We start from the raw sequence: 57,671 nt of genomic DNA, 5'->3' as shown, positions 1-57,671 counted from the left end.
TCTCTACGAACATTAAACGTTGCCAAGTATTTACCTTGATAATTATAACTCAGACGTCCCAACCAACCTTGTAGTACCCAATTGTCAGCTTCATTAGCCCCAGAAACGGTTGAACCAGTACCTGCAAAGTTTTGGTTAAAAAGATCACGCCCTTGTAACCTTACCTTATCAAACCTGAAATCTGTCTGTTCAAAACCGAATAGAGCAGAAATGCTATGGTCACTACCAAAAGTTTTATCATACTGTAATGTAGTTGAAGGCGTAAGTGTTAATTCAACGGGGCGAGAAGACACCAAAAGCGATTGTCTTGGGTTGTTTCCAGAATAATCAGTAGCTGCCTGATAATACTCCCCTCGACCAACATTGTAATCCAATCCTAAAGAAGCACGTAATTTCAATCCTTCGAGAATTTTTAACTCTCCATAAAAATTACCTAAAACCTTTCTATTCCTTATAGTTGTACTATTAAGACGTTCATCATTCCTCATTAAGTAATTGTTTCCTGTACCATCACCACTTGTATCAGGATTTTCTAGATTGTACCCAAAAGGCCCATCACCATAAATTTTATAATATGGTGCATTTAGAGCTGAATTGAAACCAGAAAAGAATGCCCCTTCACTTTGAACCAAGCGATCTGTCTGACTAATTAATAAAGACTCTCCAAAACGCAATCTCTTTCCAACTTTAATATCAGAGTTAGCCTTAAAAGAATACCTATCAAAACCCTGGGCTACTTCTATACCTTCTTGATTAAGATATCCCCCAGATATTAAATAATTTGCATTTTCACTACCTCCACTTACAGTAACGTTGTGATTCTGAACAAAACCAGTACGAAATATTGCATCCTGCCAATCTACAAATTGGGAGCCACTGAATTCAGATACATCTCTTCCTAATTCACCTTGAATATCAATATATTGTTCTACGTTTAAAACATCATATCTATCTCTTACTTGACTAAAAGAAGTATAGCCATCATAATTAACTTTTGCATCACCTGCCTTACCTCTTTTGGTAGTTACTATAATTACTCCATTTGCCGCTCTAGCACCATAGATAGCAGCTGAAGCAGCATCCTTAAGAACATCAATAGATTCTATATCGCTAGGATTAATACCTGCAAGTGGATTAGAATCAGTAGTAGAAGAGGTATTTACCGTGATGTTACTCGTTTGTACAATAGGCACCCCATCTATTACCCATAATGGATCGTTAACCCCAGGTGTTCCTATACCACGAATACGCACGTTAATTGGTGCCCCTGGATCCCCACTCCTATTAGTAATATTAACCCCAGATAGTGTACCAGCAAGTACCTGATCAGGACTAGTAATAGGTTTTGAAACAATCTCTGCGCTACCAAGCGACCCAACAGCGCCTGTTAAATCGGCCTTTCGTTGAGTACCGTACCCAACTACCACCACCTCGCTGAGTGCTTGAGCATCTTCGGCCAAGGTAACATTGATTGTTGATCGGCCATCAATGGCCACTTCTTGTTTGGAATACCCCACATAGGAGAAAACCAAAGCAGAGCTGCCTTCCGGCACCTCTATACTGTAATTTCCATCAAAATCGGAAACGCTTCCAACGGTAGTCCCTTTCACCAATACGTTTACACCAGGCAATACGCCTTGGTCGTCAGAAGTAGTACCTGAAATTGTGGTTTGTGCGCATAAGGACGCAACACTTAAGAAGAATAAAGCTACGAGCACAATACGGTGTGTTCGAACCCTATTCAATCTCTTAAAGTTCTGGTTCATAATGAGTAGTTTAAGTTAGTAATAAATTGAGTTAGTAGTTTTTGTTCCTTGACCTACCTAACACCCTTGAGAACGTTAAGAAAGACTAAAAACAAAATTAAGCCTAGTGTTAGACAAATACACTTTAACGGCATTATAATACAAGTTACCCCCTTTTTTTTGATAATACTAAAATTTAAAGGTGTTGAGCAACAAAATATTTAACACCGCAGAAAGAATCTATGCTACACTATGCTACAAAGCAAAAATAAGAAATTTTTTGATACTGAAAACAATTTATTCTCCCAAAAATGAGAAATACTCAATTTAAGAGCTAAAAAATGGATATTTCAAAATTCAGAAATTTGAATTTCTACAGTAAAACCCGATACTGAATCAATATTAAAGTGAATTACGCTTAAACAATTTAGAAGTTACAATAGTTTTAGAAACCATGTTATTTTTTACGTGATGGGCCGCCATTGTAGCCATATCTTTAAAATCCGTAGAGATTGTAGTAATGCCCCCAAAAGCAATTTCCTTAATTATATGATCATTATGAGATAGCACACCCACATCTTGCCCTACTACTAAATCAGAATTATGGCAATCCTTAAGCAACTCCCAGAGTGAAGCGTCATTAATGAAGAAATAGATCGTATCCTTTTCAAGAGAACCTTCAATATAATCCTCTAACACCACGCCGTTTATACCATAATCTGCAATGAACCTGTGAAAAGCCAACAGAATACCGCGTGGGTAATCTCTATTTTCAGCATAAAAAAGAACCAGCTTCTTATATTTTCTAATTTCCGGAAGCAGCTCTGTTAACTTATCAAACGTAGTTGCCTCAAATTCCTGAGAGATATAGGAATATTCTTCCGGCATGGGCAAATACCGGTCAACTATCAATAATTTTTGAGGTTCAATTGTTTCAAGTAAGGGTTTGATTACCTGGTCTGGAATAGGCGCAACCACATACATTCCGTACTTCCCTCTAATATTATTAAATATAGTTTCAAAAACGGAAACATTATTGTGATGAAAAAAAACATCTATTTGATAGCGTTTCCCCAACTCTTTTCTAAACGTATTATAAAAATCTTCTTGAAAACGCTGAAAAGAAAATAAAAGCAAGGCTATTCTTAAAGTAACCTTGGTTTCATCACTTATAATAAAATATCCTTTTAATTTTTTAGATTCTACCAGTCCTCTTTCCTTTAATTCCTCATATGCTTTAACTATTGTCTTTCTTGCATAGCCAATGTCGGACACCATTTTGTTTATGGAAGGTAATTTATCTCCAACCGATAGCTCCCCAGAATCCAAAGCTTCTATAACACCGTGCACCAGTTGCTCGTGCTTGGTTAAACTATTTACTTCTTTTAGTCGTTGGATGATATAGATTAAAGACATTAAGTATTATTGAGAATTAAAAATAGGGTGAACTTTGTAAGTATAATAATACAAATTTATTATAATAAACTTCGAAACGGTTAACTTTTTGATAACAAAAGAATAAATATTTCAAACGAAAGGGAACATTACTTTCCATTTCATCTAAAATACGAATCAATCAAAACGGATTCATATTTAGAATTACCCAAATTTAATATGAAACATTAGTTTTTCGGAAGAAAAAACAAAGTAAAGTTTGAAGCGTACAGCGCCTACCCCCTAACTATTCTTTCCACTTTAAAGTTTCCATAATCCCACGAATATCATTTTGAAGATAGGCTGCCGCTGGATATATAGAATCATAATTAGGTCTCGTGTAGAAGTATAATGAGCCTGTTACAAAATTAGTAGTACTATCGGTAACATAAAATTGTGCTTGTGATGCGGCATTACCGGTAACCTCATAAAACATACCGTAAACACCGTTTTCTTCATTTACAAAAGGCTGTTCCAATATACCGTCTGCTTTTACGGAGTGCTCATAACTTAATCTTTGGGCATCAGCGAGCAACTTTTCTACATTGTTCTCTACCTTTTTATAGTTAATGTATATCTCACCCTTCATCTCCGGGTACCCTAAAACTAGAGAAGTCTTTGTTTGGTTTTTTATTTTGGCCTTGGTATTGTAATCGAATATAAAATATTCCGCCTGCAATTTTCCTTGCTTTGGAGCCTCATATTCCAAACGTAGTTGCGCTTTAGGTTTTGGCAAGACCTCCTCTTTACAGCCAATAGCTAATATGAATACCAGTAAAAGAAAAAAACTATATCTGTACATCTTGGGGCAACGTTATTTTTATTTGCTTCAACCGCTTTTTATCAAGGCTTTCTACTACAAACTGATATTCGTTAAATACTATGACCTCTCCTCTTTTGGGAAAACTCCCTGCTATTTCAAGCACAAAACCGGCAATGGTTTCAGATTCTCCCTTTTGCTCTTCAAACTCGGTTTCATTATCAATTTTAGCTACGCGATAAAAATCCTTTAACGCAGTCTTCCCATCAAAAACAAAATTAAAATCATCTAGTTTTGAAAAAATAAGGTCTTCATCATCAAATTCATCACTTATATCACCTACTATTTCTTCTATAATGTCCTCTAAGGTAACAATACCAGATGTACCTCCGTACTCATCTACGACTACCGCCAAATGGTTCTTTTTTTCCTGAAACTCTAGTAATAAGTCATCTAGCTTTTTGTTTTCCGGAACAAAATAGGGTTCACGGATTAGCGTCATCCAATTAAAGGTCTTTCTATCTATATAGGGCAACAAATCTTTAACGTAGAGCACTCCCAGAACATTGTCCATATTCTCCGAAAAAACAGGAATCCTAGAATACCCATGCTTTTTGATCTCCGCTAAAATATCAAGAAACTTCATATCCTCACTAACCGCAAAGATATCTATACGCGGACGCATTACCTGTTTGGTATCCGTATTTCCAAAGGTTACTATACCTTGTAATATCTTCTGTTCCTCTTTGGTGGTATCACCATCTGAAGTTAATTCCAATGCTTGAGAAAGGTGATCAACACTTAAATTAGATTTTTGTTTGCCCAGCTTATCATATAAAAATAGGGTACCCGCCCGCATAGGAAGACTCAACGGACTGAACATAAAATCCAATACATTAAGAGGGTAAGACATAAAGTGGGCAAACGCTTTTCTATTGCGGTTGGCATAGACTTTTGGTAAAATCTCACCAAACATCAATATTAAAAAAGTAGCAACAACGACCTCCAGAAGAAACCGTACCCATTCTAACTCAACATTTGCAAAAACAGAATTACCAATGGTACTGAATAGCAGTACCACCCCAATATTAATGGCATTATTAGCGATAAGAATAGTAGCCAATAATTTTTTTGGTCGATCAAGAAGTTTAACGATTATATTACCCCGAACACTTTTCTCTTCAGAAATCTCATTTACATCTGTTGGGGAAAGCCCAAAAAAAGCGACTTCCGCTCCAGAAACAAGTGCAGACGACATAAGCAGAACAACAAGAATTGTAATTTCAAATGCAAAAGCACCTACTAAAGTAATAAAATAAGGTACTAAACTAAGGGGGTCAGGGTCCAACGGCCAAAAATTTAGGAATAAACAGTGGTTTGTGAATGCAACGTAAACCTGAACTTCTGCCCATTACATAAATTGGTAGAGTCCAAAGATTCTATAAAACTACAATTGTCTGAATATACTTGCTTCATAGCATTTAATTGTATTTCTAGCGGGGATACTAAAAATACGTATTTTTTTCTTAGAACGGAAGGTCATCTTCCTGCTCAGAGTTGGATAACGGAGTAGATTGTACGCTGTTACTTGTATTTGTAACGGCATTTTGTTGTGGTTGTTGCCCACCAGATTGCTGATTTGACATACTTTCTTTCTTTGTAGTAAGAAATGTAAAGTCTTGAACGTGTATTTCCGTACTGTAACGTGTATTACCGTCCTCACCCTGCCATTGGCGATTTTTCAAACGGCCCTCAACATAAACTTTATCACCTTTACTTAAATACTTTTCACATATTTCAGCAGCCTTATTTCGTACTACAATATTATGCCAATCCGTATTTGTAACGCGTTCCCCGGTTTGCTTGTTGGTATAGGTTTCATTTGTAGCTATAGGAAAACGCCCAATACATCCTCCGCCTTCAAAATAATGCATCTTCACCTCATCACCTAAATGGCCAATTAACATTACTTTATTCAATGTACCACTCATAGTCTCCTTTTTTTTGCAATTTGAATCTACAAATATACTTGTTTTTTAGCCTTCAGTACCAAGTGATTCTGTTACGATTTTTATAATTTATGCAAAGGTCAACAGAAAATGGAAAAGGTTAGGCATGCTACCAAAAGCTACTTCTTTCCAAACCGAGCTAAAAACTCAGCAATAAGAACGGGTACAGGATAGTTCTCAACGTCTTCAAATGAGACGCTGTCCTTGACCTCACTTTTTGTATGTACAATCCAAAATGTAGTATATAAATGTTGGTGCGATAGCTTATGAACAATAGCATCTGTATTAAACTTATCCACAGAAACCACTTCCGTACTACAATATAAAGTACTTAACTCCTCCTCCAAAGCAGGTTTTGAAAGTTCACTATCTGACTCCACAAGTGGAAATTGCCAAAGATTTTGCCATATTCCTTTACCTTTTCGCTGTTCGAGTACTGTTTCCCCTCGTTCCGATATAAAAACCACATAATTGAAATATCTATTGCGAACTTTAGTCTTTTTCAACTTTACCGGGAGTATTGCCACCTTATTAGTTTGTAGCGCTACACAACTTTCATTCAAAGGACAAGAATTACAATCCGGACTTTTGGGAGAACATTGAATAGCTCCAAATTCCATGATTCCTTGGTTATAATCACGAATGTTCTGCACATTCATGACCTCCCTGGCTAACTTTTTGAAATATTTAACACCCTCGGTACTATTAATGGGTAAATCTATTCCAAAATAACGGGACAACACCCTATAAACATTACCATCAACGACTGGTTCGGACCGATCAAAACAAATAGATGAAATTGCACTTGCCGTATAGTCCCCCACTCCTTTGAGCAACAGTAATTCTTTATAGGTATCAGGAAATTTACCCCCATATTCACCAACTACCATCTTAGCCGTAGCATGTAAGTTTCGTGCTCTTGAATAATAGCCCAAACCCTGCCAAAGCTTTAAAACTTCCTCCTCGGAAGCGTTTGCAAGATCATGTACTTTAGGGTAATTATGAATGAACTTTAAGTAGTACGGAGTACCTTGAACCACCCGTGTTTGCTGCAACATAATCTCAGAAAGCCATATCTTATATGGGTCCCTTGTGCTCCTCCACGGCAAGGTTCTTTTATTTACTTTATACCAAACAAGAATTCGCTCTGAAAATGTCATTTTTGTAACTGCTATGGCACGAAATTAATTGTTTATTAAATGATATGCATACCCAAGAATGGGCATAAATTGAAAAGTGAAGGTGAACGACTTAAAATTAACCCTTTAGCACGAAAGATTAATTTTAATTTATATATTTGCATCCCAAAAAAATTATACTGAAAATTTAACACGAAAGATGACGAAAGCAGAAATTGTATCGAAGATCTCAGACAAGCTGGGAATTGAAAAAGGTGATGTACAGGCCACAGTTGAAAGTTTTATGGAAGAGGTGAAATCTTCTTTGGAAAGTGGTGACAATGTTTATCTTCGCGGTTTTGGTAGTTTTATCATTAAAACAAGAGCCGAAAAAACCGGAAGAAACATTAGCAAGAACACTACAATTAAAATACCGGCACACAATATTCCTGCATTTAAGCCTGCCAAGGTTTTTGTAGAAGGTGTCAAAAGCAACGTACAAGTAAAATAAATATACTAACTTAAAGTAGAATTTTATGCCGAGTGGTAAGAAAAGAAAAAGACATAAGGTAGCTACCCACAAGCGCAAGAAGCGCAGGAGAGCTAACCGACACAAGAAAAAATAGTTGCTAGGGGTTGAAAATTTTCAACCCCTTTGCTTGTTTTTTCACCCCATACGTTCATTGACATAGAGATTACAGAAAATCTCGGCGAGTCATTATGATTCGTTTCAATTATTGTTTAATCTATTTGTCTACTTATTTCATTCAATAAGTATTGACAAATACAAATACATTCAGGTGAATAGAGAATTAATCGTAAGATCTAGTTCTGATGCCGTCGATTTTGCCCTCTTAAAAGATGGAAAGCTCACTGAATTGCATAAAGAAGAAGACAACAACGATTTTTCCGTTGGTGATATTTTCTTGGCAAAGGTTCGTAAGCCCGTAACAGGTCTAAACGCTGCCTTTGTTAATGTTGGTTATGAGAAAGATGCTTTTCTGCATTATCATGACCTTGGCCCACAATTGGCCACTATGCTAAAATTCATAAAGGGCGTGAGTACCAATAAAATTACGGATTACTCGCTAGCCAACTTTCCATTCGAAAAAGACATTGATAAGAATGGCGTTATTACAGACGTCATCAAGGCAAATCAGTCGTTATTGGTTCAAATCGTTAAAGAACCTATTTCAACCAAAGGACCAAGAATTAGCTCCGAACTTTCTATAGCGGGGCGTTATTTGGTAATGGTACCTTTTTCCGATCGTGTTTCCGTATCTCAAAAAATAGGAAGTAGCGAAGAAAAAGAAAGGTTAAAAATACTGGTAAGAAGTATAAAACCTAAAGGATTCGGCGTCATTATAAGAACAGTGGCCGAAGGCAAAAAAGTAGCGGAACTAGACAAAGACCTAGAAAATTTGTTGGCTAAATGGTCAACAATGTGTAAAAAATTGTACAAGGCTCACACGCCTTCAAAAGTGTTGGTTGAACTCAACAGGGCATCTTCCATCCTTAGGGATATTTTCAATGATTCTTTTACAGGAATCAATGTTGATGATGAAACCCTTTATGAGCAAATCAAAGATTACTTGCTAGAAATTGCACCTGGAAAGGAATCCATAGTTAAACTGTATAATTCTTCTGTTCCTATTTTTGAAAAATTTGGAATTGAGCGACAAATAAAAACTTCTTTTGGCCGCACCGCCAGTATGAGTAAAGGCGCTTATCTTATTATAGAACATACCGAAGCACTACACGTTGTAGATGTAAACAGTGGTAACCGTTCTAACAAGGCCAAAAATCAAGAAGACACCGCTTTAGAGGTAAATTTACTGGCAGCTTCAGAAATAGCCAGACAATTGCGTTTGCGTGATATGGGCGGTATTATCGTTGTTGATTTCATTGACATGGTAAAAGCGCCGCACCGTAAAAAGCTTTTTGACCATCTTAGGGATGAGATGAAAGATGATCGTGCAAAGCACAAAATATTACCTCCAAGTAAATTTGGACTTATACAGATTACAAGGCAACGGGTACGGCCCGAAATGAACATCAAGACTACCGAGGAAAATCCGAATGGTAACGGGAAAGAAATTGAAGCCCCAATTGTTTTGATAGACAAAATTAACGCCGACCTTGAAAAGTTGTTGAAAGGCCCTAAAAAAGATAACGGAATTACACTTAATATTCATCCGTTTATCGCGGCCTATATTACTAAAGGCTTTCCTTCCATGCGTTCTAAGTGGTTCTTAGAACACAAAAAATGGATTAAAATACAACCTAGAGATGCGTATACGTATCTTGAATACCGTTTTAAAGATAAAGACGGTAAAACCATATATTAAAAGTTTTAAAGCGACCTTCAGCAACGATGGTCGCTTTTTTTATGCCTTATATTTAAATTTTAAGTTCGTATCCTTACCACTTCAAATTGTATTTTTGCTTCACGAGCCATTGGCAAAACCAGAATTTATTTATGCACGAACAACGCGCTTATTCCATTGAAGAAGCCAAAAGAAAACTAGAAGGCTATTGCGCCTATCAGGACCGCTGTCATAAGGAGGTAGTTGCAAAGCTTAGAGAAATGCGAATGATTCCCGAAGCCATAGATCAAATCGTAGTTCACCTGATCAATGAGAACTTCCTAAACGAAGAACGCTTTGCCCAAAGTTTTGCAAGAGGTAAATTCGCAATAAAGAAATGGGGCAAAAAACGTATTGTAAGCGAACTTAAACAACGTAATATATCAAAATACAATATCACCACAGCTCTTAAAGAGATAGACTCAGAAGACTATCTAAAGACATTAGACGCCCTGGCAGAGAAAAGACTTTCTCAAATTACGGACCAAAACCCTTTAAGGCGAAAGAAAAAGTTAGCGGATTACCTTTTATACAGAGGATGGGAGAGCCATTTGGTCTATGAAAAACTCAAAGAACTTGTGCCGTAAGCCACTTAGAAAAAGAAAAATCAGACCTATAAAAAATTAAAAACCGCACCAATATTAACCATGAACTGGTTGTGCAGTTTTTCGGCCGGTTCTAAGTCTTCAATTTTGTATTTGGCAATGGGAAAACCAAGTTCGGTGTAAATACCCAACCCATCAGAAAAGAAATAACGCGCTCCCATATGGAAACCAAAGTTTTTCAAACCTAAATCCAATCCAGGGTAAATATCAACCTCATCACTAAGACCTATAATATTCCCTAAATGAGCACTAAAGCGTGCCTTTGTATCAAAACGTTCCCAAGTACTAGCCGATATACCTTCATCAATACCTAAAAGATACGTTGCCGTAGCTCCAATAGATATATTTTCACCCAAACCAAAGTCATATGAAGCCATAATTCCCGTACCGTGGTTTTGTAAATTGGCACCTACTTGAAACTTTTGGTCATCTCTGCCCTCATAGGCCTGTGCAGATAAAAAGGTAGTGGTAAGAAGTAAGCAAATGGATAAAACGTAAAATTTCATTTATAGTGTTTTTTTATGGAAACGGATATACAAAAAATTATCTAGAAGCCCTCTTAGAGGTTCGCTCTATTGCCTTTTTATTTTTTTGGTCTATCCATTTCTGACCTCGAATTTTTCTCATTAAAATATCAAAATTACGCATTATGAAAACATTATAAAGCCCCTCTGCAAAATTTATCGGGTTCTTTGGCCAAGACCTAAGGCTCATAGAAAATCCTGGCGTTTTATACTTCATGTAATGCCAATAACCTTCGGGCATAAACAGTACTTCTCCATGATTCAATTCCGTTTTATAACCATTGGCCTGCTTTAGCACTGGCCATTTTTCAAAATCCGGGTTATCAAAATCTATACTTTCATGCGTAATAAGCGAATTGGGGACTTTATACAAGTATTTAGTTTCAGATGGGGCAAACAGAATACACTCTTTTTTCCCTTCAAAATGAAAATGGAAAATATTGGACATGTCAATATCATAGTGCATAAAAGTAAACGAATCCCTACCCCCAAAAAAGAGCATGGGCAGCTTCTTTTTTAAAGTGAGCCCAAAATCTGGAAACTCATAATCCTTTTGAAGCTGAGGCACTTCCTTTAAAACATTCCAAAGAAAAATCCGGTATTTGGTAGGTTTGGCCTTTAGCAAATCAATATACTCGGACATCTTCATTTTTGCATGCGGCTCATTAAAACCATCTTCATGGTTCACAGGCCTATCATCATACAACGGCACAACTTTATCTCCGGCAACCTCACGGATATAGTCAAGGCTCCATTTTTCAAATGCAGGCCAATTTTCTATAGCACACTCTATCACCACAGGTTTCTGTGGTTTAAAATAGTGTTCTAAAAAATCTTCCTTGGAGATTGTAGATACCCTTGGAATGGCTGCTAACTTCAATGGAACTAAGGTTATTTATAAGTTGGCAAATTTAATTAACCTTATGGAAATATTTTCTTAAAATTAAACTAATCTACCACTTTACTCTTTGCCTTTGCTTCTTCGTTACGTTCAATTGTATGTCCCGGTCTAGTCCATTTTGGCTTTTCACCCAAAGGCTGCAGTTTAGATTCTGCCGCTTCTACTGTTTTTGGTTGAGATACCTTAGTAAATGGTTTTTGAGGATTTAGACCCAACATTTTAAACATTTCCATATCCTCGTTTACATCGGGATTTGGAGTAGTCAATAACTTGTCTCCTGCAAAAATGGAATTAGCACCTGCAAAGAAGCACATGGCCTGTCCTTCTCTACTCATTTCCGTACGGCCAGCAGATAAACGCACCTGTGTTTCCGGCATAACGATACGCGTGGTGGCTACCATACGAATCATATCCCAAATGGAAACAGGCTCCATATCTTCCATTGGCGTACCTTCTACGGCCACCAGGGAATTAATTGGAACAGATTCCGGCTGAGGATTTAAACTTGCCAAAGCGACCAACATTCCAGCTCGATCTTCAATGGCCTCACCCATACCGATGATTCCACCGCTACAAACTGTTACGTTACTCTTACGAACATTATCTATTGTTTCTAGTCGATCCTCAAAAGCACGTGTAGAAATAACATCTTTATAATAATCTTCTGATGTATCTAAATTGTGGTTATAAGCATAAAGACCGGCTTCAGCTAAACGGTGTGCTTGATTTTCGGTTAACATACCCAACGTACAACAAACCTCCATATCTAGCTTGTTAATGGTACGCACCATTTCCAACACCTGATCAAACTCAGGACCATCCTTTACATTTCGCCATGCTGCACCCATACAAACTCGCGAGCTACCGGAAGCTTTTGCCCTTAAAGCCTGCGCTTTTACGTGCGAAACTTTCATAAGGTCGTTCCCTTCAATATCCGTGTGATATCTTGCCGCTTGTGGACAATACCCACAGTCTTCTGGGCACCCCCCTGTTTTTATAGAAAGTAATGTAGAAACCTGAACCGTATTTGGATCATGATGTTTTCTATGGATAGTAGCCGCATCATAAAGCAACTCCATTAATGGTTTATTGTAAATATCAAGAATCTCTTCTTTCGTCCAGTTATGTCTTGTTTCGCTCATAGTCTTTTGAAATCTCGGGTCAAAAATAACCTTTCTAAAATTGATATTCCAAATTAGGCCAAATAATCATGCTTCAGGAAACTAAAAAAGCCTATCAAAATATCTTGACAGGCCTTTAATTTATTATTACAAAGAAGATTTATTCCGAATCGTTTTTCTTTTCAGAATCAACGGTCTTTCCATCCCCGGGAACTTCACCATCAGGAATATCTTTTCCTTTTAAATATTCGGGCAATTGCATTCCTGCCATATTGAACATTTCCTGCAGCGGCGGTACGGACTTGTACATGCCCGAAATAAAATTGGCCGTTGAGCCTTTTCCATCCGCAGTTTTTGCTCCGGAATCCCAAACGGTAACCTTATCTATTTTAATGTTTTTAATAGCTTCGGCTTGGGTTTTTACCAATTCAGGAAGTTTATCGGCCACTAATAACAATACGGCATCTTTTGGATTATTACCCGCAGCTTTTACGATCTCATCTAAACCTTGCGCCTGTTTCGTTAATATTTCAAACAGACCTTTAGCTTCCGCTTGGGCTTTAAACAATATCGCATCGGCTTCCCCTTTTGCCCTTCTACGAATCATTTCCGCTTCCGCTTCGGCATCAATTTCAACTTTTTTCTTGTCTATTTCCGCAGGCACAACAATATCTGCCATTTGCGAACTACGAACCCGCTCCGCTCTCGCAATTTCCGCATCTTTCTCAGCCGCATAGGACTCTTCCAAAGCTTTTGCCGCTTGTACTTTTTCTGCTGCAATTGCCGTTCTTTCTGCTTCCGCCTCTCTTTGACGACGTAACGAATCCGAATTGGCTACATTAATCTTTGCAACATTTTCCCCTTCTACCGCTTGGGCATTTGCCGCTGCAACTTGCGTACGCTCATCTTGAACGGCGTTCGCCTCACCAATAGAACCATCTCTAGTTTTCTCGGCAACAGATTTTCTTGCCGCATTTATTGCGTGTGCTGCCGCTTCTTTACCTAAAGCTTCTATATACCCGGACTCATCAACAATATCCGTAATGTTTACGTTGATCAATTTTAGACCTACTTTCTTTAATTCCGACTCTACACTGTTGGAAATGTTCGTTAGAAACTTATCTCTGTCGTTGTTAATTTCTTCAATATCCATAGACGCAACAACCAAACGAAGTTGTCCGAATATAATTTCTTTTGCAAGTTCTTGGATCTGCTCCAAACCTTGACCTAAAAGACGTTCGGCTGCATTTTGCATAATGCCAGGCTCTGTAGAAATACCAATAGTAAAACGAGAAGGCACATTTACACGAATGTTCTGCTTACTTAACGCATTGACCAGATTTACCTCTATAGAAATAGGTGTTAGATCTAGATACTCGTAATCTTGAATTACAGGCCATATAAAGGATGCTCCACCATGGATACAACGGGCCGAGTTTCCGCTACCAACTTTACCATAAACCACAAGAATACGGTCTGAAGGACAACGCTTGTACCGCCTGATAAACGATATGATTATGATAAAAAAGAAAAGAATGGCAAAGCCAATGGCGAGCAACGAGGCGCTTCCCGCTAACTGTAGGGGTACTAGTAACATTTGGTTATTTATTTAGGGGTTCAACAATTAAAATTCCGTTTGCGGTTACTTCCTTTACGATAACCACATTGCCTTGTACAAGGTCTATATTGGCATTGGTAAGCGCTTCCAATTCACGTAGCGTACCTTGCACATTTATACTCACTTTACCGATGCTCTTACGATTGGCACCAATAGTCAGGTATACTTCTCCAACTTGATTTAGAGCATTTTTGAGTTTTAAAGTACCGCTGCTCTGCAACTTTCCTAGATAATAAAAAAGAGAAGCCATGGTGAACATCATCAGTAAACCACAAACCAGCGATATAAAAACGGTTACTCCTTTTGACATTCCGGCATCTAAACAAGCAATACCGGACCACCCGAAAATGGTAAAAAAGCCGACAAGATTTTTGAAAGATAAAAATTGAAATTCAATACCGGTATCCGCATCTATTTCAGTATCAACGTCACCGTCAATATCATCCATCTCACCTCCAATAAAGGTCAGAAGCAAAAGAATTATGAGAACTATGGATCCCACCACAGCAGTAACCCAATAGATTTTCTCAAATAACGTCATCATTTCGAACCCTAGTTCCATAAGTAGCAAAGTTAGGTTGGTGACTAAAGATAAGAATAATCTTACCTTAAACTAATTCGAAAGCGGACTATACGTTACGAGACAACAAAATTGAAACTGCATTACCCCCAAAACCAACTGCATTTACCAGGACTTTGTTGAGTTTATCCGGTGTAGACGAATAAGTAATGAAAGGTACTTTTACTATCTGTTGGTGCTGCAACATCAAGACCGCTAATTCTATGCTTAACGCTCCCGAAGCTCCAAAAGTATGCCCTACTTTCCATTTATTTGTAGTAAGAAAAGGTAACTTGTTACAAAAAACTTTTTCAATTGCCTTATACTCAGATATATCACCTTTAATTGTACCCGGCGCATGCATCACAATTGCATCAACCTCATCAGGATCTATTTCACCTAAAGCCATTTTCATGGAACCCTGAAAACACTCCGCATCCGTTGAAATAGAAATATTATGGCGTAAAGGTTCTGTAGCATAACCAACACCCTCAATAACGGCCAAGGTATTTTCGCTCACTCCTTTCTCCAAACACATTACAGAGGCGCCTTCTCCAAGAATCATAGTGCTTTTTTCCTTTTCAAAATCTAAAGCACGACTAGGAAAACCAATTTTATTTGGTTCGGGAGAATCTCCTGCTTTAAATTGGGAATAAATCTTTAGCGCCTTCATTTGAGCAATAGTGAAGGGGGTTAAAGCTGCCTCGCTACCACCCACTAGGAATTTATTGGCCATACCACTACGAATCCACGCTACGCCGTTTAAAACCGAATGGAGTGCCGTAGAACACGTAATAGAATGTGAAATTTCAGGACCCTTTGTTTTTAAATCATGTGCCACCCATGAGGAAATATTTCCCAAGGTTGTGGTGGGCGACGAAAGTGTTGCCGTTCGGTTATTTTCAAGAAACTCTTGATGGTATTTTTCAAAGAGTGCCGTTGCCCCTCTTGATGACCCAATATTTATTCCAAAATCATCACCTTCCTTCCATCCAGCTTTAGCTATAGCATCACGCGAAGCGTAAAGCGCATACAAAACAGAATCATCAAGACTTTTATATTTATTATCGGAATTTTTGAGCTCTTCAATTTCTTTTTTTGAATCTTTGGACAATGGGGCCGCCCATTCCTTGTCATCTCCAAAAGCCTTCTGCTCAAAAAAGTGAACATCTTTAAGGTAGTTTTGCCATGTTTCTTCAGAAGTTTTTCCCAACGGGGAAATTGAGCCTATTGCGGTAATGGATATCGGTTCTTTCAAACTGCGGATTTAAATACTATTCAGTAAATCTTCAATGGTAGTATATATTTTTTGCAGTTGCCCATCTGTGATTACATAAGGGGCAGAAATATAAATAGTACTACCAAGGGGGCGCAAAAATACGCCATTATCCATGAAATGCTTGAACATTTGGTCGCGTAAATTCCCATAACGTTCCATTTTTACATTCAAATCCAACGCAAAAATAATTCCACATTGTCTTGTACGTGCTACTTTTGGATGATTCTTTATTCTAGTATTGAATTTTTGGTGAGAACCGATAATTCTTTTGATGCCTACTTGAATTTCTTCAGATTGCAACAGCTCCAGACCGGCTATAGCTGCAGTGCATGCCAGCGGATTTGCCGTGTAAGTATGCCCATGAAAGAGCCCTTTTGCCATATCATCACTATAAAAAGCATTGTACACTTCTTGTGAACAGCTGGTAATTGCCATAGGCACCAAACCTGCCGTCAATGCTTTTGACATGCAAATGACATCTGGTTTTGTCTCAATATATTCCGATGCAAAAGGTTTTCCGGTTTTACCGAAGCCCGTCATAACCTCATCGGCAATGGTAAGAACTCCGTGCTTTTTCAAGAGTTTCAAAATACGATTCAAATTATCGGCTGTGTGCATTTTCATGGCAGCAGCACCTTGTACTAAAGGCTCATAAATGAATCCGGCAATATCGTTTTGTTGCAACCTCTTTTCCAACTTAGATAGAACTGCCTCTATATTTTCATCCGTAGGAACATCTACACGTTCTACGTCAATAAAAAATTCAGCAAAAGGCCCGTTGTAAACCGATAGTCCAGAAACAGACATGGCCCCAAATGTATCACCATGAAACCCTTCTTCAAAAGCCAGCATCGTTTTACGTTTTCGGCCTTGATTGAAATGGAATTGCAATGCCATTTTAATACCGATTTCAGTAGCCGTTGAACCATTATCCGAAAAAAATAATTTTTCTTGATTCTCCGGAAGCAATTTTATAAGTTCTTCGGATAATTCTATAGCGGGCTCATGCGTAAACCCACTAAATACCACCTGATCTAGTTTTTGCATCTGCGCATAGACCTTCTCCGTAATATACTCATTACAATGGCCATAGGCGCTCGTATACCACGAAGCGATGCCGTCTATATATTCCTTTCCGTTTTCATCGTACAAAACAGCACCTTTTGCACTAACGATTCCTAACATTTCAGGATGTAGTTTATGCTGAGTTAAGGGGTGCCATAGGTGTTTTTTATCCCTAACGGATAGACTTTCAGATGCTAATGTTTCTGTCTCAATTTCATTCTTCATAGTACAAAGATGATGAATTAAAACTTTTTTTATAAAGTATTTTGATGATCTTTAGTGCAGAAAAATCTAAGAAACATGAAGTTTTTTGATACCGGATTTTTACAACCGACCCATACCAAAAATCTATACTGGCTATCATTTTTAATTTTCATTTTTTATACGATATCCCTTTTTTACAATCTGCATCTAGCCCCTCTACACACCGAAGAACCCCGCCGAGCATTAGTAGCATTGGAAATGTTGTTCAACAACAATTTTGTAGTCACCACCATTCTGAACGAAACTTTTTACGACCATCCACCACTTTGGAATATTGTGTTAGCCGGAAGCATGAAAATTTTTGGCTATAACACTTTTGCGCTTCGGTTTCCCTCGGCATTTTCATTTTTACTGACCGGTATTCTAACGTTTTACATGGGACGAAAATATATCAACCTAAAATTCGGCATTCTTAGCGCATTCTACTATTTGGTTTGTGCAGACCTTTATTTCTACTTCTGTGTAACAGCTGAAATCGATATTTTCTATTCCCTATTGGTCGTTTTGAGTCTTTACAGTATTTATCATTTTTACCAACAAAAACGTTTCCTCCTATTGTTCGGATGCGCCTATTTTTTTATTACCCTTGCTTTTTTAACCAAAGGCTTTGCTTCTTTTGCCTTTACTATAATCACGCTAGTTAGCTATCTGCTTTATAAGAAAGATTTAAAACTACTTTTATCTTGGCCGCATCTTTTTAGTCTCACGCTATGTGCCGCGGCCGTATATTTCTATTTTTACGTCTATGGGAGTTTTGAAAACTTAGAGCATTACCTTTCTGAAATGTGGGGACTGACTCACCAGCGGACCTTATTAAGCGACCGATTTAGCGGACTCGCAACTCATCTTATCTTCTTTCCTTTGAACTTTGTAGCAGTAATTTTTCCGGCTACCCTATTCCTATTATTTATTTGGAAAAAGGAACAAATACAAAACATTAAGGCTCAACCTTACTTGGTTTTTTTAGTCATCACATTTATTGCCAATTTTTTAGTGTACTGGATTTCCCCTGGAGCAAGAATGCGCTACACGTATATGTTTTTTCCTATGGCAGTAACGTTACTTACTTATCCATTATTTCTTGAACTTGGCAAGACCAATTGGAAGCACAAGACTTATCATACCTTTTTTAAAATCATTATGGTCATTGCAACTATTGCTTGTTTCATTGTTCCCTTTATAAGTTATTTTTCAATTTTACCTCACCTAAAATACACGATGCCTCTCTTCAGTTTGGTATTGGCTGCAGTGTTGCTTTATCATCATCAAACCAAGGGACACACCAAACATTTATTTGTCATTGGTTTTATGGTAGTTTGTAGATTGGTTTTTGACCATGTTGCGCTACCATTAAAGGCTATGACTTCTTCAAGCGCACCACATCAGGCCTATGCAAAAGACATTCATAAAATAATTGGTAATAAAGCTCGGCTGTATGTTTTCTCACAAGAAGATTTGCGCACCCATATTCAAACACCCTTTAAACTATATGAAACCGCAGCGTATTTGGAAATGTCCCGGAAAGCTATTGTAACCAAAACAGATCAGTGCGAATTACCGGGATACTACATTTTCAACAAACAAAACCTTGAAGAACGGGAATCTCTCTATGATTTTACAATCAGTAAAGTTGACCTGGCCCTTGTACGAATTGATTAATTTTAAATTATAGTGTTTTTAAGATGGAAGCAAACTTATCCGCATATTTCTTAATGACCGCCTTATCAAAAGAAGGTTCCTCATCTATGCGGCCAATTAACGACACCCCTGTTTTATGAAGGATAATATTCTCGGTTTCTGGATTTTCTTCCCCACTGAAAAGCACAGAAACATCATACCCTTTCTGCTGCAACCAACCAATGGTTAGCAGCGTATGGTTGATACTTCCCAAATAGTGTCTTGAAACCACCACCACATGATAGGTGGGCATAATGATATCTAAAACCGTATCATTTTCACTCAGAGGGACTAAAATACCACCTGCACCTTCAATGACCAAAGAATTATCGGTTTCAGGTTCAACAATATCAAGTCGGTCTATTTTTACACCATCTCTTTCTGCAGCAGCATGCGGACTCATTGGTGTTTTTAGCTCGTAGCTACTTTTGTGTATGACGGTCTTATCATTAGAAATCAAGGACTTTACCTTGTGACTATCCGTATTATCTAAATCACCCGCTTGTACAGGTTTCCAATAATCGGCCTCTAGGGCTTCCGCTATTATTGCGGAGGCTATAGTTTTTCCTACTTCGGTGGATATTCCTGTTACAAAAATTTGCTGCATTCTATTGAGGTTTTGTTATCATGTTACAATGTAGGCATTTGTATTTTTTTTCCTCAAAAAATGGAAAAAGTTTATATAAAATTCCTTTTCTGTTATAATACACCTCTGATTTTTGCATTTTACAGTTAGGGCACACAATTAAATTGCCATTGTCATCAAGGGCATAAGCCCTAATTTCATTATATATTTCAATTGCCTTTTCTTTATCCTCTGTGTATACCTGCACTTTCACCCCACCAATAGCATTGCTGATCATAGGGTCAGAATTCAACGTATATTCATCTTTCAAGAAAACGGAAATACCTTCGGATTCTAATTTTCCTTTCAATATTTGAACATCCGCTGGGTATTCAAAAGAGGCTAAAGTGTAAAATTTCTCTTTCATAATTATACAAGCTCCGCCACCACTTTTAGTAAATCATCCATCTCTTTTTCAGAGTTAAAACTATGAAGACAAATGCGCAATCTTTCCTGACCCTCTGGCACAGTAGGTGAAAGAATAGGTCTTACATCAAACCCTTTTTTCTGCACTACCTTAGCCATAGTTCGGGCCTTATTATTACCAGAAACCAAACAGCAATGGATAGCCGAATTACTTGGAATAAAATGCGACTGCAATTTTAAACCCGCTAATTTACCATTGAAATAGGAAATATTCTGCTTTAGCCTTTCAAGATTCCCCGTCCTGTTTTTCAAACAATTGTAAGCCGATAGTATGGAGCCCACTCCATGCGGCGGAAGCCCTGTTGTATACATAAAACTGCGGGCAAAATTGATTAAATAGGATTTTAAACGCTCACTGCCTAGAATCGCGGCACCATGACACCCAATTCCCTTGCCAAAAGTAACCAGCCTAGCAAATATAGAATTCTGCAAACCTAACTCCTGAACCAAACCCTCACCATGCCTACCAAAGACACCAATTGCATGGGCCTCGTCTACCACCAAATTACAATTGTACGATGCACATATTTCGGCAAATGCTTTCAAATCTGGTGCATCGCCATCCATAGAAAATATAGACTCCGTTACTACATATATTTCTGCTTCAGTTGAGTTTTTACTGTGCTCAGCTTTACATTTTATCAACAAATCCTCCAAGCCGTTATGTTTGAACTTATAACTTTTGGCGTTACCCATCCGAATGCCGTCGCGAATACTGGCATGAATATATTCATCATATAGAACAACATCCCCCCTTTGTGGGACCGAACTAAAAAAACCAAGATTGGCGTCATATCCAGAGTTAAAAACCAGAGCGGCTTCTGTTTGGTGAAATTTACACAATGTGTTTTCTAAAGTTTGATAGAGTTCATGATTACCGGAAAGTAAACGAGAACCTGTGGCACCATTTTGCGGAACATTCAAATTTTCTAAAAAACGAGTGGCCCCTTCGGAAATGAGTTTATTGGTAGAAAAACCTAAATAATCGTTTGAAGAAAAATCGATTAAATTATTGGGCACAGGCAAGCTCCGTAAGGCATTCGCATCAGCCCTATCATCCAGCTTTTTCACTAATTTTTTTGGAAAACCAACCATAACCCCAAATGTAGCATCTTTGGGCGAAATACTTTGTTTTTTGACTAAAGTTCGAACTAGGCTAATCTTCTTCCGATACAACAAATTCTAAAGTAGTATCATCTATATCCGTAAATTGATGCGCTATGCTGAGAGAAATATTTTCGTTGTACAAATGGTGATAAAATTGACTTCTAAATTGAACATTCGAAAAATCTAATTTAAACTTTCCGCTTTCCGGTAAAATAATACCCACTTTAGATTCATAGGCGTCCTTCTGATCGTTGAGTTCCGCAATAGTGCCATAATTAGAATAGTAATAGTCTGAAGTATCCAGTTCCGTTGTTAACAGGTATTTTGAATCAATAGAGATACTTACATAAGTATTAGAAAATTCAGAAAATTTCTGTAAATCGAAGGAGTAACCAAACTGTTCAGCTTTTGTTGTTTCATAGACATCCAATAACTCGGAATAACCATTTTCTTTGAGATATCGGCTAAATTTCTGAGAGAAGAAGATGGTATCCCCTACCACATATTCATCTTCAGCTTCAAAAGTAAACGCGTCTAGTGCCTCTACATAAATATAGCTTGAACCGCCATCGTCATCGTGGTAACAACCTACAAGAAATAATCCCAAAAGCATTGCACCAATATATCTTAAACGCATAATTTCTGTATTAAAATCTATATCCTATTCGTATTCCCGTGCGAACAAAAGCAACATTTAAAAAGATATAATTTGTACTAAAGTTCGTGCGTATGCCCAATTGTGCTTCAACAACTAATCTGTTTTTCACAAATAAAAACCGATACCCATATCCTGTTCCCAAACCTCCTACTGTATAGGTTTTAGTGCCAATAGCATACACACCATAACCTTGGTCGTTAATAGTTCTAACATACCTCCCCGTTTCATCAACTTCCGATATAGACCCAAAAATTTCAAAAAAATGACTCTTTGTCTGTGTACCATTCAGATAAAGTCGCACAAATGGCATTATTTCAAAATTTGTAGTGCGATTATAGCTAGAATTATCAGTATCCAACTCTTTAATATCATCACCATAAACCGCACTTGAAACACCTACAGCCCATTTATTGGCTACAGTACGCTCATAGCTCATATCAAAACTCTGAACAATGGGCAATACTAAATTTGTAGAAAATTGATTTCTAAATATTTGCGGAGGTTCATCATCTTGTGCACTACCGCTTTGTAGAAAGCCAAAACTAAAGAGCACAAAACAAAGTATGTTTTTCATGGGTATATTTTAGACACTAAGCAGATACCCTGATTCTTAAACGGTTGCTTGTTTATTAAGTAAAATCTTACCTAAATATCCAACTTATCAATCTTTTCAAACCTAGGTAAAGCCTACATTAAGTATTATCTTGGCCATATTAAATTTAAATTAATGAAAGTCTTCTTTTCGTCCCTTCTGCTTATTACTATTAACATGCTTTCTAGCCAAACAAACAGCTACCACATTTCTTTTGAAAATGCTGTTCACCATGAGGCGGTGATTAATGGTAACTTTCCCCAACTAAAATCCGATACTATCGCTTTTCGCATGAGCCGCACCTCTCCCGGGCGTTATGCCCTACACGAATTCGCAAAGAATGTATATAATTTTAAGGCTACTGATAGTAAAGGGAAAAGCCTAAAAATTATTCGACCAAACCCGTATGAGTGGAAGGTCATAGGGCACGACGGAACTATAAATATTACGTACACCTTGTTTGCGAACCGTGGTGACGGTACTTATTCACAAGTGGACGAAACCCATGCCCACCTGAATATTCCCGCTACCTTTATGTACGCACCTACTTTAAGCGATAGAAAAATTGAGGTCGATTTTAAAGTTCGAAAAGATTTAGAGTGGAAAGTTGCCACACAGTTGTCATTGATCTCCGGCACCACCTATTCCGCGCCTAACCTCTATTATTTTATGGACAGCCCAACGGAAATCAGTAACCATTCCGTTCGTGAGTTCGAAGTAGAAAACACTGGAAAGAAACAAAAAATACGTTTTGTTCTCCACCATAACGGCACAGAAGAAGAACTTGATGCCTACTTTGAAAACGTAAAGAAAGTAGTTCTTGCCGAGAGGGACGTTTTTGGTGAATTACCCAATTTCGATTACGGCACCTACACATTTTTGGCCTGTTACATTCCAAACGCTTCCGGTGATGGTATGGAGCACCGCAATTCAACAATTCTAACAAGTACGCGCAGTCTTGCAAAGGGAGGCATGGAAGGGAATATTGGTACGGTTTCTCATGAGTTTTTTCATGCCTGGAACGTAGAGCGCATCCGCCCGGAATCTTTAGAGCCTTTTAATTTTGAGGAAGCTAATATGAGTGGTGCACTTTGGTTTGCCGAAGGTTTTACCAGTTACTACACCAATCTTATTCTTTGTAGGGCAGGAATTATAACACCTAAAAAATATGTAGAAGGTATTTCAGGAACATTCAACTACGTTTGGAACTCGCCAGCACGTCAATTTTTTAATCCAATAGAAATGAGCTACCAGGCTCCTTTTGTAGATGCGGCTACATCTGTGGACCCCGTAAATAGAGAGAATACCTTTATTTCTTATTATTCTTACGGAAGTGTTCTTGGTCTTGCTTTGGATTTATCGCTGCGCGAGGAAAAACTGAATCTAGACGATTATATGAAACTGGTCTGGGAAAAGTACGGAAAAACGGAAACACCCTATACAGTTAAAAACTTGGAACAAGGTTTAGCGGACTATGCAGGCAGTGATTTCGCTGACAGATTTTTTGATAATTACATCTATCAAAGTGAAATGCCAGATTACAATTCACTTTTGAAAACTGTTGGAGTTACCTTAATGCAAAATTCTGAAACACCTTACTTCGGGACATCCGTTTCCCTAAACGGAGATGGTCATGGTGAGGTACGGTCCAACCCAAAAATAGGTTCTCCAGCGTACGAAGGCGGACTTGACAAAGGTGATATTATCACCAACATAAATGGTAGTGGTTTCCCAGATGGCCAACAGTTTAGCGCTTATATTGAAAAATTGAAAGTAGGCGACATCTTAGAAATAGACTTCAACCGTTTTGGAATGAAAAAACAAACAAAGCTAACCTTAAAAGCTGACCCCGATTACAGTCTGTTTTTAATGGAAAAAAAGGATGAAAAATCTTCAAAAAAACAACTGAAGCAAAGAGAAGAATGGCTCAAATCGAAATAAAATGATTATCTACACCACGGCTACGACAGCTATTGAACTGGAACAAATTCTAGTACTCCAGCAGAAAAACCTACCTACTTCGGTTTCAGCGCAAGAAAAGGAGAAAGAGGGCTTTGTTACCGTAGTTCATAATTTTGAGATACTAAAAGCCATGAACGATGTGTGTCCGCATATCATCGCAAAATCCGGTGAACAGGTCGTAGCTTATGCGCTATGCATGCACCCAAAATTCGCCAATGAGATAGAGGTTCTTAAACCTATGTTCAAGGAATTGGATTGCACGGTTCCACTCATCACCAATTGTATCGCCATGGGCCAAATCTGTGTGGACAAGGCTTTTCGTAGGCAAGGGATTTTCAGGAAATTGTACGAGACTATGCAAGCTAAAACCCAGAAGAGCTTTAATTGTATTATAACTGAAATAGACGCAACCAACGCCCGCTCCATACAAGCACACTATGCGGTAGGTTTTAAGGAACTGAAAACGTATGATGCAGCCGATCAAGAGTGGAAAATTGTGTTTTTATAATAAAAATTGAGGATAACCTAATTTAGATCGTTACTTTGACAGCATAAGCAAGATGCTTGCGCCACAGGGCGGACGTCTGACTTCCCAATAAATTATCGATGCCCGAATAATAACACGCTTACAGCCCCTTAAAAAGACCATAGAAAGCTATTTCATCTTATTCTTTTCAACTCACAAGGCAATCAACAGCTATATTTTGGTATTCTTTCCTAAAAATTTATTCGAACAAACTTTAAGAAAAGTGGTAATAAGTACAAGGGTTAAAACACAGTCATAAAAAAAAGCCCAAAGATTAAAATCTTTGGGCTTTAGACTTTTAAAACGTATCGTTAATCAGCCAATACAATTACCCGATTATCACTCATTTCAACAGTTCCACTAGCAATGGGAAGTATTACCTTTCCGCTAGCATCCTTAGAGAATTTAGAGGCATACGCTTCTTCTATTTTTATATTGCCATCAACACGAACATTACCTTCTTGAAGCAAAGAAACTATAGCAGCGTGACCGTTCAAAATTTGAAACTCGCCATTCACTCCCGGTACGGTTACCGATGTTACTTCGCCTGAAAATAAAGTGGCTTCTGGTGATACAATTTCTAAATACATATTCTTAGTATTAAGTAGTTAGTCCAAAGTAAAAAGTACTTAATACTTATTACTTAGTTCTTGGTACTAATTAAGCTTCAGCTAACATTTTTTCACCAGCTTCTATTGCTTCTTCAATAGTTCCTTTAAGGTTAAAGGCAGATTCTGGTAGGTGATCTAATTCCCCGTCCATAATCATATTAAATCCTTTAATGGTTTCTTTAATATCAACCAATACACCTTTAAGACCTGTAAACTGCTCTGCTACGTGGAAAGGCTGAGAAAGGAAACGTTGCACACGTCTTGCACGACCTACTGCAGACTTATCTTCTTCAGAAAGTTCTTCCATACCTAGAATGGCAATAATATCCTGCAATTCTTTATAACGTTGTAACAACTCTTTTACACGTTGCGCACAGTTATAATGGTCATTTCCTAAAATATCTGCTGTTAAGATACGAGAGGTAGAATCCAATGGATCCACCGCAGGATAAATACCTAGCTCGGCAATCTTACGAGAAAGTACAGTTGTTGCATCTAGGTGAGCAAAGGTTGTTGCTGGAGCTGGATCCGTTAAATCATCCGCAGGAACGTAAACCGCTTGTACAGATGTAATAGAACCTCTTTTAGTTGATGTAATACGCTCTTGCATGGCACCCATCTCTGTTGCCAAAGTCGGCTGGTAACCTACTGCAGATGGCATACGACCCAAAAGTGCCGATACCTCAGAACCTGCTTGCGTAAAGCGGAAAATATTATCTACAAAGAAAAGTACATCTTTACCTTGACCTTCTCCCGCACCATCACGGAAATACTCGGCAATAGTTAATCCAGATAAAGCCACACGAGCACGAGCTCCTGGTGGTTCGTTCATCTGACCGAAAACGAAAGTCGCTTTTGAATCTTTCATGGCCGTTTTATCAACCTTAGTAAGGTCCCATCCGCCTTCTTCCATAGAATGCATGAAATCATCACCGTATTTGATAATACCAGATTCCAACATCTCACGAAGTAAATCGTTTCCTTCACGCGTACGTTCACCAACACCTGCAAATACCGAAAGACCACCATGACCTTTTGCAATATTGTTAATCAACTCCTGAATCAATACGGTCTTACCAACACCTGCACCACCAAATAACCCAATCTTACCACCCTTTGCATAAGGCTCAATAAGGTCAATTACCTTGATACCTGTAAAAAGAACCTCAGTAGAAGTAGAAAGGTCTTCAAATTTTGGAGCCTCCCTGTGAATTGGCAAACCATTTTTCCCTGATTTTGGCAACTCGTCCAAACCATCAATAGCATCACCGATAACGTTGAACAGACGACCATAAACATCGTCACCAACTGGCATTTGAATTGCGCTGCCCGTCGAAAGCACATCCGTTCCTCTACTTAGACCATCTGTAGAATCCATGGAAATTGTTCTCACAGTGTTTTCACCAACGTGAGATTGTACCTCTAAAACTAGTTTAGAACCATCTTTACCAGCGATTTCAAGAGAATCGTAAATTTTTGGAAGGGCATCTCCTGATTGGAATTCCACATCGACTACCGGCCCAATAATCTGGGAAACTTTACCTGTAACTTTTGACATTACTTTATTAGTTTATGAATTCAAATTACTTACTGTATTGAAAAACACCTTAATACACCTATGTTTTTCAGGCTGCAAAGGTATGTTTTTCAACTCGAATTGTAAACTACTTTTTATTCTTTTTTCAGCACAAAAAAAGACGCCATTAACTGGCGCCTTATAAAATGTAAGAAAAACAATGTCTATTGTAATGCAGGTGAGTAGTTCGTAGGATAATTTCCGATGTTGAACAATGAGCCCGATGCCTCAAAATTAGATTGATAAGCAGCATCGATAGCCTTCATAAATTCATTAGCGATTAGAGCATATCCTCTTGCGGTCAAATGCACACCATCTAAAGAAAAACCTCCACCTGTTACCAAATTGGCCGTTAAGGTAAAATCCCCATCAGTAACACCTCCTTGAGCCAAATCTTGTAATAGTTGGTTGGCGTCTACGAACGCTAAGCCAGCGGCAGAAGCGGCAGATGTAATCGTAGCATTAAACTGATCGGTAGCTATTTTAATTTCATCTTGTTCTTCTGGTGTTAACACCCATTTGTCACCTAAGGGCAATGTAATGCCTTCAACTGAAAATTGCCCTGCAACTGCAGGAGGCAGATCAGCTGCCGATAATACCGCAAAAGATTCTTCGTTTACCGTACCAATAACATTACTGCTAGGTAATACCAATAAATCGTTTTCCGTTGCCGGCCTTGTCTGCCCGTAAGTGCTACCCAAAAGATTAGCTACCAATGGAGCGGCATCCTCGGGCAAACCTAATTGTGTTACAAAGATAGGAAAAGCAGGGTTGGCATTAAAAGCGCCGGTAATCTGAGCTGAAATATCCGTTAATGACTCATCTTTAATTACTACTGCATTATTTAAAGAATCAGAAAACACTACTACACGTGCCGTTTCGCCCATCGCATTGTAAACCTGATTTAATGCCCCATAAACTGTATTTAAAGTTGGAACCTGAGCTGCAAAATCATTTTCCGCAGGATCTATTGGATCATGGGGAACGGTTGTAAAGTGCGGTATAGATGTTACGTATGGAATATTTGCCATTACACCTTTTGCACCACTTGAAGTTAGAGTGGTCACCAGTGTATTTATAGCAAAATCGAAAGTGGGTTGATCCGTTATGAGATTTGTACCATCTCCACCAGATAATGCATAGCCCAACACATCATTATTACCGATCCACAGACTAAAAAATGTTGGTGACTGAGCCATTGCCAACTCTAACACTGATGCATCGGGAGTGGCTCCTGTCATCCTAACGTAATAAGGATTGGCAAGTTCTGCAGCTAAATTGGCTACATTCCCATAACCAGGCGCTAACAAATGAAAACTCTTAGCACCAGGAACACCCATGTTATTGAACGGACCCGATGGATTGTCAACTGCAATATCAGTTATTGGTGATACAGGTGTTAAATCGTTTTCATCCGGATTAACTCCTAATAAATATGGTCCTGAATCGAAATCATCATCAGGGTTAGTATCACTATAAAAATAAAATCTTGGATCGGCAATTTGAACACCGCCTAATAAAAGTCCTCCAATGTTATCTTTAATTAATGGCTGGGTAAAACTGCCCCCACCTACAAGACTGAATTTTTGAGAAAGTAAATTAGGTAACGACGAGTTCTGACCTGCTTGAAATAATGCACCGTCCGTGAAACCCGCAGTCAAAGAATTTCCCAAAGAAACATACGTTGAAAAATCTGCTGAACCCGTATTTAATTCAGCAAGTGCCTCTGCCATTACTTCTGGCTCAAGGTCTACATCCTCAGGTTCATTACAAGCTGTAAAAGCCAAAATACCTAAAGAGATGTATATATATTTTAAGTTTTTCATTTCTACTTTAGATTAAAAAATTAATTATTAATAGTCCAAGATAAGTAGTACATAGACCCAATATACCCGGTACCGAACGCAGTGTAATATTCTTTACCAGTTAGGTTTGTACCTCCCAGTTTAAAGGAAGATTTAATACTTGGAACGTCATAATTGATTTGTGCATCAACTACATGAAACTCTGGAATAACGCCATTACCAAAAGTAGCTTCCCAGAAATAATCATCACTGAATCTGTATGACACGTTAAATCCAAAATTTTCAAATAACTGCTCATTTCCAAAAGATGCTTTGAACTTGTGTTCTGGAGTGTTGAAGTTCAACATTACATCTGGATTAGCATCACGATCAAAATCTAATTTTGTGAATGTGTAACTACCTCCCAAATTAAAATCTCCAAATACTTTCATGTTAAGCCCCAAAGAAGCACCATACGAATTAACATTAGCATCAGTATTAGTATACGTGCTATACGCTTGATAATCTCCGTTAGCTATTGCCGCTACCGAAAGTGCACCATCACCAACCTCTCCATAAAAAGGTGAAACAACTACTTCTTGAGAAATAAAATCTTTATAACTGTTATAATAGGTGCTAAAATCAATAACAAGCTTATCAACCTTACCTCTGTATCCAATCTCAAAAGAAGTCACTTTTTCAGGCTTAACTAAATCTGGATTGGCAACCTCTAGGTCCGCAGGGTTCCCTGTTTGTCCCAATGCAGTTACAGAAGCCGCAGAATACGAGTTGTTATAGGCATCAGCACCGGTTTGCGTAACGGAAGATGGCTGTTGGTATACAAGTTGACCCGTAGCGCTTACATCATAATCCCTAGAATACTGCTCCAAATTATCCGGTGCAGATCCCACCAAAATTGCCCTACCGGCATCCAAACCAATAAAAAGATCTTGAGTAGTAGGGTTTCTAAAACCCGTTTGCGCCGAAGCTCTAATGTTATGGTCTCTGTTTAAAGTATAACCAGCAGATATCCTAGGAGAAAGGAATCCGTCAAAAAACTCAGACTTATCATAACGAACAGACCCGGTCAACTTTAAACTTTTTTCTCCTGCCAGAGGCAAGGTCTTTTGGATTTGTGAATAAATTCCAAATTCAGAATAATCAATTGGACCGTCTTCCTCCGAATCTGTGTAAATGGTACCTAAGGAATTTAAACTATACTCCCTAAACGAACCCCCAACTTGAATTTCCGCCCAATCAATCAAATGACTAAAGTTATAGTTACCATCTGCATGGTAGTATTTAGATTGGTCGTAAAACTGTGAACCCTTACTCAAATCAGGGTCTTTAATAACTTTGTTAAAGGCAGCTTCAAATTCTGATGTTCCTGGCAAATACCTTCCTGACTCTGCTTGTGCTCTACCCGCAGCATGCGCCTGATCATCCGTAGCACCCGCCAAAGTTGCCTGCACATAGGCCCCTGTATACTCACCAAACCAGGTATTATCATCTTTCCAAGTTCTGTTGATATTAATACCAGTAAACACCATATCGTAAGAGTCACCTGCTTTATCGCCAACTACATACCCTCTCACGAAAAAATTATCATTTTTGATTTCAAGTTTATGCTGTTCCTGAAAAAACCCATCAATATTATACCTATTGGTACCTTGGTATATGGTGGTACCTGTACCCACCTTTCCAACATAGGAAATCTCCAAGTTACTACCCTCAATTGGTCTGTAATACAGACCCCAATCCGCTTTAATGCTTTCCGCATTATATTGCGTAAGATCACTTTCATTATAACCCGTTCTACTTACTATTTCCGAAGGCACCAAAGCATTCGCTCCAGCTGGTAGGACACCTAAACCTTCTAATGTAAGCGCTACTTCTTTAATGTTGGTAGAAACTTCATCTCCGTATACATTTACACCGTCATAATTCAAATTATCCCTTGTACCTCCTGGTGTATTCTTATCATCTATATTATTAGCCGCCCAATCGGTTCCTTTTAAATATCCGAAATTGACTTTACCTGCAAATTTATCGCTAAACTTATAGGCCGCTCGGATTCCGAAGTCCGTATACGAATTGTCTCCTGCAGCTTTTTGAGAAGTGATACCTCGTTTAACGGATACACTTATACCTTCATAATCAAAAGGATTTTTACTTCGCATAAACAAAATACCATTAAAGGCATTTGCTCCGTAAAGTGCGGACGATGCTCCAGGCAACAGCTCAACACTTAAAACATCCGGTTCAACCAAGCCTACTAAATTCCCAATAGGGAAGTTTAATGCCGGTGTTGAGTTATCCATACCATCAACAAGTTGCATAAAGCGGGTATTAGCGAAAGATGCAAAACCCCTTGTGTTTATAGATTTAAAGGTTAAACTGTTGGTATTGACATCAACCCCTTTTAAATTTTCAAGACCTCCATAAAAATCAGCAGCTGTACCGTTTTTTATTTCGGAAACACCAATTCTTTCTACAGTAACCGGCGATTCAAAAATTCGCTCTGGCGTTCTAGAAGCCGATATAACAACTTCATCTAAAAAGGTTTGAGACTCATCTATTACAATGGTCAGGGTTTGATTGTTAGAGGTGACTTCCTCTGTAGCATCAGAATATCCGATGCTGGTAATTCTTAACTGAAAAGGGGGTACTTCAGACGTTTGCAAATTGAAATTACCGTCAAAATCCGTTGTGGTGCCTATCGCTTTTCCTTCAATAACGATGTTGGCCCCTGGTACGGGCTGACTGTTCTGATCTACCACTTTCCCGTTCACCGTTGTTTGCGAAAATCCAAAGCTAGACGCCAACAGCAAGGCTAAAAATAGTATTGCTCTCATGTTAAGTTTAAGTTAAAAATGTTAGTAACTCGAAGTTACATTTTTTTTTCGACCAATAATCATAAAATGGAAAAAATTATGCATGCATAGTACTTTTTTCGTAAAAAACACTAGTCCAAATTACATATTCACTAAAACAAAACAGGTCCTGACGGATGTCAGGACCTGTAAAAACTTAAACTTTTCTAAAAAAGACTATTCCACTGTAACCGATTTTGCCAAATTCCTAGGCTGATCTACATTACATCCTCTCATAACCGCTATATGGTATGACAACAATTGCAACGGGATAGTTGTTAGCAATGGCGTAAGGCTTTCCAATGTTTCAGGAACTTCCACAACGTGATCTGCCAACTCTGTAACCTGCGTATCTCCTTCAGTTACAATAGCTATAATCTTTCCTTTTCTAGATTTAATCTCTTGGATATTACTAACCACTTTCTCATAATGCCCTTTTTTAGTAGCAATAACAAAAACCGGCATTTGATCATCTATCAAAGCAATGGGACCGTGCTTCATTTCAGCTGCAGGGTACCCCTCAGCATGAATATAACTGATTTCTTTAAGCTTTAAAGCTCCTTCCAAAGCAACAGGGAAGTTATATCCCCTACCTAAATACAAACAATTGGTAGAATCTTTATATACATCCGCGATGATTTCTATAAGCGCATTGCTCTCTAAAACCTTTTCTACTTTTGCAGGAATAGTTTCCAGTTCAGTCAAAAATTCATGAAATCTAGACTGGGAGAAAACACCTTTTTCTTTTGCCAGTTTCAAGGCTACTAGTGTAAGTACCGTGATTTGAGTAGTAAAAGCCTTAGTTGATGCTACTCCTATTTCAGGCCCTGCATGCGTATAGGCACCTGAATCTGTTTCTCTTGCAATAGAAGAACCAACCACATTACATACGCCAAACACATATGCTCCTTTCTCCTTGGCCAATTTTATAGCAGCCAAAGTATCTGCCGTTTCACCCGATTGCGAAATGGCTATAAGAACATCTTTATCTGTTATAACCGGATTTCTATATCTAAATTCAGATGCATATTCCACCTCTACAGGTATCCTTGCCAAGTCCTCAAATATATATTCGGCAACCAAACCTGCATGCCAAGATGTACCACAAGCAACAATAATTATACGATTGGCATTCATGAACTTTTCTATGTTCTCATCAATACCGGCCATTTTTATTAGCCCTTGCGCAGCTCTTAATCTACCTCTATAGGTGTCCAAAATTGCTCTTGGTTGCTCATATATTTCCTTAAGCATAAAGTGATCATAACCCCCTTTTTCTATCTCCTCTATATTCATTTTGAGTTCAAGGATATTAGGATATGCTACTGCATCATTCTTTATTTTACGAAGTTTGATTTCCTTTCCTAATCGAACAATGGCCATTTCCTCATCTTGAAGATAAACTGCATTATTAGTAAACTCTATAAAAGGAGAAGCATCCGAAGCAATAAAAAACTCGTCCTCACCAACACCAATGGCTAATGGACTACCAAGTTTTGCAACAACAATCTCGTCTGGTTTCTTAATATCAAAAACAGCAATAGCGTATGCACCTACTACTTCATTTAATGCTATCTGAACAGCTTTACCCAACTTTACATCCTCGGTTTTTTGAACCTCTTCAATAAGGTTTATTAAAACTTCGGTATCTGTATCAGATTCAAAAGTATAGCCTCTTTTAACCAACTCTTTCTTGATGGATTCATAATTTTCTATAATCCCGTTATGGATAATTACCAAGTCGCCAGAATTGGAGTAATGAGGGTGAGAGTTTGTATCATTTGGGACACCATGTGTAGCCCAACGTGTATGGCCTATACCAAGATTTCCTTTTAATGAAATAGTGCTTTCCGCCTTTTTCTTAAGGTCCTCCACCTTGCCTTTGGTCTTTGCCAAATTTATTTGTTCGCCATCATATACTGCAACACCGGCACTATCGTACCCTCTATATTCAAGACGTTGCAAACCTTTTACGATAATCGGATAGGCATCTCTATGACCTATGTAACCTACTATTCCACACATACTGTATAAGTTAATTTAAGTTGGGGAAAATAAATACTTTAGCGCAAATGTAATAGATGCTAGCCAAATCCCCCTAAAACACACCTATAAAACGAAAAATATCGTTAATTGGTATAGTAAGGAAAATCTTACCATCTACAAGTATAACTTCACGCAAATAAAATTAGAGTAGTTGTTTTGTATAAAAATTAGTTGGTTTCGGTATAGAAAATTTCAAGCTGCAACTTTTTATCTTCGTTAGCATCTACCGCACTACCATACAACACCGTACCTAAAGGGGACAACGTATTTGCAAGCGGCAACTCCCGTTCTTCTCCGTTCTCCAACATAGCATTTGCCACGGTACCTAAAAACAAACTAGGCGTAGTAGTAAGGCCTAACGTAACATTGTCCGCATCATTTAGAACAAGATTATTTATATACGTAGTAACATTGACCGTGTACTTCACCCCTTCACCATCACTAGAGGTTTCGATAATCCCTCCGTATTCCTCAGAAAGACCGTCTGCATCGGTAGCGGACAAAGGCAATATAGCATTAGTCTCAGAATTAAATAAATAAAGCCGTGGTGGTTCAACACCTAAATTTTCATCTGCAACATAAAATACAAGATTGGCATCATTTATAATCCAATTATTTGACTTTATCTCATTAATAACCTCTAGGCCATTCACTTCATCAAACAATTTGATTTCAGCAAAAGTTCCCGCACCACCCTTTAAATATATCTCTGATGCATTTTCACCCGTGTCTAACTTGTCTGTTATTTCAGGAGGGTAAACCTCGTTAACAAATGTGTTAACCGCGTTTCCATCCGTAGAAGCAAGTTGTCCCGTTGAAGTAAAAGAATCTCTTAAAAAATTAAGGACCAAATCTGTTTGACCTCCCTTAGCAGTAACGACACCTTCACTGTCTGCCGTATCATAGCTGTACGAAACCGTTATATTGGCCAATTTAAGATTGAACAAGAACATAACATCATTGCCTCCGGAAGAAACTGAAAAATGCAACCCCCGTAAAAACTCTTTAAAATTTGCCTGAGATTCAAGGTCCGTTGAACCTTCCTTATCTAAAATATTTTCTTGAAAAAAGACTTTATCCAATGCTACGCGAATGCCGGGAGACAAGTAGCTAAATTGAGTGGACTCATCAACATCTTCCGTGGATTCGTCATCAGTTTTTCGCAAAGGTATTTGTTCACTACTTATAACTATGGGCTCTGAACTCACCTCACTATCATAAATAACTTCATCTACAAAGGTTGGGGCAAATTCTTGAGAAGAATAGTACTCTTGAGCTTCCTGAAAATTTACAGAAGGATCAAGGTCTCTTAAAAAGTAAGTGGACCTCTGAACTTTTAAATTAAAACCTGGGTTAGGCATATTATCGCTATACAAACGACCATCCACATAAATACTATCTAGGTCAAATGTTTTAGCAAATTGATTCGCTACAAAATCGGTATCATCCGTATCATCGGACGCATCAAGGGGATTGGAGCCCCTTGAGTTTTCCTGACTATCCGTCAACCCCCCCTCATCAGTATCACTGTTAGGGTCTAAAGGCAAATCATCCAACTCATCAATAAGTCCATCTAAATCTGCATCGCCCGTAGGATTAGTCAAAAATGGAATATAAAGGTAAACTGAATCTATAGTTTCATTTTCAGGAATCTGAGTTACACTAGAAGGATCATCTTCATTTGTTTGTGTAGTTACTCCAAAAGTTGGATTTCCACTAGGAAGTAAAACCTGAGTAGTTACCTGTGCCTCTGTTTTCCCGTAGAGCGGATCATCATAAATTCCCAATTGATAAATTGGCAATCTATTGGTCGATACTGCTTTTATCTTTTTATTATAGGCAAAAACATCATAAACCGCCTTGTTATTCTTGAACGGCTCACCCCCAACCACTCCAGAACCAACGGTTGTTAAGTCTTCCTCACAAGATGCAAAGATGGTGACCAATACTATTACTGCAAGAGCAGGGAGCTTTAATCTGTTCAAAAAAATCATTCGGGCTATTTTAAAACTTCAGTGTTATAAAAATTGGCATACGCCTCCTCAAATTCTTGCAAGGAAACATACGGCAACACAGGTTTTTCTAGGTTGGATATATGACTCTGTAAATCTTCCGGAATTTCTTCCGCTGCTAAAATAACGGCATCAGAATGATCTACGGCTATCTTTAACAAATTATTATAGGTAGGAGTTTTTAACGCCTCAATACTATCTTCAGATATGCCATCAAAAGCAACTTTCTTGATCATATCAGAATCAAGCTCACCATCAAAAGACTTACCGTAAACTGAAGTAACTATTTTACTGGCATCAAACAATGGCTCGTCTGCATAATACTTCTTTAGATACAAAGGCAACAAAGAAGCCATCCATCCATGAACGTGAATTATATCTGGGGACCAGTTTAACTTTTTAACCGTTTCAACAACTCCTTTAGCAAAGAAAATTGCTCTCTGGTCATTGTCCGGAAACAAATTACCATCTGCATCTGCAAACGTAGCTTTGCGCTTAAAGTACTCATCATTATCTATAAAATAGACCTGAATGCGCTCGCGAGGTATGGAGGCCACTTTTATTATCAGAGGCATATCCATATCATTAATAACGAGATTCATCCCAGACAAACGAATAACTTCATGAAGCTGATGCCTACGTTCGTTTATATTACCATATCTTGGCATAAAAATCCGTATCTGGCCGCCATTGCTATTTACCATCCTAGGAGTTTCATAAGACATTAGGGAAACTTCGTTCTGTGGAAGATAGGGTACTAACTCCGACGACACGAACAATATCTTTTTGCCATTCATATATGCAATGTTTTTTTATTTATTTGGTACAACGTGGCTGCAAAATTACAAAAATTCTACAGATTAGCCGTAATTATAGTAAGTTTGCTCGCTTTTAAACCAAACCTATGTTGGTATTCAAAACTAAAAAAGAACTCTTAGACCATATTTCCACCCTGCCAAAAACCAATGGATTAGGACTTGTACCCACTATGGGAGCACTCCACACGGGGCATGCCTCTTTAGTTCAAAAGGCCGTTGATGAAAATGAGACCGTTGTAGTTAGTATTTTTGTAAACCCTACACAGTTTGATAATAAGGAGGATCTAGCAAAATATCCGCACACTTTTGATGCCGATTTGGAATTACTTTCAAGTGTTTCAGATGACATTCTTGTTTTTTCTCCCTCTGCAGACGAAGTATATGACAAAAAGATAAAAGCCAAAAAATATAATTTTGAAGGCTTGGATACGGTTATGGAAGGTGCATTTAGAGATGACCACTTTAACGGTGTAGGCACTATTGTTGAAGCCCTCCTATTACTAGTAACACCAAACCGGGCATACTTTGGGGAAAAAGATTTTCAACAGCTACAAATCATAAAAAAGCTTGTAAAACAACAACAAATTCCCGTAGAAATAGTGGGCTGCCCAATTGTAAGGGAACCCCATGGCCTGGCTATGAGTTCACGGAATGAAAGATTATCTCCAGAACTACGACAAAAAGCTTCGTTCATATATCATACACTCCTCACTGCCAAAGAAAAATTTGGCACGAAAAGTGCTGATTATGTACTGAATTGGATTAGAGAAAAGTTTGGCGAACAGGAAAAATTGGAACTGGAATATATTGAAATAGCCGATGTAGAAACCCTAAGCCCAATCACAACAAAAAAAGAAAATATAAAATATAGAGCTTTTATTGCCGTTTATGCCGATGGCGTTAGACTAATAGATAATATTGCTCTATAATTAATTACCTTTGTCACATGCAAATAGAAGTTGTAAAGTCCAAGATTCACCGTGTAAAAGTCACTGGAGCCGATTTAAATTATATCGGTAGCATTACCATTGATGAAGATTTAATGGATGCAGCCAATATTATTAGAGGCGAAAAAGTGCAAATTGTTAACAATAACAATGGCGAACGGCTAGAAACCTACGCTATTCCGGGACAACGAAATAGTGGCGAAATCACTTTAAACGGTGCTGCGGCCAGAAAAGTAGCTGTTGGCGATATTCTTATTTTGATTACCTACGGAAGAATGGATATTGAAGAAGCCAAAACATTTAATCCTTCGTTAGTTTTCCCTAATGAGCAAACCAATTTGCTAAAATAGCCTTGAACGAAAATATTAAAAAGGTACTAAAAACAGCACTCCCAATCGTCTTGGGAGTTTTTTTAGTTTGGTATTCCTACCAAAAGACCTCACCAGAAGACAGAACACAGATATTATTTTACATAAAGGAAGCAAACCTTCTTTGGGTAGGCCTTTCCATTTTTTTAGGTATGCTCGGGCATATCTCACGAGCCGTTCGCTGGAATTTTCTATTGGAACCCCTAGGTTACAGACCCAAGGTCATTAATAACGTATTCATTCTTCTAATGGCATATTTTGCCAACTTGGGCATCCCTAGAACAGGCGAAATACTAAGAGCTACCGCACTCACCAGTTATGAAGACGTACCCTTTGAAAAAGGATTTGGAACCATAGTAACGGAGCGCGTTATTGATGTAATTATGCTACTATTGATCATTGGTCTAACCTTAATACTTCAAACAGACAGTATTTTAGGCTTTTTACAAGAAAAAGGATTCAATATGAAAGGCTTACTAATATTAATGGGCGCAGGAATTATTGGACTTGTCTTCTTTTTTATCTTCATTAAACAATCATCGCACGCCATAGCGGTTAAAATTAAAGGCTTCGTAAAAGGTCTTATGGAAGGTGTTTTTAGCATTTTTAAAATGAAAAAGAAATGGGCATTTGTACTACATACTCTTTTCATCTGGGGCTGTTATATTGGCATGCTTTGGGTTATTAAATTCACCGTTCCGGAAACCATTAGCCTTTCCTTAAGTGAGTTGATGGTAGCTTTTGTAGCAGGATCGTTTGCCATGACCGCCACCAATGGCGGAATCGGCCTCTATCCTATTGCCGTAAGCAGTGCATTAACCATTTTTGGTATTAGTGCTGTCTCGGGCGATGCCTTTGGGTGGATTATGTGGATAGCACAAACTCTAATGATAGTCGTTTTTGGGGCAATATCTTTTCTGGTATTACCGTTATTCAACAGAAACCGATAAGGTTTTGTTGTACCCAAAAACTGAACCATGTTACGCAAACTTACTTTTTTTGCATGCCTACTATGCGCTTCTCTAAACGCACAAGTCACACAAGAGATTTTTGAATCGTTCAAATTACAGGAAAGACGCGATGTAAAATACTACTTTCCAGAAGATTATGATGAAGAAAAAAAATACCCCCTAATTGTTGTACTAGATGGGGAATATCTCTTTGACCAAGTAGTTGCCAACGCTAAATTTTACCATAAGTTTCATGGCATGCCAGCTAGTATTGTTGTTGGTATAGAGCAAAGCAAAAAGAGTATCCGTTTTGACGATTGCGCTTTTGAACCAGACTCTGGACTTCCCTCCGAAAAGGCAAAAAAATTCTTTGAGTTTTTAGGAATGGAAATCATACCATACCTTGACCTTAACTACAGTACCGCACCATTTAAAATGATTGTGGGTTATGACATAACAGCCAACTTTACCAACTACTGGCTCTTTAAGGAGAATTCGCTTTTCAATGCGTATATAAATATTTCCCCTACTTTGGCTCCGGAGATGGAAACCAGGGTTCCGTCACGTTTGGCAGCGTTTGACAAACAAATTTTTTATGAATTGATCGTTGAGGGCGAAAAGAACAAAAACACGCCCAGAATTCTTCAAATGAACCAAGCTATTAAAGCTATCGAAAAAGAATCGCTTCATTATAACTTTCAGCAATATGATGGTGCCGACCATATTTCTGTAGCCACCTATGGCCTAGGAAAGGCTTTTGATAATATCTTTGGCATGTTCAAGCCTATTAGCCCAAAAGAATACAAAGAACAAATACTAACCTCAGAAGACCCTGTTTTTCAGTACCTAGAAAACAAATACCAGAGTATTGAAGATTTATTCGGATTTAAAAAAACGGTTGACCTTAACGATATCATGGCCGTTTATGCTGCATGCCGAAAAAAAGAAGATACCGAGTCTTTAAAACCGCTTTCAGACCTTTGTAAAAAGGAATTCCCTGAAACTATGATGGGCTTTTATTTTGAAGGCGAATATTATGAGCAATTAGGTGAACCTAAGAAAGCGTTCAAAACCTTTGAAAAAGCTTTCGCCATGGATGAAATAGATTTCTTGACCAAAGAAATGGCCTTAGAGAAAATAGATGCTTTGAAGGCTGATTTTGGATACTAAATCAAGCTACATATCCGCATAAATATCAAACAAATTTTTACCTTTAGGCCAATCTTCAAACTAAGATATGGCCAAAACAAAAACCGCATTTTTCTGCCAGAACTGTGGCACTCAATATGCCAAATGGGTGGGACAATGTTCCGCTTGCAAAGAATGGAACACTGTAGTTGAAGAGGTTGTTCAAAAGGAAGAAAAAACAAGCTGGAAGGCCAATACAACTCCCCTAAAAAAAATAGCGAAACCCTTACGTGTTAATGAAATCAGCACGGATAAGGAACTACGGCTAAATACATTTGACCTGGAATTCAACCGCGTATTGGGCGGCGGTCTAGTGCCCGGCGCATTAGTTTTGTTAGGCGGTGAACCTGGTGTTGGTAAAAGTACATTGCTTCTACAGATAGCCTTAAAACTTCCGTATAAAACTTTATATGTCTCGGGAGAGGAAAGTCAAAAACAGATTAAAATGCGAGCGGATAGAATTCATCCGAATAGCGAAACCTGCTTTATACTTACAGAAACCAAGACCCAAAATATCTTTAAACAAATAGAATCTACAGAACCGGATATTGTTGTTATCGATTCAATTCAGACATTACATTCCGATTATATAGAATCTGCTGCCGGGAGTATTTCCCAAATACGGGAATGTACCGCAGAACTTATCAAATTTGCCAAAGAGACAAATACACCTGTTATTCTCATTGGCCATATTACCAAAGACGGTTCCATAGCCGGGCCTAAAATCTTGGAACATATGGTTGATACCGTATTACAGTTTGAAGGTGATCGCAACTATGTGTATCGCATTCTACGTTCTCTGAAAAATAGATTTGGCTCAACTGCAGAACTTGGAATCTATGAAATGCAAGGTAGTGGACTGCGCCAAGTGAACAATCCATCTGAAATATTAATTTCCAAGAACGATGAAGGCCTAAGCGGAACGGCCATAGCATCTACTGTAGAAGGTATGCGGCCTCTTATGATAGAAATACAGGCTTTGGTAAGTACGGCAGTTTATGGAACTCCGCAGCGCTCCACCACAGGTTACAATGCCAAGCGACTGAATATGCTGTTGGCAGTACTTGAAAAACGAGCAGGTTTTAAATTAGGAGCGAAAGATGTTTTCTTAAATATTACTGGAGGTATTTCTGTAGATGATCCCGCCATTGATCTTGCCGTAATTGCCGCAATACTTTCCAGCAACGAAGATATTCCTATAGAAAAAGGAGTTTGTTTTGCCGCAGAAGTTGGTCTAGCAGGTGAGATTAGACCTGTACAAAGAGTTGACCAAAGAATTTCGGAGGCAGAGAAATTAGGCTTCACCTCTATTTATGTTTCCAAGAACAACAAAATCGCCTTAAAAAACACAAAAATAGAAATCCATCTTGTTGCAAAAATAGAGGATATGGTCAGCTCCTTATTTGGCTAACCAAGCTAATTAACACAACTATTTATCTCTTATCCCGCAGAATACGGGCAGTAACCATTATAATTAAGATTACTGCCACTATTACTATAATTTGACCGAAGCCTACTTTTAAAAAGAACATAATGTCTGTTTCCGTTTATGGCGCAGGGTTAGGAATAGAATTATGTATTGCCTCAATACCCTCAAGCACTTCTTCACTTAATTTTAGGTCTATACTTGCAATATTTTCCTGCAATTGTTTCATTGATGTAGCACCAATAATGGTACTGGTCACGAATGGCCTTGTATTCACAAAAGCCAGAGCCATTTGCGCCATAGAAAGTCCGTGTTTCTCCGCTAGGTCATGATACTGTTCGGTTGCTTTAACTGCTGCCTCACTACTATATCTACTGTAATTAGGAAATAGCGTAATCCTGCCCGTAGCAGGTTTCATACCGCCCAAATATTTTCCGGACAAGGTTCCAAAACCCATTGGGGAATAAGCCAAAAGACCTATTTTTTCACGTAATGAAATTTCTGAAAGCCCTACTTCAAACTGACGGTTTAAAAGACTATATGGATTCTGAATGGTTATAGCTCGCGGAAGACTAGCATGCACTTTGCTTTCCGTTAAGAAACGCATAGTTCCCCATGGCGTTTCATTAGATATACCCACATGTCTAATTTTTCCTTCGCGAATTAAATCTCGCATGGTCTCCAACACTTGGTGAATATTATCCTTCCAATGGTCAGAGATGTCATGTTTATATCCTCTTTTTCCAAAATAATTGGTATTTCTTTCAGGCCAATGCAATTGATATAAATCAATATAATCTGTCTGCAACCGTTCTAAACTACCTTCAACGGCACTACGTATGGCATCCGGAGAAAATCCGTTGGTCCGTATAAATTTTGTAAACTCGGCCTTACCTGCGATTTTAGTTCCCAGAACCACTTTATCGCGGTTTCCGTTTTTCTTAAACCAGGTTCCAATGATTTTTTCGGTGGCAGAATGACGGTCAGGATGCGCAGGTACAGGATAGAGCTCTGCCGTATCAAAGAAATTAACTCCTTTTTGAAGGGCATAGTCCATCTGTTCATGACCTTCTGCTTCCGTATTCTGCTTGCCCCAGGTCATTGTACCAAGGCAAATTTTACTGACTTCTATATCAGTGTAGGGTAGGGTAGTATTTTTCATGTATTCTTTGGGGTATTTTGGGGTGCTATTTTTCAAAAAGCCCAAATTTAAGCAATTTGAAGGGTTACAAAAAACCCCTTACCGATTGTTCTCTAAAATTCGCCGAAATACTTATTTCAATAGGAATGAATACAACCGATTCACTGGCTTAAGGCGTATCAATTTCAACTAAAATAGGACAATGATCGCTATGTTTTGCTTCTGACAAGATTACCGATCTTTTTAATCTATCTCTTAATGGTTCTGCAACCATGGCATAATCCAAACGCCATCCTTTATTGTTGTTTCTGGCATTTGCCCGGTAACTCCACCACGTATAATTATCAGGTTCTTTGTTAAAATGACGAAAGCTATCAATAAATCCGCTTTCCATAAAGCCACCTATCCACTCACGTTCTACAGGTAAAAACCCGGAAACATTTTTATTACGCACAGGGTCATGGATATCTATAGCTTCATGACAAATATTATAATCGCCTAAAACAATTAGGTTAGGTCGTGTTTTTCTAAGGTCGTCCGCATACTTTTGAAAATCTGCCATGTACATTAGCTTATGATCCAACCGAGCTAAATTTGTACCAGAGGGCAAATACATGCTCATTATTGAAACATCTCCAAAATCTGCCCTAATATTTCGGCCTTCAAAATCCATATAATCTATACCCGTTCCTTTTTGAATGGTATCCGGTTGTTTTTTTGATAGGATTGCAGTACCGCTATACCCTTTCTTCTGAGCGCTAAACCAATAATTATAGGCATACCCCGCTTCTTCAAAAAGAGATAGATCTAATTGCTCTTCCATTGCCTTTATTTCCTGTAGACAAACCACATCAGGCCCAACAGTTTGCAACCATTCTATAAAACCTTTGTTAATTGCGGCACGGATGCCGTTTACATTGTAGGATACTATTTTCACGTCTTTTGTTTTTTTGCGTTACGAAAATAAGCATTGTGTGCAAAGATGCCCTGTGAGTTTGTTAATTTTAGCCACTTCAAATAAATAATCACCTATGAGATATATTTTTGTGGTCCTGTTAGCAGTTATATGTGTACATTTTACAAACGCTCAGAGCCAATCAAAAAAAGATAGTATTACCCGTTTGGAAGGTGTAACTATCACAGATACGGTTTTACCCAAAACAGCAACCGGCATTATAGCTTCGGCAAAAGTAACCTCAGAAAATATTCAAAACTATAGTCCTGTTGATATGGTATCCGCCATAAACGAAATACCCGGTGTATTTGTTCTCTCGGGAGCTTTAAACACCAATAAAATTACAATAAGGGGCATTGGTGCCCGCGCGCAATACGGAACGGACAAGCTTAATCTTTACTATAATGAGATTCCCCTGACCAATGGCACCGGGACTTCTACCATTGAAGCGTACGACCTAGAAAACCTAGAAGGCATAGAAGTAATTAAAGGCCCTAAAGGAACCGCCTATGGCTCAGGACTTGGTGGCGCTATCATTTTGCACTCTCCAGAAAATACCAATAAAGAATCTCAATTTAAAAATAATTTTACCTTAGGTTCCTATGGATTGAAAAAGAACAATCTTATGTTTTCCCATTCAGACTCAAAACTTTCATTAAAAGTTAGTTACGGACATATGGAAACGGACGGGTACCGTGAGAACAATAAGTTTGAGCGTGATGGGGTTCTCATTAACACCTCATACCAAATCAACCCTAAAAACAAAATTTCCTTTTTACTGAACCATATTGACTATTTTGCTCAAATACCAAGTTCCATAAGTAAATCTGCCATAGAAGAAGACCCGAAACAAGCTGCTTTTACTTGGAAGTCCGCCCAAGGTTTTGAAGACAACAATTATACACTAGCAGGATTGTCATTTCAGCATAAATTCAGTACAAAATTAGAAAATACAACTAGCGTTTTCTACACCTATCTTGATCATTATGAGCCCAGGCCGTTCAACATTCTGGATGAAATAACTAATGGCTATGGCTTTAGAACACGCTTTCTAGGAAGTTTTGATTTTCTTCAGAAAAAAGCAGAATACACTTTTGGAGCTGAATTATATAAAGACGAATACAATTGGGGCACGTTTGAAAATTTATACGAAGACAATAATGGAAATGGCAGTTTACTTGGGCAACAACTAAGCGACAATAAAGAGTTTCGTAGAAAATTCAACGCCTTCAGCACTTTAACACTACCCTTAAATGATAAATTTACAGCGCAAATAGGACTTAACATTAACAAAACACATTACGATTTTAGGGATAAATTCAATTCGGGCGCCAACAACAAAAATGCAAAAAGGAACTTTGATGTCATTGCCCTGCCTAGTCTAAACCTCAACTATGACTTTGACCAGAATTATAAAGTTTATGCCAATATAAGCCGTGGTTTCTCAAATCCAAGCCTAGAAAGGTCTTTGACACCAGAAGGAGTAATCAACCCGGATATTGCACAGGAAACAGGCATTAATTACGAACTAGGTGGTCAACTTTACTTCTTCAAAAGAAAACTTCATGTAGATATGGCCGTGTACCATATGGACATCAAAAATCTATTGGTAGACCAGCGCATTGGCGAAGATCAGTATGTTGGCAAAAATGCGGGAAGTACTAAACACCAAGGTATAGACCTAGCGTTGAGTTATACCACTTCTATCTCCTCTTGGCTTAAAATACGACCATTTATAAATTACACTTTAAGCGATTTTAGCTTTGTAGAATTTATTGATGGAGACAATGATTTCTCTGGAAACCCTTTGACCGGGGTGCCAAAACACAGATTTAATTCCGGATTGCAAATACAGGCAAATACTGGATTTTACTGGAACACCACCCACCAATATGTTGATGAAATTTCCCTTACAGATGCCAATACGCTGTACAGTGACTCTTACAATGTATGGAACACAAAACTAGGATACAGAAAACAGGTTTCCCATAGGTTCAATTTTGGATTGCACTTTGGTATCAATAATATTTTTGACACTCAATATGCCCAATCCGTACTTATCAATGCCACAGGATTTGGCGGCAGTGAACCCAGATATTTTTATCCCGGAAATGGAAGAAATTGGTATAGCAGCTTAAGCCTAGCAATTAAAATCTAGACTTCTTGCTCCTGCATTTTCATTAACCAGCTTCTCATATCAACTGCTTGGGCAATAATTCCTTTTAAGTCGGTAATAGCAACCCTCTCTTGCTCCATAGAATCTCTATGGCGAATGGTTACCGTATTATCCTCTACCGTTTGATGATCTACGGTAATACAGAAAGGCGTACCATTGGCATCTTGCCTTCTATATCTACGCCCTACGGCATCCTTCTCATCATACACCACATTAAAGTCCCACTTAAGGTCATCAATAATCTTATGAGCAATTTCAGGAAGCCCATCTTTTTTCACCAATGGAAATATTGCAGCCTTTGTAGGTGCCAAAACAGCAGGTAATTTCAAGACCGTTCTGACCGTACCATTTTCCAGTTCCTCATCTCGTAAAGAGTTAGAAAAAACAGCTAGGAACATACGATCCAAACCTATTGAGGTCTCCAATACGTACGGCACATAACTTTCTCTAGTTTCAGGGTCAAAATATTGCAATTTCTTACCTGAAAATTTCTCATGACTCGATAAATCAAAGTCTGTTCTAGAGTGTATTCCTTCAAGTTCCTTAAATCCAAAAGGAAAACGGAATTCTATATCTGCGGCAGCATCTGCATAATGTGCCAATTTTTCATGATCATGAAAACGGTAATTCTCTTGGCCAAGACCTAGCGAAAGATGCCATTTCATACGGTTCTCTTTCCATTTTTCGTACCATTCTTGCTGTGTTCCCGGTTTAATGAAATATTGCATTTCCATTTGTTCGAACTCACGCATTCTAAAAATGAACTGACGTGCTACTATTTCATTACGGAATGCTTTCCCCGTTTGGGCTATTCCAAAAGGAATTTTCATCCTACCCGTTTTCTGCACATTCAAGAAGTTTACGAAAATACCTTGTGCGGTTTCCGGACGTAAATAAAGGTCCATGGCGCTTTCTGCCGTAGCTCCCAATTTTGTTCCGAACATAAGGTTGAACTGCTTTACTTCCGTCCAATTCTTAGACCCAGACATTGGGCAAGCGATATCTAACTCTTCAATTAGTTTTTTAACATCTTCTAAATCTTCCCTTTCCAAAGATTTTCCCAACCTTTTTAGAATAGAAGTTGCTTGTTCTTGATAATCAACAACCCTAGGATTTGTAGCCAAGAACTGCTCTTTATCAAACTTATCCCCAAAACGTTTTGCTGCTTTGGTTACCTCTTTTTCAATTTTATTTTCGATTTTGGCCACATAATCCTCAACGAGCACATCTGCACGGTATCTCTTTTTGGAGTCCTTGTTATCGATTAACGGGTCACTAAAAGCATCAACATGGCCCGAAGCTTTCCAAGTAGTAGGGTGCATAAAAATAGCAGCGTCAATCCCAACAATGTTATCATTGAGCTGAACCATAGCTTTCCACCAGTATTCCCTTATATTCTTTTTGAGTTCCGAACCGTTCTGCGCGTAGTCGTAAACAGCACTTAACCCATCATATATTTCACTGGATTGGAATACATAACCATATTCCTTTGCATGGGAAATTACCCTCTTAAAATCGTCTTCTTGTTTTGCCATGCGGCAAAAATAGAATATTAGGGCAATCGGTAAAAATTTATTTTAGTTCAAATTCACTTGAAGATAGAAGTTTCTGGTTTTCAAAAACGTTCAATCTATAGATACCTTCCCCTAAAGAACCCTGCGGCAAGGTAATGAAGTCACACACATTGGTCTCCTCACCGCTAAATGTAAACTCTACTCGTTTACTGTAAATATTACCATTTACGGCAATTGTATTTGCGTTATCCTCAATCACCCTCATATTGGAATCTAAAAACTGAAAGTAAATAACCTTCTTTGCATTTAACTCATGACCATCTGCAGCAACGGTAACGCAACCACGAAGCTTTTCTATTAATGAAGCTTTATTTGTTTTGATAGGTTTACCGGAACGCAACCTAAAGCCACTACCTTCCGTATTTTGTAACGCCAAATATTTTTTTGATTTGAGTTCTTTGTTTAACTCCGTTATTTTTTTTCTCTGAAGGGCTTCCGCTTCTGCAAGAGAACTACTTTTTCCTCTTAAAACTTCTATTTGCTTCTTTGTCTCTTCGTACTTATCGGATAGCAACATATTGTTATATCTCAAGAAATTATTCTTGAGCTTTAAACTGTCGTTCTTAGCTTCCAATCTACGAAGTTCTGTTTTATACTCTCTAAGCTTTTCTACCGTGAAGTTTAAACGACCCACAGAATCCAACAATTGTTGCACCCTATATTTTGAACTTTCCAGCTCAATTTCATTTACCTCGTTAAGAGCGGAGAGTCTATCAACATCAGTTTTCATGATGGTAAGGTCCTTTACCAACAATTCTTTTTCCTGTTCCAAGAAAACGATCTGACTTCTAGATTGCGCATAGCTATAGTAAAATGCTATCAAGATACCTATGATAACCGCAACCAGTGCAGCAAGTATTATTTTGTAGTTAAATTTAGTATCTTGAACGTCCATTGGGGCGTGTGGGGCTTTTAAGTAGGTTGCACTAGGGCAAAAGTTTGGTCTTTAAAATGTTAGCAAATATACTAAATGATATTAATTCGGTCTTAGCACCAAGGGTATGTTTTGGATGTAATGTTCATTTAAACAGAGGAGAGAAACTCATCTGTACCATTTGCCGAAACGATTTGCCACTTACCGATTATACTTTTAACGATGAAAACCCTGTTGACCGTATATTTTATGGCAGAATTAACATAAAAAAAGCAAGTTCAATGCTTTTTTTCTCCGAAAACGGGATTGTTAGAGAGCTTATTCACCATTTAAAGTACAAAAATCAAGAGGAAGTTGGCTCCTTTTTAGGCGATTGGTATGGGCAGATTCTAAAAGAAAATAAAGAACTTCACAATTCTATTGACATTATTATTCCGGTGCCGCTACACAAGAAAAAATTTAGACAACGCGGATACAATCAGGTTTCTTCATTTGCCCAACGCCTTGCTTTTCACTTAAACACAGATTACTCAGATACCATTCTGATCAAAACCGCAAATACAAAAACGCAGACAAAAAAGGGAAGAATAGGAAGATGGCAAAATATTGAAGACCTTTATATTTTGTCTGACCCCAATGCTATAAAAGGCAAAAACATACTTCTCGTAGATGACGTCATCACTACGGGAGCTACTATGGAAATTTGTGCCCGCGTACTCGCCCAAGCTCCAAATACTACAGTTTACATTACCAGTATGGCCGTGGTACCATAAGTATGGAATTAAAGAAAATTAGTTGTTTCTTTGTGCTATAGTTTAGTCATATGGTCCGCCGGTTTTTCACCTTTCTATTTTTATTTATGATAGTTGCCGTTTTATGGCAATGTGCACGTAGAGGTAGCCCAAGTGGAGGCCCTAAAGACCTTACCCCTCCTTCTCTGACCAAAACAGAACCGGACAGTATGACCACCAATTTTAAGGCTAGCCGCATTAGGCTATATTTTGATGAGTTCATTAAACTTACGGATGTTCAGGAACAACTTATAGTTTCCCCTCCTTTAAAATATCAACCAGACATAAAACCGCAGGGAGGTGCCAGTAAATACGTAGAATTAAAATTTAAGGATACCCTACGGGAAAACACTACGTACACCTTAAATTTCGGTCAAAGTGTACAAGACAATAATGAAGGAAACCCTAGTAGTTTTTTGACTTATGTTTTTTCTACCGGAGATTATATTGATTCCTTAGACCTGACCGGAGCGGTAAAAGATGCCTTTAAGAAGAAAGCGGATGATTTTATAAGTGTTATGCTCTATGAAATTGATACGGCCTATACTGATTCTACCATTTTTAAAAGACCGCCAAACTATATTACAAACACTCTAGATAGTGCGGTTATTTTTAAACTTAAGAATTTAAAGGAAGGACAGTACAAGCTTTTTGCCCTTAAAGACGAAGCCAAGAACAATATGTTCGATCAGAACGTGGATAAAATAGCTTTTCTAAAAGACACCATTAACTTGCCTACGGATTCTACTTACGTACTTACGCTCTTCAAAGAAGTACCTAATTACAGCATGGCCGTACCAAGCCTAGTGGCTCAAAACAAGATTATTTTTGGTTATTATGGCGATGCCAGCGATGTGGAAATAAAACCTATAACCTCCATACCGGATACTGTCAAGACCAAAATACTCAAAGAAAAAGATAAGGACACCCTCAATTTCTGGTTCACACCTTATGAAATGGATTCCATTGTTTTTACGGCCACAAATGAAAGGTTGCAAATTACTGACACCTTCACTGTTAAAAACAGAAAGGTAGAGATTGACTCTATGAGATTGAATCCCAATCAAAACGGTTCGCTTAATTTTAACGACCCATTTTTTATTTCGTCCACAACACCTATCAGTTCAATAGATTCTACACTTATTTTCATAACCAATCAAGACTCCCTGGCGGTGGATTTCACCACCAAACTGGATACCATAGAGAATAAAATTGATGTTAATTTTGCTATTGAACCAAATCAAAGTTACCAGTTGGACCTACTGCCTGGCGCCATTACAGATTTCTTTGAACAACCGAACGACACTACCTCCTACTACCTATCTACTGGAAGTTATGCTGATTATGGTAATTTAAGATTCAATATTACCGGTGCGGATTATCCAATAATTGTTCAATTAACCGATGAACAAGGAAAGCTGAAGCGGGAGATTACAGCAGAAGAGCCAAAAGTATTTGAATTCAATAATCTAGAACCATCAAAGTATTTGGTTCGGGTAATTTTTGACACTAACGGCAATGGAAAATGGGATACAGGTAATTTTCTTAAACAGCAACAACCTGAAAAAATAAGCTACTACCCCGATGTAATTGAAGTACGTGCCAACTGGGAAATGGAACAAACATTTATTATTCCAGACTAAAGTGGTCTCTATCATTCAAAAACTTAAGCTTATTACGGACTTCCTCAATATGTTTCTTTGCTAATGTAGCGGTTACAATTTCTTCCTTTGAGGAAAATACCAAATCCTTCCCCAAACTATCAAACACTACTGAATGCCCTGGGTACTTGTGACCAACTTCATCCGAGCCAATTCTATTTACCCCAATACAATAGGCCATGTTTTCTATGGCACGTGCTTTTAGTAACGTATCCCAAGCGGTAATTCTAGGTTCTGGCCAGTTGGCTACATAAACCAAAACATCATAATCCTCGGTATTTCTGGCCCAAACAGGAAAACGTAAATCATAACAGACCATAGGACATATTTTAAATCCATTATAATTTACGATCAGCCGTTCATTGCCTGCCCTATACACTTTATCTTCACCGGCAAGAGTAAAGGTATGGCGCTTATCATAGATTGAAACTTTTCCGTCCGGTTCAACAAATAAAAGGCGATTTGTATACGATCCGTTCTCGTGGAAGACTACACTTCCTATTAGGGCCACCTCTTTTTCTTTGGCTTTGTCCTGCATCCAGATTAAGGTTTGCGGCCCTTCATCTTTCTCAATATTTTGAGGAGACATGGTAAAACCGGTAGTAAACATCTCCGGAAGTATAATCAAATCAACATCCGAAGAAATAGCATCAATTTTTAAGCCCAGGTCTTCCCTATTGGTTTGTGGGTCTTCCCATACCAATGAGGTTTGTACCAAGGCCACTTTAAGCTGTTCATCCATAGAAAAAGTTAATCAAAATATACATCCTTTTTATTTTCCACTACCATGGCATGTAGTTGCTTTAATTGTGATTCCAAAATACGGTCCTTTGAAAGTTGGGGCAAGTCATCCAGATCAAAAAAAGCAGCTCCTTGCATATCAAAACCATGGTTGAGCTCTCCTCCGGCAACTTGGCAATAAAAACATAATTTATAGACATAAAAGGGCTGTGGCGGATGCGGATGTGACTGCTTATCATATACCGCCAAGAGCCGCACTACACTTGTATGCAATCCCGTCTCCTCTTCAATTTCCTTGGTTACACATGTTGATGGTGGGTAACCTACCTCCGCCCATCCACCGGGTATGGTCCATTTGCCATCAATACTTTCCTTAGCCATTAGAACTTGATTTTTTTCGTTCAGCACTAGTCCCCGTACATCAACCTTGGGCGTGGGATAGTCAGTAACCGGCATATAGAAATCCTTCAAGATATTTATAGGGCGATCAGCAACAGAAGCCAACAAGTCTAACGCTATTTCTTTTAGCTCCTCATACCGTTCGCGATGATATTCATCTTCGGCATAAACAAGACCTGTTTCTGCCAGAGCTTTTATACGCTTTATCTTATCTAATTGCCTCACCATTTGCTGAATATCAATCCTGAGTATTTAACAAATCTATGAGCTCAGGAACACCTTGCATCTTTGCATGATCTAATGCCGTATTGCCTCTAGCATCTTTGACAGTTGTATCCGCTCCTTTGTCCTTCAACAATTTGGCGATCTCAACCCTCTTAAACGTAGCTGCATAAATAAGGGCTGTTGCTCCCATGGAATTACGCACATCTACATTGGCCCCTTTATCTATCAACATTTGTGCTATCCCGGAAAAACCTTTAAAACAAACCCCCATCAAAGCAGTATTACCAGAAGCATCAATTGCATCTATTTTTGCTCCTTTTTCAAGTAAGAGTTCTGCTGTTTCTATTTGATCGTAATAGGTTGCTAAAATAAGGGGCGTAGAACCTCTCTGGTCAGTAACATTTACCAACTCAGGACTCTCATTAAGCATTGAACTCACCTCTTTGAGGTTACCCAAGCGTATTTCATTAAAAAATTTATCGTTCATAATCCGTAAAATATTTACTGCTTTTCAATTGTCCAAAACATAAATTTCCGACATCGTTCATTTTATAAATTTAAACAAAAGAGCCATGGTATATACTGCTGCTCCACTCTTTTATTATATCAACATTTTCTTAATTCAAATTTCCTACCTATGATACTGAACATCAGTACTATTTATTGTATAAAGATACTTATAAGGGGCAATTAGAGCATAGATAATCAATATTAAAAGATTATTTTAAAATAGATTTTCACTATATATTAATCGATTAAAACAAAACTTTTTTTAAATGAACCAAAGGAAAAAATAGGAAAACACCTTCTTATGAAGTTAAAACGAATTATTCAGATGTAATTTTGAGAGAATTTTCGTATATTATTGCCGTAATTTTTGTTAAAATCCCTTACACGTATAACACAATGCATCCTATTCATACTTACATTAGATAGATAAAACCTATTTTTACGATAAAACGAATATAAATTGCAAACTCTTTCGATAACCTCATTAATCAAAGATTCCCCCAGCGCAGTTGCTATTTTAGATACTGAACTACGCTTTGCAGGAAATTCTAGAGTCTGGCTAAATGACTTTTGCCCCGATTACGAATCTATAATCGGCGAAAATTATTACCAGGTTATACCCCACACCAAAAATATACTACAACCCATATTTGAAGAATGCCTAGAAAATGGCTCCAAAAATATGAATTCTGGTCAAAAATTCATTTACCCCAATGGCAATGAACAATGGATAAAATGGAAAATAAGTGCTTGGACAGATTCCGATGAAAAAATTGGAGGTCTTATTGTTCTTTTAGAAGATGTAACCGAAACCAAACGACGCGAAGAACTTTATGCCAAGGCCGAAGAGGTTGCCCGAATAGGTGGCTGGGAACTAGATATGACTACCAATAATATATATTGGACCGACATAACCAAGGATATACATGAAGTACCTAGGGACTACGAACCTAACTTAGAATCCGGTATTAACTTCTATAAAAAAGGAGAACACAGAGATTTAATCACCAATCTGGTCAGCAATGGAATTGCCGATGGCACCCCATGGGATACAGAACTAATAATTGTTACGGCAAAGGGAAAAGAACTCTGGGTTCGCGCTAAAGGAGAAGTTGTATTTACTGATGGTAAATGTGAACGCCTGTACGGTACCTTCCAAGATATTGACGAAAAAAAGAGAACCGAGCTTAGCCTAAGCAAAGTTAGTGAGCGGTTAGCTTTGGCTACCCAAGGAGCCAATGTTGGCATTTGGGACTATGACATGGTAAACAACCAACTCGTGTGGGACGATAATATGTACCGCCTCTACGGAATTAACAAAAATGATTTTAACGGTGAGTACGAAGCCTGGCAGGCCGGTCTACACCCTGATGATAAAAAGCGCGGGGACCAAGAGATTGCCATGGCCATATCCGGAGAAAAAGATTTTGACACCGAATTTAGAGTTATCTGGCCCAACGGAGAAGTTAGATTCATAAAGGCCACAGCGGTTACCCAAAGAGATTCTAATGGGAAAGCCATTAAAATGACAGGTACCAATTGGGACATTACGGAGCTGAAGAATAGCCAAATGATGCTCGCCAAGAGTCAAGAGTCATTTTTTGGCGCATTCGAAAATTCGGATACAGGTATGGCCATTGTAAGTATATCTGGCAAATGGATCAAAGTGAACCAAAGTCTTTGCTCTAGTCTAGGTTATAAAGAAAAGGAGCTTCTTAAATTAACTTTTCAGCAAATAACCCACCCCGAAGATTTACAGAATGATTTAGATTTACTTCACCAAACCATTGCCGGTGAAATACCCAGTTACCAGATAGGTAAACGCTATTTCCATAAGGACGGCAGTGTTATTCACGGAATATTAACGGTAACCGCAGTTAGAAACATTAACGGTAAAATTTTACATTTCATTTCTCAGATTACGGATATTACCCCGCAGATAGAAAATGAAAAGAAATTAACCCGCTTAGTAGATATTACTACGGAACAGAATGATAGTCTTTTAAACTTTGCCCATATCGTATCCCATAACTTGCGCTCCCACTCCAGCAACCTATCTATGCTCACCAATTTTCTTGTAAAAGAAAGGAGCGATAACGAGCGGAAAAATCTATTGGGAATGCTCCGCGGTGCTTCGGACAGTCTTAATGAAACCATCTTGCACCTTAATGAAGTTGTGCAGGTGAAAATTGGTGCTATTGAAAAAATGAAGGACATTAACCTTTATGAAGCTATTAAAGCCGTAGAAAAAAATCTAAATCTAATTATAAAGGAAAAAAAAGCCGTTTGCGAGATAAATGTCCCCAAAGACCTTGTTATAAAGGGCATTCCAGCATATTTAGACAGTATTATTTTAAATCTAATTACCAATAGCCTCAAATATAGTTCTCCGGAAAGACCTCCCTTAATTCAAATAAGTTCAGAGAGAAAATCAAGTCACATTAAAGTCTCATTTAAGGACAATGGCTTGGGAATAGACCTAAAGCGGCATAACGATAAGTTGTTTGGTATGTACAAAACTTTTCACCGTAACAAAGATGCCAAGGGAATTGGACTTTTCATCACAAAAAATCAAATGGAGGCCATGAACGGTAAAATTGAGGTGGAGAGCACCGTAGATGTAGGTAGTGTATTTATATTATATTTTGAAAAACCATTGACATGAGTATAACAATTTCTAAAATTAAGAGCGTGTGCATTATAGATGATGACCCAATTTTTATCTATGGCACAAAGCGCATAATGAACGAGGTGAATTTCACGGACGAAATCATTGTCTACAATGATGGCCTAGAGGCATATGAGGGTCTAAAAGAGAGGACCGAAAAAGGAGAAGAATTACCTCCTATGATTTTTTTGGACATAAATATGCCAATTATGAACGGATGGGAATTTTTAGATGAATTTGTTCAGCTACCCAATAACAATAGCGAAGAGATTACCATCTACATTATAAGTTCTTCCGTTGACCCCAGGGATATTACAAGAATTCAAGAATATGAGATTATCAATAATTACATTTTAAAACCTATTTCAATAGAGGATTTACACAATATCCTTCAAAGCATTGGCAGCTAAAAGCATTTGCTTATTTTTAAACCTTCATGAGAGCCATTTCTTTCATGAAAATTTAACCCTGTTTACCCCAAAAGTAAATGACCAAATTTGATAAAATTTGCATTGTTGATGACGATGCAATAGTTGTGTTTGGGCTAAAGCGCGCCATGCAAGCCTTAGAGTTCCCTTCTGAACCAATTGTCTATGAAAATGGACTTGACGCCATTGAAAGCGTTCAGGAAATGATTACTCAAAACACCGAGTTGCCTTCACTGATCCTTATAGATATTAATATGCCTATCATGGGCGGATGGGATTTTATTTCCGAAATGCGCGAAATCTGGCCAAAGGACAAAAAAGAGCCCGTTATCTACATGATGACCTCTTCAATAAACCCTAAAGACATAGAAACCGCAAAAAGCTTTAACCTAGAAAGCAATTATCTTATTAAGCCCATTTATGCTGATCAACTAGAGAAAATTCTTCTGTAAAATTGATTTAAGTTTTATTTCTTGGGAGAGAAGTCATCCGGTGCCATTTTAGGTTGATTTGTAGTTCCTGCCCCACCAGTATCATTAGATATATTCCACTCCTGCATATTATAAATTGCAGTACCCTTTACTATTTCTTGTTTCCGTACCGCTCTGCCATCCTCAAATTCATGGTTGGTTCCCGTTCCGTCTTCACCGACCACACCAAAAATATCTATAACAGTTCCAAAAGGGTCTACCAATTCTAGATTATCATCGCCGTTTGAGTCTGCTGGACTATTGGTTCCCACCCCCAGATCAGGAGCAAATCCATAAACGGTTTCAAACTCTTCTTTGTTTGCCGAAATCACCAAATAACTTTTGGCTTTAATTAATAATGTTGATAAATCTATTTCTGAACTGACCTCGGTATTTGCGTTGGTATACCGTTTTAATTTCCAACCCTTCAAGCTCAAATCTTCTTCCGATGCATTAAAGAGTTCTACAAATCTGGCCGAAGCATTATTATCAGGATCCGCCAGTTCCGAAATAAGGATATTCTCAGAGGTAAATTCATCTATCAATTCAACACAACGCTCTTGGCTGAAATTGATATCCGAAGTGCTTCGTATGCTTATTCTATACTCATCATTTTCTCGCAACAAAACACCAATTAAATCCCCTCTGCCTTCTGGAAGAATTTGGGCTTGGAAATCAGAATACCCACTATTTACAACAACAATCTCATTATCGTTACAATCAGTTAGAACACGCTCTGTTTCCACTCCTTCTTCTGCATATGTTTTTCCCAACTCCTCTTCTTTAAACTCTACATCCGTTAATTTCACTAGTGTATTTGTAAGCTCTTTATTAATATTGGCTATTGAAACTAGCGTAGGCTCCTCCATCATCTTTTCCTCATTACAGATCCTAAAAACATGTTCGTCAACTATTGCAGCAGGTACTCTGCCTACGGAAACATTTCCAAAAGAAGTAAACGTAGCCCCAAGTTTAAATACGTCTTTACTCTTTCCCAGATATAAGCCTTTTAATTTGATTCCGATTTTTGTTCCTGTCGGATAAAACAAATGTGAGTCCCTAACGTCTATTTCTATCTGGAATCCTTCGGTTGGGTTCATGGGACTATCTTGAAAATATAATACACTAAAAAAGTTCCCATCTACATCCGAAGAAACCACATACCCCTCAATAATCAAATCCTCTTGTATTTGGAAAGTATCGCCCTTATAAAGACTTTTCACTTCTAAAAAGGTAGCATTAGCCATCAGGTCCGATATACAATCATTTGATAACTGTTCGTAGTTACGGCTCTTTACACAACCACAAAAACATACGGTTATAAAAACCGACAAAACAAAAACCAGATTATTGAAGTTAAACCTTTTTCTCATCTATTCTATACTAAAAACTATATGCCAAGTTCAAAAAATAAGTGCGTCCATAACCATACCAATATTTAGGTGCAAAGGATGGCGTACCACTTAAATTATCCTGTTTGAACTGACCATAATTGCCATTCCTACTCTGCTCATAACC

At 38.1% G+C, this 57,671-nt stretch carries 51 protein-coding genes (2 of these 51 cut by a window edge); 17 read left to right on the top strand and 34 right to left on the bottom strand.

Features of this window, described 5'->3' with window-relative positions:
• The 6 genes from P0077_RS09770 to mutY form a co-directional block, all read right to left on the bottom strand.
• Positions 1 to 1,766, bottom strand: partial view of a SusC/RagA family TonB-linked outer membrane protein gene (locus P0077_RS09770; RefSeq protein WP_276168992.1) — the 5' portion only. 1,330 nt of this gene lie to the left of the window's left edge; 1,766 of the gene's 3,096 nt are visible here — the first part of the coding sequence; it begins with the start codon at positions 1,764 to 1,766; its stop codon lies beyond the left edge, outside the window.
• A gap of 381 nt (positions 1,767 to 2,147) precedes the next feature.
• Positions 2,148 to 3,161 (bottom strand): GntR family transcriptional regulator, encoded by a 1,014-nt coding sequence (locus P0077_RS09765; RefSeq protein WP_276168991.1) that lies wholly within the window; start codon positions 3,159 to 3,161, stop codon positions 2,148 to 2,150.
• Between the two features lie 265 nt (positions 3,162 to 3,426).
• Positions 3,427 to 3,981 (bottom strand): gliding motility lipoprotein GldD, encoded by a 555-nt coding sequence (gene gldD, locus P0077_RS09760; protein WP_276168990.1) that lies wholly within the window; start codon positions 3,979 to 3,981, stop codon positions 3,427 to 3,429.
• A complete protein-coding gene (locus P0077_RS09755) occupies positions 3,968 to 5,287 on the bottom strand; it encodes a gliding motility-associated protein GldE (protein ID WP_432422807.1) in 1,320 nt (439 codons plus the stop codon). Before P0077_RS09755 ends, gldD begins: the two co-directional genes overlap by 14 nt.
• A 178-nt stretch (positions 5,288 to 5,465) precedes the next feature.
• Positions 5,466 to 5,930 carry a single-stranded DNA-binding protein gene (locus P0077_RS09750; RefSeq protein ID WP_276168989.1) on the bottom strand — a complete coding sequence of 155 codons (465 nt, stop codon included), beginning with the start codon at positions 5,928 to 5,930 and terminating at the stop codon, positions 5,466 to 5,468.
• A 137-nt stretch (positions 5,931 to 6,067) separates the two neighbouring features.
• Complete coding sequence (gene mutY / locus P0077_RS09745; protein WP_276168988.1) at positions 6,068 to 7,108, bottom strand: A/G-specific adenine glycosylase; 1,041 nt, start codon at positions 7,106 to 7,108, stop codon at positions 6,068 to 6,070.
• A 178-nt stretch (positions 7,109 to 7,286) separates the two neighbouring features.
• On the opposite strand from mutY, the gene P0077_RS09740 reads away from it, so the two are divergent.
• The 3 genes from P0077_RS09740 (at position 7,287) to P0077_RS09730 (ending at position 10,019) form a co-directional block, all read left to right on the top strand.
• Positions 7,287 to 7,577 (top strand): HU family DNA-binding protein, encoded by a 291-nt coding sequence (locus tag P0077_RS09740; RefSeq protein ID WP_038236075.1) that lies wholly within the window; start codon positions 7,287 to 7,289, stop codon positions 7,575 to 7,577.
• Positions 7,578 to 7,866: 289 nt separating this feature from the next.
• The gene (locus P0077_RS09735) at positions 7,867 to 9,414 is read left to right on the top strand and encodes an Rne/Rng family ribonuclease (protein WP_276168987.1); all 1,548 of its coding nucleotides are present in this window, start codon (positions 7,867 to 7,869) and stop codon (positions 9,412 to 9,414) included.
• Positions 9,415 to 9,545: 131 nt separating this feature from the next.
• Positions 9,546 to 10,019, top strand: coding sequence for a regulatory protein RecX (locus P0077_RS09730; RefSeq protein WP_276168986.1), 474 nt, complete (start codon positions 9,546 to 9,548; stop codon positions 10,017 to 10,019).
• 26 nt (positions 10,020 to 10,045) lie between these two features.
• On the opposite strand, the gene P0077_RS09725 is transcribed toward P0077_RS09730, so the two are convergent.
• The 7 genes from P0077_RS09725 to bioA all read right to left on the bottom strand — a co-directional run bounded on the left by P0077_RS09725 (position 10,046) and on the right by bioA (position 17,329).
• Positions 10,046 to 10,543 (bottom strand): DUF6646 family protein, encoded by a 498-nt coding sequence (locus P0077_RS09725; RefSeq protein ID WP_276168985.1) that lies wholly within the window; start codon positions 10,541 to 10,543, stop codon positions 10,046 to 10,048.
• A 37-nt stretch (positions 10,544 to 10,580) separates the two neighbouring features.
• Positions 10,581 to 11,441, bottom strand: a complete 861-nt coding sequence (locus P0077_RS09720; RefSeq protein WP_276168984.1) for a cupin-like domain-containing protein — start codon at positions 11,439 to 11,441, stop codon at positions 10,581 to 10,583.
• A gap of 68 nt (positions 11,442 to 11,509) precedes the next feature.
• The gene (gene bioB / locus P0077_RS09715) at positions 11,510 to 12,604 is read right to left on the bottom strand and encodes a biotin synthase BioB (RefSeq protein WP_276168983.1); all 1,095 of its coding nucleotides are present in this window, start codon (positions 12,602 to 12,604) and stop codon (positions 11,510 to 11,512) included.
• Between the two features lie 139 nt (positions 12,605 to 12,743).
• The gene (locus tag P0077_RS09710; protein ID WP_276168982.1) at positions 12,744 to 14,180 is read right to left on the bottom strand and encodes a flotillin family protein; all 1,437 of its coding nucleotides are present in this window, start codon (positions 14,178 to 14,180) and stop codon (positions 12,744 to 12,746) included.
• A gap of 4 nt (positions 14,181 to 14,184) precedes the next feature.
• Positions 14,185 to 14,763 carry a hypothetical protein gene (locus P0077_RS09705; RefSeq protein ID WP_276168981.1) on the bottom strand — a complete coding sequence of 193 codons (579 nt, stop codon included), beginning with the start codon at positions 14,761 to 14,763 and terminating at the stop codon, positions 14,185 to 14,187.
• 67 nt (positions 14,764 to 14,830) lie between these two features.
• On the bottom strand, positions 14,831 to 16,018 hold the full coding sequence (locus tag P0077_RS09700) for a beta-ketoacyl synthase N-terminal-like domain-containing protein (protein WP_276168980.1): 1,188 nt from the start codon (positions 16,016 to 16,018) through the stop codon (positions 14,831 to 14,833).
• Positions 16,019 to 16,027: 9 nt separating this feature from the next.
• Positions 16,028 to 17,329 carry an adenosylmethionine--8-amino-7-oxononanoate transaminase gene (gene bioA, locus P0077_RS09695; protein ID WP_276168979.1) on the bottom strand — a complete coding sequence of 434 codons (1,302 nt, stop codon included), beginning with the start codon at positions 17,327 to 17,329 and terminating at the stop codon, positions 16,028 to 16,030.
• A gap of 75 nt (positions 17,330 to 17,404) precedes the next feature.
• On the opposite strand from bioA, the gene P0077_RS09690 reads away from it, so the two are divergent.
• Positions 17,405 to 19,027, top strand: a complete 1,623-nt coding sequence (locus P0077_RS09690) for an ArnT family glycosyltransferase (RefSeq protein WP_276168978.1) — start codon at positions 17,405 to 17,407, stop codon at positions 19,025 to 19,027.
• A 7-nt stretch (positions 19,028 to 19,034) separates the two neighbouring features.
• Here the strand turns inward: P0077_RS09690 and bioD are convergent, their stop codons facing one another.
• The 5 genes from bioD to P0077_RS09665 form a co-directional block, all read right to left on the bottom strand.
• Positions 19,035 to 19,652: a dethiobiotin synthase gene (bioD, locus tag P0077_RS09685; RefSeq protein ID WP_276168977.1), complete on the bottom strand. Its 618-nt coding sequence runs from the start codon at positions 19,650 to 19,652 to the stop codon at positions 19,035 to 19,037.
• Position 19,653: 1 nt separating this feature from the next.
• Complete coding sequence (locus tag P0077_RS09680) at positions 19,654 to 20,037, bottom strand: putative signal transducing protein (RefSeq protein WP_276168975.1); 384 nt, start codon at positions 20,035 to 20,037, stop codon at positions 19,654 to 19,656.
• 2 nt (positions 20,038 to 20,039) lie between these two features.
• Positions 20,040 to 21,167 carry an aminotransferase class I/II-fold pyridoxal phosphate-dependent enzyme gene (locus P0077_RS09675; RefSeq protein ID WP_349292993.1) on the bottom strand — a complete coding sequence of 376 codons (1,128 nt, stop codon included), beginning with the start codon at positions 21,165 to 21,167 and terminating at the stop codon, positions 20,040 to 20,042.
• Positions 21,168 to 21,252: 85 nt separating this feature from the next.
• On the bottom strand, positions 21,253 to 21,840 hold the full coding sequence (locus tag P0077_RS09670) for a hypothetical protein (RefSeq protein ID WP_276168973.1): 588 nt from the start codon (positions 21,838 to 21,840) through the stop codon (positions 21,253 to 21,255).
• A 10-nt stretch (positions 21,841 to 21,850) separates the two neighbouring features.
• On the bottom strand, positions 21,851 to 22,435 hold the full coding sequence (locus P0077_RS09665) for a DUF3575 domain-containing protein (protein ID WP_276168972.1): 585 nt from the start codon (positions 22,433 to 22,435) through the stop codon (positions 21,851 to 21,853).
• A 153-nt stretch (positions 22,436 to 22,588) separates the two neighbouring features.
• Here P0077_RS09665 and P0077_RS09660 point away from each other — a divergent pair, with 153 nt between their 5' ends.
• Together P0077_RS09660 and P0077_RS09655 are read left to right on the top strand one after the other, a co-directional pair.
• Complete coding sequence (locus P0077_RS09660) at positions 22,589 to 24,394, top strand: M61 family metallopeptidase (protein WP_276168971.1); 1,806 nt, start codon at positions 22,589 to 22,591, stop codon at positions 24,392 to 24,394.
• Between the two features lies 1 nt (position 24,395).
• Complete coding sequence (locus P0077_RS09655) at positions 24,396 to 24,923, top strand: GNAT family N-acetyltransferase (protein WP_276168970.1); 528 nt, start codon at positions 24,396 to 24,398, stop codon at positions 24,921 to 24,923.
• Positions 24,924 to 25,252: 329 nt separating this feature from the next.
• On the opposite strand, the gene P0077_RS09650 is transcribed toward P0077_RS09655, so the two are convergent.
• From P0077_RS09650 to P0077_RS09620, 7 genes are all read right to left on the bottom strand, one after another.
• The gene (locus tag P0077_RS09650; RefSeq protein ID WP_276168969.1) at positions 25,253 to 25,531 is read right to left on the bottom strand and encodes a F0F1 ATP synthase subunit delta/epsilon; all 279 of its coding nucleotides are present in this window, start codon (positions 25,529 to 25,531) and stop codon (positions 25,253 to 25,255) included.
• Between the two features lie 70 nt (positions 25,532 to 25,601).
• Positions 25,602 to 27,110 carry a F0F1 ATP synthase subunit beta gene (gene atpD, locus P0077_RS09645; RefSeq protein WP_276168968.1) on the bottom strand — a complete coding sequence of 503 codons (1,509 nt, stop codon included), beginning with the start codon at positions 27,108 to 27,110 and terminating at the stop codon, positions 25,602 to 25,604.
• Positions 27,111 to 27,292: 182 nt separating this feature from the next.
• Positions 27,293 to 28,954: an SGNH/GDSL hydrolase family protein gene (locus tag P0077_RS09640; protein WP_276168967.1), complete on the bottom strand. Its 1,662-nt coding sequence runs from the start codon at positions 28,952 to 28,954 to the stop codon at positions 27,293 to 27,295.
• Between the two features lie 20 nt (positions 28,955 to 28,974).
• Positions 28,975 to 31,767, bottom strand: coding sequence for a TonB-dependent receptor (locus P0077_RS09635; RefSeq protein ID WP_276168966.1), 2,793 nt, complete (start codon positions 31,765 to 31,767; stop codon positions 28,975 to 28,977).
• 195 nt (positions 31,768 to 31,962) lie between these two features.
• Positions 31,963 to 33,810: a glutamine--fructose-6-phosphate transaminase (isomerizing) gene (glmS, locus tag P0077_RS09630; protein WP_276168965.1), complete on the bottom strand. Its 1,848-nt coding sequence runs from the start codon at positions 33,808 to 33,810 to the stop codon at positions 31,963 to 31,965.
• Between the two features lie 188 nt (positions 33,811 to 33,998).
• Entirely contained in the window at positions 33,999 to 35,825 is a 1,827-nt protein-coding gene (locus tag P0077_RS09625; protein WP_276168964.1) for a DUF4270 domain-containing protein, read from the bottom strand.
• Positions 35,826 to 35,830: 5 nt separating this feature from the next.
• The gene (locus P0077_RS09620) at positions 35,831 to 36,640 is read right to left on the bottom strand and encodes a glycogen/starch synthase (RefSeq protein ID WP_194525639.1); all 810 of its coding nucleotides are present in this window, start codon (positions 36,638 to 36,640) and stop codon (positions 35,831 to 35,833) included.
• Positions 36,641 to 36,747: 107 nt separating this feature from the next.
• Here P0077_RS09620 and panC point away from each other — a divergent pair, with 107 nt between their 5' ends.
• The 5 genes from panC to radA all read left to right on the top strand — a co-directional run bounded on the left by panC (position 36,748) and on the right by radA (position 41,525).
• On the top strand, positions 36,748 to 37,590 hold the full coding sequence (gene panC / locus P0077_RS09615; RefSeq protein ID WP_276168963.1) for a pantoate--beta-alanine ligase: 843 nt from the start codon (positions 36,748 to 36,750) through the stop codon (positions 37,588 to 37,590).
• A gap of 17 nt (positions 37,591 to 37,607) precedes the next feature.
• Entirely contained in the window at positions 37,608 to 37,958 is a 351-nt protein-coding gene (gene panD, locus P0077_RS09610; protein ID WP_276168962.1) for an aspartate 1-decarboxylase, read from the top strand.
• Positions 37,959 to 37,960: 2 nt separating this feature from the next.
• Complete coding sequence (locus P0077_RS09605) at positions 37,961 to 38,926, top strand: lysylphosphatidylglycerol synthase transmembrane domain-containing protein (protein ID WP_276168961.1); 966 nt, start codon at positions 37,961 to 37,963, stop codon at positions 38,924 to 38,926.
• A gap of 27 nt (positions 38,927 to 38,953) precedes the next feature.
• Positions 38,954 to 40,096, top strand: coding sequence for an alpha/beta hydrolase (locus tag P0077_RS09600; protein WP_276168960.1), 1,143 nt, complete (start codon positions 38,954 to 38,956; stop codon positions 40,094 to 40,096).
• Between the two features lie 67 nt (positions 40,097 to 40,163).
• On the top strand, positions 40,164 to 41,525 hold the full coding sequence (radA, locus tag P0077_RS09595) for a DNA repair protein RadA (RefSeq protein ID WP_276168959.1): 1,362 nt from the start codon (positions 40,164 to 40,166) through the stop codon (positions 41,523 to 41,525).
• Positions 41,526 to 41,661: 136 nt separating this feature from the next.
• Here radA and P0077_RS09590 read toward each other — a convergent pair whose 3' ends face one another.
• Complete coding sequence (locus P0077_RS09590; protein WP_276169188.1) at positions 41,662 to 42,702, bottom strand: NADP(H)-dependent aldo-keto reductase; 1,041 nt, start codon at positions 42,700 to 42,702, stop codon at positions 41,662 to 41,664.
• Positions 42,703 to 42,850: 148 nt separating this feature from the next.
• Entirely contained in the window at positions 42,851 to 43,618 is a 768-nt protein-coding gene (locus tag P0077_RS09585; RefSeq protein ID WP_276168958.1) for an exodeoxyribonuclease III, read from the bottom strand.
• A gap of 94 nt (positions 43,619 to 43,712) precedes the next feature.
• Here P0077_RS09585 and P0077_RS09580 point away from each other — a divergent pair, with 94 nt between their 5' ends.
• The gene (locus tag P0077_RS09580; protein WP_276168957.1) at positions 43,713 to 45,794 is read left to right on the top strand and encodes a TonB-dependent receptor family protein; all 2,082 of its coding nucleotides are present in this window, start codon (positions 43,713 to 43,715) and stop codon (positions 45,792 to 45,794) included.
• Here P0077_RS09580 and P0077_RS09575 read toward each other — a convergent pair.
• Positions 45,791 to 47,347 (bottom strand): glycine--tRNA ligase, encoded by a 1,557-nt coding sequence (locus tag P0077_RS09575; RefSeq protein ID WP_276168956.1) that lies wholly within the window; start codon positions 47,345 to 47,347, stop codon positions 45,791 to 45,793. The two genes, P0077_RS09580 and P0077_RS09575, sit on opposite strands and share 4 nt — an antisense overlap.
• 37 nt (positions 47,348 to 47,384) lie before the next feature.
• Complete coding sequence (locus P0077_RS09570; RefSeq protein ID WP_276168955.1) at positions 47,385 to 48,281, bottom strand: DUF8428 domain-containing protein; 897 nt, start codon at positions 48,279 to 48,281, stop codon at positions 47,385 to 47,387.
• A 56-nt stretch (positions 48,282 to 48,337) separates the two neighbouring features.
• Between P0077_RS09570 and P0077_RS09565 the strand changes: the two genes are divergently transcribed.
• On the top strand, positions 48,338 to 49,033 hold the full coding sequence (locus P0077_RS09565) for a ComF family protein (RefSeq protein WP_276168954.1): 696 nt from the start codon (positions 48,338 to 48,340) through the stop codon (positions 49,031 to 49,033).
• Between the two features lie 86 nt (positions 49,034 to 49,119).
• Entirely contained in the window at positions 49,120 to 50,694 is a 1,575-nt protein-coding gene (locus P0077_RS09560) for an Ig-like domain-containing domain (protein ID WP_276168953.1), read from the top strand.
• Here P0077_RS09560 and P0077_RS09555 read toward each other — a convergent pair.
• Genes P0077_RS09555 through P0077_RS09545 form a run of 3 tightly spaced genes read right to left on the bottom strand, consistent with a single transcriptional unit; the run spans position 50,681 to position 52,564 of the window.
• Positions 50,681 to 51,454 carry an amidohydrolase gene (locus P0077_RS09555; protein ID WP_276168952.1) on the bottom strand — a complete coding sequence of 258 codons (774 nt, stop codon included), beginning with the start codon at positions 51,452 to 51,454 and terminating at the stop codon, positions 50,681 to 50,683. The two genes, P0077_RS09560 and P0077_RS09555, sit on opposite strands and share 14 nt — an antisense overlap.
• Positions 51,455 to 51,462: 8 nt before the next feature.
• On the bottom strand, positions 51,463 to 52,080 hold the full coding sequence (locus P0077_RS09550; RefSeq protein WP_276168951.1) for an NUDIX hydrolase: 618 nt from the start codon (positions 52,078 to 52,080) through the stop codon (positions 51,463 to 51,465).
• Between the two features lie 10 nt (positions 52,081 to 52,090).
• Entirely contained in the window at positions 52,091 to 52,564 is a 474-nt protein-coding gene (locus tag P0077_RS09545) for an ankyrin repeat domain-containing protein (protein WP_276168950.1), read from the bottom strand.
• A gap of 483 nt (positions 52,565 to 53,047) precedes the next feature.
• Here P0077_RS09545 and P0077_RS09540 point away from each other — a divergent pair, with 483 nt between their 5' ends.
• The 3 genes from P0077_RS09540 to P0077_RS09530 all read left to right on the top strand — a co-directional run bounded on the left by P0077_RS09540 (position 53,048) and on the right by P0077_RS09530 (position 56,135).
• Positions 53,048 to 55,252, top strand: a complete 2,205-nt coding sequence (locus tag P0077_RS09540; protein ID WP_276168949.1) for a PAS domain-containing sensor histidine kinase — start codon at positions 53,048 to 53,050, stop codon at positions 55,250 to 55,252.
• A complete protein-coding gene (locus P0077_RS09535) occupies positions 55,249 to 55,665 on the top strand; it encodes a response regulator (protein WP_276168948.1) in 417 nt (138 codons plus the stop codon). The genes P0077_RS09540 and P0077_RS09535 overlap by 4 nt, the downstream gene beginning before the upstream one ends.
• Before the next feature lie 77 nt (positions 55,666 to 55,742).
• The gene (locus tag P0077_RS09530; RefSeq protein WP_276168947.1) at positions 55,743 to 56,135 is read left to right on the top strand and encodes a response regulator; all 393 of its coding nucleotides are present in this window, start codon (positions 55,743 to 55,745) and stop codon (positions 56,133 to 56,135) included.
• Between the two features lie 14 nt (positions 56,136 to 56,149).
• On the opposite strand, the gene P0077_RS09525 is transcribed toward P0077_RS09530, so the two are convergent.
• Complete coding sequence (locus P0077_RS09525; RefSeq protein WP_276168946.1) at positions 56,150 to 57,526, bottom strand: DUF5689 domain-containing protein; 1,377 nt, start codon at positions 57,524 to 57,526, stop codon at positions 56,150 to 56,152.
• Between the two features lie 10 nt (positions 57,527 to 57,536).
• Positions 57,537 to 57,671, bottom strand: partial view of a carboxypeptidase-like regulatory domain-containing protein gene (locus tag P0077_RS09520; protein WP_276168945.1) — the end only. 2,595 nt of this gene lie beyond the right edge of the window; 135 of the gene's 2,730 nt are visible here — the last part of the coding sequence; its start codon lies beyond the right edge, outside the window — the gene reads right to left on this strand; it ends in the stop codon at positions 57,537 to 57,539.

Origin of the sequence: Zobellia alginiliquefaciens (genome assembly GCF_029323795.1) — a bacterium.
Taxonomy (GTDB): domain Bacteria; phylum Bacteroidota; class Bacteroidia; order Flavobacteriales; family Flavobacteriaceae; genus Zobellia; species Zobellia alginiliquefaciens.
Note: the sequence above shows the minus strand (reverse complement) of the source record. Positions and strands in the feature narration are given on the sequence as shown.

What these genes read in the sequence shown, in the direction of transcription:
- bioA (WP_276168979.1), bottom strand. Translation starts at nt 17,329, where the DNA reads ATGAAGAATGAAATTGAGACAGAAACATTAGCATCTGAAAGTCTATCC.
- gldD (WP_276168990.1), bottom strand. Translation starts at nt 3,981, where the DNA reads ATGTACAGATATAGTTTTTTTCTTTTACTGGTATTCATATTAGCTATT.
- P0077_RS09665 (WP_276168972.1), bottom strand. Translation starts at nt 22,435, where the DNA reads ATGAAAAACATACTTTGTTTTGTGCTCTTTAGTTTTGGCTTTCTACAA.
- P0077_RS09600 (WP_276168960.1), top strand. Translation starts at nt 38,954, where the DNA reads ATGTTACGCAAACTTACTTTTTTTGCATGCCTACTATGCGCTTCTCTA.
- panC (WP_276168963.1), top strand. Translation starts at nt 36,748, where the DNA reads ATGTTGGTATTCAAAACTAAAAAAGAACTCTTAGACCATATTTCCACC.
- P0077_RS09650 (WP_276168969.1), bottom strand. Translation starts at nt 25,531, where the DNA reads ATGTATTTAGAAATTGTATCACCAGAAGCCACTTTATTTTCAGGCGAA.
- P0077_RS09560 (WP_276168953.1), top strand. Translation starts at nt 49,120, where the DNA reads ATGATAGTTGCCGTTTTATGGCAATGTGCACGTAGAGGTAGCCCAAGT.
- P0077_RS09565 (WP_276168954.1), top strand. Translation starts at nt 48,338, where the DNA reads ATGTTAGCAAATATACTAAATGATATTAATTCGGTCTTAGCACCAAGG.
- P0077_RS09705 (WP_276168981.1), bottom strand. Translation starts at nt 14,763, where the DNA reads ATGGAACTAGGGTTCGAAATGATGACGTTATTTGAGAAAATCTATTGG.
- P0077_RS09660 (WP_276168971.1), top strand. Translation starts at nt 22,589, where the DNA reads ATGAAAGTCTTCTTTTCGTCCCTTCTGCTTATTACTATTAACATGCTT.
- P0077_RS09710 (WP_276168982.1), bottom strand. Translation starts at nt 14,180, where the DNA reads ATGTTACTAGTACCCCTACAGTTAGCGGGAAGCGCCTCGTTGCTCGCC.
- atpD (WP_276168968.1), bottom strand. Translation starts at nt 27,110, where the DNA reads ATGTCAAAAGTTACAGGTAAAGTTTCCCAGATTATTGGGCCGGTAGTC.
- P0077_RS09545 (WP_276168950.1), bottom strand. Translation starts at nt 52,564, where the DNA reads ATGAACGATAAATTTTTTAATGAAATACGCTTGGGTAACCTCAAAGAG.
- P0077_RS09570 (WP_276168955.1), bottom strand. Translation starts at nt 48,281, where the DNA reads ATGGACGTTCAAGATACTAAATTTAACTACAAAATAATACTTGCTGCA.
- P0077_RS09655 (WP_276168970.1), top strand. Translation starts at nt 24,396, where the DNA reads ATGATTATCTACACCACGGCTACGACAGCTATTGAACTGGAACAAATT.
- P0077_RS09740 (WP_038236075.1), top strand. Translation starts at nt 7,287, where the DNA reads ATGACGAAAGCAGAAATTGTATCGAAGATCTCAGACAAGCTGGGAATT.
- P0077_RS09680 (WP_276168975.1), bottom strand. Translation starts at nt 20,037, where the DNA reads ATGAAAGAGAAATTTTACACTTTAGCCTCTTTTGAATACCCAGCGGAT.
- P0077_RS09725 (WP_276168985.1), bottom strand. Translation starts at nt 10,543, where the DNA reads ATGAAATTTTACGTTTTATCCATTTGCTTACTTCTTACCACTACCTTT.
- P0077_RS09640 (WP_276168967.1), bottom strand. Translation starts at nt 28,954, where the DNA reads ATGAAAAACTTAAAATATATATACATCTCTTTAGGTATTTTGGCTTTT.
- mutY (WP_276168988.1), bottom strand. Translation starts at nt 7,108, where the DNA reads ATGACATTTTCAGAGCGAATTCTTGTTTGGTATAAAGTAAATAAAAGA.
- glmS (WP_276168965.1), bottom strand. Translation starts at nt 33,810, where the DNA reads ATGTGTGGAATAGTAGGTTACATAGGTCATAGAGATGCCTATCCGATT.
- P0077_RS09765 (WP_276168991.1), bottom strand. Translation starts at nt 3,161, where the DNA reads ATGTCTTTAATCTATATCATCCAACGACTAAAAGAAGTAAATAGTTTA.
- bioB (WP_276168983.1), bottom strand. Translation starts at nt 12,604, where the DNA reads ATGAGCGAAACAAGACATAACTGGACGAAAGAAGAGATTCTTGATATT.
- P0077_RS09550 (WP_276168951.1), bottom strand. Translation starts at nt 52,080, where the DNA reads ATGGTGAGGCAATTAGATAAGATAAAGCGTATAAAAGCTCTGGCAGAA.
- P0077_RS09590 (WP_276169188.1), bottom strand. Translation starts at nt 42,702, where the DNA reads ATGAAAAATACTACCCTACCCTACACTGATATAGAAGTCAGTAAAATT.
- P0077_RS09690 (WP_276168978.1), top strand. Translation starts at nt 17,405, where the DNA reads ATGAAGTTTTTTGATACCGGATTTTTACAACCGACCCATACCAAAAAT.
- radA (WP_276168959.1), top strand. Translation starts at nt 40,164, where the DNA reads ATGGCCAAAACAAAAACCGCATTTTTCTGCCAGAACTGTGGCACTCAA.
- panD (WP_276168962.1), top strand. Translation starts at nt 37,608, where the DNA reads ATGCAAATAGAAGTTGTAAAGTCCAAGATTCACCGTGTAAAAGTCACT.
- P0077_RS09670 (WP_276168973.1), bottom strand. Translation starts at nt 21,840, where the DNA reads ATGCGTTTAAGATATATTGGTGCAATGCTTTTGGGATTATTTCTTGTA.
- P0077_RS09575 (WP_276168956.1), bottom strand. Translation starts at nt 47,347, where the DNA reads ATGGCAAAACAAGAAGACGATTTTAAGAGGGTAATTTCCCATGCAAAG.
- P0077_RS09730 (WP_276168986.1), top strand. Translation starts at nt 9,546, where the DNA reads ATGCACGAACAACGCGCTTATTCCATTGAAGAAGCCAAAAGAAAACTA.
- P0077_RS09635 (WP_276168966.1), bottom strand. Translation starts at nt 31,767, where the DNA reads ATGAGAGCAATACTATTTTTAGCCTTGCTGTTGGCGTCTAGCTTTGGA.
- P0077_RS09620 (WP_194525639.1), bottom strand. Translation starts at nt 36,640, where the DNA reads ATGAATGGCAAAAAGATATTGTTCGTGTCGTCGGAGTTAGTACCCTAT.
- P0077_RS09750 (WP_276168989.1), bottom strand. Translation starts at nt 5,930, where the DNA reads ATGAGTGGTACATTGAATAAAGTAATGTTAATTGGCCATTTAGGTGAT.
- P0077_RS09530 (WP_276168947.1), top strand. Translation starts at nt 55,743, where the DNA reads ATGACCAAATTTGATAAAATTTGCATTGTTGATGACGATGCAATAGTT.
- P0077_RS09535 (WP_276168948.1), top strand. Translation starts at nt 55,249, where the DNA reads ATGAGTATAACAATTTCTAAAATTAAGAGCGTGTGCATTATAGATGAT.
- bioD (WP_276168977.1), bottom strand. Translation starts at nt 19,652, where the DNA reads ATGCAGCAAATTTTTGTAACAGGAATATCCACCGAAGTAGGAAAAACT.
- P0077_RS09525 (WP_276168946.1), bottom strand. Translation starts at nt 57,526, where the DNA reads ATGAGAAAAAGGTTTAACTTCAATAATCTGGTTTTTGTTTTGTCGGTT.
- P0077_RS09580 (WP_276168957.1), top strand. Translation starts at nt 43,713, where the DNA reads ATGAGATATATTTTTGTGGTCCTGTTAGCAGTTATATGTGTACATTTT.
- P0077_RS09555 (WP_276168952.1), bottom strand. Translation starts at nt 51,454, where the DNA reads ATGGATGAACAGCTTAAAGTGGCCTTGGTACAAACCTCATTGGTATGG.
- P0077_RS09625 (WP_276168964.1), bottom strand. Translation starts at nt 35,825, where the DNA reads ATGATTTTTTTGAACAGATTAAAGCTCCCTGCTCTTGCAGTAATAGTA.